The organism is Bacteroidales bacterium (assembly GCA_014860585.1).
Classification (GTDB): domain Bacteria; phylum Bacteroidota; class Bacteroidia; order Bacteroidales; family 4484-276; genus RZYY01.
Map to the genome: position 1 here is coordinate 1 of JACZJL010000176.1, position 57,671 is coordinate 57,671.

Sequence of the window (57,671 nt, forward strand, 5' to 3'; positions counted from 1 at the left end):
GAACCTTTGGAGGATCCCTTTGGGATAAGGTTGTGAAAGTTGGGGATTTCAGATGTGTACTAAGGTTGAGGAAGGAGGAATAAGGTTTTTAGTATTTCTGAAGATCCGTTACCACCTTCTCGTGCGTTTTGCGCTATACGGCTCAGGCGCCAGCCTGAGCCGCATCTATCCCGGCAGGCTCAGCCTGCAAACATTTTTACCCAAACCATTAACAAAGCCAGATTTTTAACCATTTTCCCATTAACAATTCACCTATTTTTCCATCTTCCGCCATCCATTTTGTCCGTCTGGGTTTTAAACGGACAAAATTCCTGAAAAATTGAGCAATTGATTTTCAGTGTGTTGAAAAAAACTTTGTCCGTCTGGGTTTTAAACGGACAAAGTTGTCGGTGATTTGTTTGGATTTTCCGGATACCTGACATTATCTTTGCCGGTAGTTATTCACTAAACAATTTTAATTATGAAAAAAATTCTCGTGTTCATTTCTGTTTTTGCCTTGGCAGTTGCTACAATGGCACAGACTTTACCTGAAAATCAGCAAGGTGGGAAACCAAATCAGGACACCCGGAGTGGTGTCTCAGTTATTTATGAAGTTGCGCCAACTGGTTTCATTTCATCGCTTGCGGTTACACAAGCCGTTCGTGTAAGTCCATCTGATCCTGCATCTCGCGCTCCCTCAATAGTGCTCACCAAAGCACCGGATTTGGGACCTTGGTGGCAATTGATCAACAATATTGGGGGAACATACGTGTACTCTAATAGTTTTATTTCGCCTGGTGATGGCAAACCAATTGATTTAGGCATGTGGCTTATGGTGGGATATCTAGGTACTCCACTTCCAAGTATCCGTTTCGAGATATGGGGCGATAACGGAGGTGCACCCGATCCAACGAATGTTTTAGCCACTACCGGCTCTCTTGCTCCAGCAGCCACAGGCACATTGGCCTTTTTTAGTTCGCCAGTATTACCCGGCGCTTCCATCTTAACCAATGGATCAAAGTATTGGTTTTGCGCTACAGTAGTGGGTGAACCATTTGCAATAGGGGGATATCAAACTGGTGGACACACACAAAACAGTGTGTACAATGACAATGGAACTTTTTGGTTTTCCAATGACCCGGCAGGAATTTTCTTTGATGGACAAAATTATACACCTGAGATGGCCTTTCAGGTAACAATTGATTCCATTCCACCCTCAGTCCCCCTTACCAACTGGGCGCTGTACCTTGGCATTTTCCTGATGGTGATGTTTACGGCTATCCGTTTTAGAAAGATGGTCTAAGAATTTTTCTCATGATTGATGAAAAAAGCTGCTTCCCGCGAAGCGGCTTTTTTATTTGTAGTCGTTCGGCATAGGTCATTTATCCTGCGATAGCTGAAACCCGTACCGGGTTTCTTTTGTCATTCTCTCCCGTCTGTTCCTATTATAGCTGAAACCCATACTGGGTTTCTGTTGTTATTCTTATCCATCCTTTGCTACTATAGCTAAAACCCGTACCGGGTTTTTGGATTGTGGATGCAATCGTTTTCCCTACGATAGCTGAAACCCGCACCGGGTTTTGAATCGAATATTTTCTGGTTGTTTCTCAACACCGTAGGTGTTGCGCTATAGTAGCATAAACCCACGCTCTATTGATCGAACCCAAACTCCGTAGGAGTTTTGCTATAGTAGCATTTCCGTTTTAGAAAGATGGTCTAAGAATTTTTCTCATGATTGATGAAAAAAGCTGCTTCCCGCGAAGCGGCTTTTTTATTTGTAGTCGCTCGGTCCAGGCTCCAGCCTGAGCCACATCTATCCCGGCAGGCTCAGGCTGCAAACATTTTTACCCAAACCATTAACAAAGTTTGATTTTTAACCATTTTCCCATTAACAATTCACCCATTTTTCCCGTTCCTGGCCATCCATTTTGTCCGTCTGGGCTTTAAAAGGACAAAATTCCCGAAAAATGGAGCGATTGATTTTCAGTGGATTAAAAAAAACTTTGTCCGTCATGGATTTGCCAGAATAAAAAATTTGATTGACATGATGATTTCCTTACAAACTGTATTTAAATTTGCCGGTAATTTATTACCAAAAATTATTGTGAAAATGAAAAAAATACTTTTAACTGCAATGTTCATGATCTCAATGCTTACTTTAACTCAGTCACAAGAGCTGAAGAGAAACAAAGGAGATGATCCTCAATCATTCATTGATTATGTTAATTCAGGGCTTCAATTTCAGTCAGAAAACCCTGTTTTACCTGCAAAACCTTTAACTCCCACAAGGAGTATGTATTATTACACTGACCGTGCAGTTTTTGATGCAGAGCACCCTGGACTGCCGGTTGAAGGCTTCGAAAACAGTACGATAGGATACGCTCAAATTGATGTGATACCAGATCCATTGAATGCTTTTTCTAACAATGCTTACTTTAACCCGGGCGATATCCTGCCTGGAATAAGTTTTTGGGTATCTGCAAATGACTTTGGAGACGAATTTTCGATACTTGGAGAGCAATATGCCGGAAACAATAGTAAGACAATCGTTGCTAATTATTTAGCTGACAATTTTCGTATCGTGTTTGATCCCCCGGTAAAGGCTGTCGGTATGGATATTCAGGAGTTTTTCGGCAACGGCTTGTGTCAGGTGGATATTTATGATCCCGATTATAATTTATTGGCCTCGGTTCAGTCACCTGCAAATCCTGAGGGCGTTTTCTGGGGTGTTGCTTCAGATGATCCAATAGGCGAGATTAATATTATTTCGTTGGGTTATTATTCTGAGGGTGCCGACAACATTGCATTTGGAGAAGTATCCTCCCCCTCAGTCCCCCTCTCCAACTGGGCGCTCTACCTCGGTATTTTCCTGATGGTGATGTTTACGGCTATCCGTTTTAGAAAGATGGTCTAAGAATTTTTCTCATGATTGATGAAAAAAGCTGCTTCCTGTGGAGCGGCTTTTTTTGTTTATGGTCGCTCGGATCAGGCTTTTTTGGTTTCGGTTGGCTGATTATCCTGCTTCAGGTTGGCCATAAACTCCCGCGGGGTTTGCCCGGTGTATTTTTTAAAACAGGCGTAGAACGATGATCTCGACTGAAAACCGGACATATCGGCCACTGCGTCAATCGTGTAATTTTTGCCGTTAGCCTTCATCATATCCATGGCCTCGCGCACGCGGTAATCGTTGATCAGGCTGTAGAAGTTTTTTCCCATCACTTCATTGATCACCAGGGTCAGTTTGTTTTTGCCAATACCGGTTTTACGGCTCAGGTCGCTGATCGCAAAACGTTGATCCAGATAGGGTTTATCCTGCAAAAAGTGTGTTTCTATTTTCCGGATGATTTCACCTGCTCCATCATCCGGGACTACCTTTTTTTCTTCCATTTGGGTCAATACCGGATGATTCCTGTCTGGTGTTTTCTTAGGTGGTTTGATCAGTCCCACCCGTGAAACCTGGGTAAACAGGTCATCCTGCTTCATAGCAAAATAACCCGCCACACCACTGCTGAAAAGGATAACCAGGTTAAAAGCAACCGCGGAAACTATCGTCTGATTGCTTACAACCAGAAGTTGAGCCGCAGCTGCAACCATAAACACAAATAAACCCGAGGAAATGAGGTAAACCCAATTGAATTGCATGTAGGGTAAATGTGAAGGACGCATCTGAACAGCCGCATGCTCCATTTTTAAAAGTTTCACCGTTTTAAATGCTGCCAGCACAAGTTGGACAATAAGTAGCAAACCTGCCCCGGTCCAAAACACCAGTAAACCATAGTTTGCTGTCGTGATTGGGTTGTTGAGAAGGCTAACGTCAGTGTTCAGAAAAATTAGCTTTTGATGGTTGGAGTTGAATCCGTAAGTTACCAGGTTCAACAGTAAAACCAACAGAGGCGGGATGAAAAGAATAAATCTTGAAATAGTGCTGAGATGATTTTTCTCCTTAACCAGTGATAGGATGTACAGAAAATATAAAGGGGGTAAAGTGAGCAGGAGCGGGATGAAAATGAAATACATCCACACCATCAGGGTTTCATTTGCCGAATAGTAAAGTGCGTTCAACAACAGGAAGCCGGTCATGCTCAGCAGCAGCAACCCGAGGTACCTGCGCGCAGAATTGGTTTTTTTGAAAGAGATGAGTTGAATGGTGAAATACAACAACTGGTAAATGGGAAGTGAAAAAAGGATTACCTCAAGATTTTCATTGGAAATCATTGCTGAACAGATTTAACTGAGTGCAAAACTATGAACTTTAAAATATGTATTGCAAAAAATTGAGCATAACATACAAATAAATTTTTGCGCTATATTCGCCGCATAAAGTGAGTTCGTAAAGTTTAATCAATAAATGCCGATAAGTATGTCACAAAAGCCCGGACAATATAAAAGCAGCAAGGAGGAGGATAAAGCGAAGCAAAAGGAAAAGCAGGTCAAACAGGAAGCCTACCGGCAGTTTATGCGCCAGTTCAAGCCGCTGCTGATCGCAGTTGCACTCTGGTTCATTGCCAATGCAATTCTTCATCTACCGGCCATCAAAGACCAGGTGCAGGAGCTTTTTGTCAGGTTCACTTTAAATTCAGCCCTGGCTTTTGGCAAACTGCTGTTCATACCCGTGGAAAGCCGTAGCTTTCCCATGATTACCGTCGGCGGTTATACGATGGAAGTCATCATGGAATGTACAGCCTACAATTTTTATGTTTTCGTGATTTGCCTCAGCTTGCTGTCACCCGTAAAATGGACACAACGGCTGCTCACCCTGGTGATTTTTGTTGCATCGGTATTTGTAATCAACAGCTTCCGGTTCTACACCATGGGCTTCATTGCCATATATTTTGGCGACCTCTTCGACAGCATCCACGATTACCTTTGGAATGTTCTCTTCGGGTTTTTGGTATTCCTTATCTGGTTGTGGAGATTCAGACCGCAAACTCCGGCAGCAACAACAATAAATTAATCATCCCATGGCTAAAAAATTATCAACTCCTGTCAAACTGATGATCCTGATTGTTTTGACCATCCTGTTTTATACGCTGTGGATTTACGGACTTGAAAAGGCATATACTAAATTTCTGCTCGGTGGAACCAACACTGCTTTAAGCATCATCAAAACTGACACCCATATCGAGCTTGAAAAAGAGAACGAGACCTACCAGTTCAGAGTTCGCACAAAGATTGACGGACGAAAGGCCTCCTTTCCGCAAAAAATCGGTAGCCTGTTGCAGCCCACAGTGATCATCCTTGCATGGCAGCTTTTCCTTTTTTTCGTCCTTGGCAAAAGGGATGCATTGCGCTCGCTCGGGATAAATCTGGGTATCTTCTATCTTGCACAAATCCTATTGTTGGTTTTTCTATCCGGTTTCTATGTTTCAGAGGTTCAGAAGTTCATTTACCTGATGTTGATGGATAGTTTTTACGTCATAGCCATCGTGCTGGTTATCAAAGACAGTATTCTTTATCCTGTTTTCAGGAAGGCCTGATGCATTGATGAGATGAGTGATTTTTAATGCAATTGCCTTTGTTACCGCTGATTTGGAAACCAAAAGATGCAGTGTCTCTAATCCAAAGGAGATAATTTTGAAAACAAACTGCAACCTTTACAAGCAAATGCCAGCCAAAGTGCAGCCTTGTTTGAACGGCACTGAAGCTCTGGTAGTGGTCACAGGCGCCCTGTGAAATTGGATGTACGTAGTTAGAAGCACTTAAAAGTATTGATTGACTTTTGACCGATTCACCGGGTGACTTTCGAAGTATTGAGGCAGGTAAAACCACTTAATACCAGGTAGTTATCATTGGTTTTAGTAGAAAACAGCAAACTTAAAAGCAATATCACGGATCTGTGCTCTCCCTTCTATTGTCCTCCCTCATCCTCTTTTGTCCAGGGTAGGATAAATTCGTAGGTTTTGTTCACTTCATAGTTGTAATCAAGCACGTCGATGTAGTAAAAAGTTTCGTGTACTTTTTTGCTTTCGGCAGTGTGCATGTTGAACACTTCAAATTCAACTTCAACCTTGTCGAGTGAGTTTTCGAACTTGTAAATGTACTGCATGCCGGTGAACCAATAGCCCTCTTCATTGCAATTACCTTCACGGTTAAAAGCTCCTGAAACATTATTGTTACAATATCTTTTGTATATGGAAAGTGAGACCTTTCCCTGGTAAGGCTCATAATCCTGGTATTGTACTTTGGCCGAAAGCACAAATGACTTTTCGATGAGTTGTTCTTTTGTATCATCGCAAATGTCTTTATTTTTGTCCGCTTCGCAGGATGATAATAAGGAAAAAGCAATTCCGGTAAAAAGCGTGAGGATAATTGATATTTTTTTCATGTGACAAATATAGTGTTTTGTCAAAAAACAGATGAAAAAAATCTGGTTATTTTTTCAAACTATTATATTGATTTGCTGAGGATTGTTTTTTTTCTGAAGCCATACTCCCGGTGCAATGCTGAGATTCTTTGAGTGGCTTTGTGAGATAGCTATTGCGCAGAGAGTCGCCATGAAGACACAATCCGGTGCGTACGGGACACAAAGACAATATTTTAAAATACATGGTTTTTCAAGAAATCAGCCCAAAAATCTTGCATAATAAATTGATGACCTATTTAGAAATTAGTGACTCATGAAAGAATCAGCAGTTTTTTAGAAAGCACTTTATACAAGACGCAGTTTTCTTCGTTAATGGAGCCAGGTGTTTAGTAATTTATTTCGTTTTTTTTCTCAAGCGATAAACCTTTTCATTTCTTTTGCATCTAATGATCGTATTTCAATCATTAAATAAACTTTTAATATTAAAAACAATGAAGAAATTAATGTTTTGTGTGTTCACACTGCTGGTACTTATCAGTTTTACTTCCTGTGAAAAGGATAAGAATGAAAATGATACAACGGAAACCAACCTGGCTGAAAACGATGCCATTGCCGAAAGCGCATTTGATGAGATCAGCGAGATTGCCGACGAAGCCTTCGGACAGGCAACCGGAGAGTTGAAATCAACTGATGACGCAATCAGGAGACTTGGTCCATGCGCGACGGTAACGTTGGATACGACCGTGATGCCGCGTGTAATGACCATTGATTTTGGCGAAGAAAACTGCCTGTGTAACGATGGGAAATGGAGACGCGGGAAAATCATTGTGACTTTCACCGGACGCTATCACAAACCCGGAACGATCATTACCCATACTATGGAAAATTATTATGTGAACGATAACCATGTTCAGGGGACAAAAGTGATGACCAACCTGGGACCCAACACTAACGGACAGCCTGAATACAGCACCGTGGTGGATGGCAGCATCACGTTTTTTGAAACAGGGGTTGTTGTTTCATGGGAATCAGATCATTTGCGCACATGGATCGAAGGATTTGAAACGCCGGAATGGTTTGACAACGTATTCCTGATCAGCGGTTCAGGTAGTCATTCCAACAGTAACGGAGGAGGATTTACCCGCACTATTACCGAACCGTTGCGTCGTGAAGCTTCATGTAGCAACATTGTCAGTGGTATTGTGGAAACCGTGCCGGTCAACCGCCCAACCAGAATACTGAACTATGGCGACGGCGCCTGCGATAACATCGCAACGCTAACTATTGGCGAAAACACTTACATCATCAGACTTCCGTAAATTTTACATGAGATTCCGGAGAAAGTAGTTTCAGATTTCTCCGGAATTTCTCAGTTCTTTGCATAAACCAAAAGAACAAAGCCAGGATTGAAAACCGATAATGCCGATTTCAGGAATCTTGTCCGGGAGCACAGCCAGCGGCTTTACGCCCATATCCGCAGTATCTTGCTCAATCACCATGACACTGACGATGTGCTACAAAATACGTTTGTTAAAGCCTGGAGCGGAATCCATGAGTTCAGAGCAGAATCGGAAATATCAACCTGGCTGTTCAGAATTGCCACCAACGAGGCGCTGCAGCACCTGAGGAAGCAGAAGTTGAGGAAATTGTTTTTTATGGGCTCTGATACTGAAATTTCCGATGACGTTGTGCAAAGTGATGCCCCCGATGGCGAGGCCATTCAGAGAAAACTCGAACAGGCGATGAAAACTCTTTCGGTGCAGCAACGGATGGTTTTTTCGATGAAATATTTCAACGAACTGAAATACACCGAAATTGCCGGGATTCTCCAACTGAAAGAAGGTTCGCTCAAGGCAGTTTACCACAATGCAGTGAAGAAAATTGAAAAATACATTACAGAAAATGAATGATTTGTCACATCATAAACTTGAAAACCTGAAAGGCCGTCACGCTGATGCCTTTGCAGATATTCCTGCAAATTATTTCGAGGATTTGCCCGGAAAAATCATGGCCGGAATTGAGGAGCATAAGGATCAATCCGGGAAAAGCCTGGGGAGATACACACGGTTTGGGATTGCTGCCGGATTTCTGGTGCTGATTGGTCTCTCTGTTTTTCTTTTCTTCCGGGATGGAAATGGTAGTTCCAGCCAGCAAATCACCGAGCGTATTAAGGAGGTTGTAGTTCCTGAGGATACAACAGCCGGAATCGTGGATCTTAAAGATCAACTGGCACTTGTCGTTCCTTACGATACCAATTTCAATCCTGACGAACAAACTGTCGAAACATCGGAAATGATTGATCCATTCGCTGAACTTGGCGAAATACCACTTGAAGCGCTCATGGAATATTTGAATGAATGGGAAGAATTTGAATTTTAAAAACAAGGATATGGAAAAGACATTGTCTTTAACAAAATCGTTAATTGTTTTCATTTTTTTATTTATAACCGGAATATTATCAGCGCAGCCAGGTCCCGGACCCCGGCAACAGGAAAAAATTGAGCTGATCAAAACAAGATATCTGACAAGGCAAATGCAATTAACAAGCGCCGAAGCAAGGGTATTTTGGCCGGTTTATGATAAGTACCAGGCAAAGCTTGACCAATTAAAAAAAGATCGTGAGGACTGGGTGCCTGATTCACCAGATGCTTTTGATACCATGAATGACACCCAGATTGATGCATTGATTGATGGCCGGCTGGCACATGCCGAAGCAGCTCTCGATGCACGAAAAGACCTGATTAAAGACCTCCGTGAAATCCTGCCTCCACGCAAAGTTGCTATTTTTCTTCGGGCTGAACAACAATTTGCCAAAGAACTCCGGGATAGAATTCAGGAAAAACGCGGGCAGCAGTCTCCTCCAGATTCAGATTGATTTTTCAGGGTGTTTGCATCTGTTCTCAAGGCCTTTTTCGAAAATATTTTTTTCCTTTGCATGCCAGTAAATAGCCCTGCAAATGGAAAAAAGACCCAGAATCAAACCGGAATTTACCAACACTGACCAATTCCTCGAAGGTCTCAGCATAATCACCCTGGTTGGCTTGTGGGCTTTGGTGATTTACGCTTTCTCTATCCTTCCCGAAACAATTCCTGTTCATTTCGACTTAAAAGGACAGCCGGATGGCTATGGCAGCAAGGCTTCGGTCTTGTTCCTTCCCATCCTTTCAACAGTACTTTTTATCGGATTGACGATCATCAATCGTTACCCTCACATTTTTAATTACCCGGTAAAAATCACTGCAGAAAATGCCTTGCGCCAATACACCATTGCCACCAGGATGATCAGGGTGTTGAAGCTGATTGTTCTGGGTGTGTTTTTTTTAATAGAGTTTTTCACGATCCGATCCGCTCTGGGTGCATCAACAGGATTGGGCATTTGGTTTTTACCCTTTATCCTTTGTGTAGTATACATCCCCATGGGTTATTTTATTATTCGTGCCTTTCGTCATAAGTGAAGGCATAAATGATTACTTTTGAACCCTTAAAACCTGATCACATCAATGGCTTTGACTGGCCACAAAATAATTGAAATTGAAATATCATGTTAGATAGCATTATTAATTTCAGCATCAGGAACAAGCTGATAGTCATCATTTTTACCCTAACAGTAGCAGCGTTTGGTATTTTTTCGGTCACACGGATTCCAGTGGGAGCCGTTCCCGACATCACCAACAACCAGGTGCAGGTGATCACCGTTTCACCCAATCTTTCGACTCAGGACATCGAGCAGTTTATCACCTATCCCGTCGAGCTGGAGATGGCCAATCTGCCTGGTGTTGAGGAAATCCGCTCTATCTCCAAGTTTGGGCTGTCGGTGGTAACGATTGTTTTTGAGGATGCAATGGGCGCCTACCTGCCCCGGCAACTCATCGCCGAGAAGATAAAAGCAGCATCGGCAAACATTCCGGAAGGATTTGGCACACCGGAAATGGGGCCGATTACCACTGGTCTTGGCGAGATTTATCAATACATCCTCGATGTTAAACCCGGATATGAAAACCGTTACACTACCATGGAGCTTCGCACACTTCAGGATTGGGTAGTAAAACGGCAGCTTTCAGGAATTCCGGGAGTTATCGAAGTAAATACATGGGGTGGATTTCTCAAACAGTACGAAGTTTCCATTGATCCGCAGAAAATCCGGAGCATGGATATTTCTATCCTCGAGATTTATGAGGCACTGGTAAAAAATAACAGCGTTTCGGGCGGCGCCTACATCGAAAAGCAAAACCAGAGCTATTTTATCCGTGGTGACGGCTTATTGAAATCAGTTGAAGATATTGAACAGGTGGTCGTAAAGAAGAACGGGAATGTTCCTGTGCTGATCGGAGATATTGCAGAAGTCAGGCTTGGTTATGCCAATCGTTTTGGGGCAATTACTGCCAACGGGGATGGGGAAAAAATCCTCGGTCAGATCATGATGCTGAAGGATGCCAACTCCAAGGAAGTGATCACAGCAGTGAAAAAGCGGGTGGAAGAGGTGCAAAAGAACCTGCCGGAAGGTGTTTTTATCAATCCGATTGTTGACCGCAGTGAATTGATTGCCAGAACCTCCTTTACAGTATTTGAAAATTTAATTCTTGGGTGCCTAATCGTGATTTTTGCGGTTATTCTTCTTCTCGGGAATATCCGGCCGGCACTCGTCATTTCGTCCATCATCCCGTTGTCGCTGCTGTTTACCATTTCGGTGATGTACCTGCTGGGCGCCGATGCCAACCTGATGAGTCTTGGAGCACTCGACTTCGGGATTATCATTGATGGGGCAGTGATTATTGTCGAATACACCGCAGTAAGGATCACAACCCGGCGAAATCAACTGGAGCAGTTTGAGGGCGACGATAAGCAGGCTCTTTTGGATAAACTGAGTTTTGAAGGAGCATCAAAAATGATGAACTCCGCCATTTTCGGCCAGGTTATCATCCTGGTAGTTTTAATCCCGATTTTTGTGTTAAGTGGTGTTGAAGGGAAGATGTTTCGCCCGATGGCACTCTCTTTCAGCCTCGCTATTGTGGGCGCCATGATTTTCGGATTAACATGGCTACCCGTCATTTCTTCGATGTACCTGAAACCTCAGAAAGAAGATAAAAAGAACCTTTCAACCTGGCTGATAGGAATACTTTACAAGTCCTATTGTCCGGTAATCCGGTGGTCCTACGATCACAAAAAGATCGTATTAAGCCTGGCATTAGTATCGCTGGTTTTTACAGTGTTTCTTTTTTCGAAAATGGGGGCAGAGTTCGTCCCAACCCTTGACGAAGGTGATTTTGTGATTCAGCCTGTTTTAAAAACCGGTACTTCACTTTCCAAAACAGTGGAAATGACCACCCAAATGGAAAAAATTCTGATGGACAATTTCTCTGAAATTGAACAGATTGTCTGCCGTATCGGGGCAGCCGAGGTGCCAACCGATCCGATGTCAATGGAGGAGATTGACATGATCATCAAGCTGAAACCCCGAAAACAGTGGGTAATAACAAAAAATAAAGAGGAATTGGCAGGGCATTTCAAGGAAGCCCTGTCGGTGATTCCCGGCGTGGAGTATGAGTTTACCCAGCCGATCGAGATGCGGTTCAATGAATTGATCACCGGAGTGAGGGCGGACATTGCCATTAAAGTCTTTGGTGAAGATTTGGACTACCTGAGCAAAATTGCCGGTGAAATCAAGCACCTGGTCGAAGAAATCCCAGGCGCTGCAGATGTTATTCTCGAAAAGACCGCAGGACTTCCCCAGATGAGTGTGAACTACGACCGGCAAAAAATTGCGCTATATGGTCTTAGCATCGAAGAACTGAACCGGAATCTCGCAATGGCTTTTGGCGGAGAGATCGCCGGTAGTGTTTTTGAAGGAGAAAAACGGTTTGACCTGGTTGTCAGATACCATAGCGATTACCGGACTGACATTGAAAACATCAGGGGATTGAGCATTCCATTGCCGAACGGAAGTTTTATACCTGTGAGTGAAGTGGCGGATATTGAATACAGTACCGGACCGGCAAAAATTTCCCGCGACAACACCCACCGCCGGGTGGTGGTAAGCGTAAATGTGCGCAACAGAGACCTGCAATCTGTAGTCACAGATATTCAACAGGTTATTGATGAAAATATCAGACTGAAAACCGGGTATTATATTTCCTACGGGGGACAGTTCGAAAACCTGCAAAACGCAACGCGCAGGCTGCAATTGGCCGTTCCTGTGTCGCTGCTGCTGATTTTCATCTTCCTGCATTTTGCCTTCAAATCGCTCAAAGATGCCATGATGATTTTCTCGGCCATCCCACTTGCCACGGTTGGAGGTGTACTTCTACTGTGGCTGAGAGGCATGCCGTTCAGCGTGTCGGCAGGAATTGGATTCATTGCACTTTTCGGGGTTGCAGTGCTCAATGGCATTGTGCTTATCGAGCACCTGAAAGCACTGCATGAAAATGGGATGACCGACATGCGTGAACTCATCCTAAGAGGAACACGCGAGCGACTCCGTCCGGTAGTGATCACCGCTGCCGCAGCTGCCCTCGGTTTTCTGCCAATGGCCATTTCAACTTCTGCCGGCGCCGAAGTGCAACGACCACTCGCAACAGTTGTAATCGGCGGACTTTTCACCTCCACACTGCTCACCATGGTGGCCTTGCCGCTGCTTTATGCCATTCTTAGCAATATTACCGGTTTTGATATGAAAAAACTAAAATTCACACGCACAGCAAAACACTTTCTCGTTCTGGTATTCATTCTGCCTTCAACCATGTTATTTGCACAGCAGCCCAATTCGCTTACGCTCGATCAGGCCATCGAGACTGCATTGAGAAACAACCGGCAGGTTAAAGCATCCGCTCTTAACGTGGAACAAACCAAAGCGCTGGTTCCTTCTGCTTTCCAGATTGACAAGCTGGGTGTTTATTACGAATACGACCAGAACAATATGGCTGAAAATGGTTACCCCCTCGGTGTGCTTGGAGTTGAGCAGGGATTTGCTTTCCCGACTGTTTATACCTCCATGCGGAAAGCCAATGAGATTGAAGTTTCCATTGCCTCTTCCGGGCTGGAAATTCAACAATTGGATCTTTCAAGAAAGGTGTCCCAGCAATATTACCACATCATTTTCCTGATGAATAAACTTGCAGAATTTGAACTGGTTGACAGCCTTTTCATTCGTTATACGCGGGCATCTGAACTTAAGCTGGAGCAAGGCATTATTGGTCAGTTGGAGTTTTTAAACGCCTCAGCTTATCACCAGCGTATTAGAACCCGGATGCGACAATTGCAGCATGATCTGACCATTGCCAATGACTATCTTGGCGCACTGATGCAATCCGACAGCGCTTTTATCATCGCATTTCAGCCACTTGAAGTGTTGACGCCACCTGCAGATCCAACGGTTTATAATCCGGGATTGCGCCTCCTCCAGGAAAATATCAGGCATCAGGATGCCATGGTCAATGTGGAACGCAACCGGTTACTGCCCGATCTAAACCTGGGATATTTCAATGGAACCAACCGCTATGAAGGAGCAGACAACTATTATGGCTATACAATTGGACTTGGTGTTCCACTATTTTTCGGAGAGCAGAAATCGAAAATTAAGTCCGGGAAAATTGCTGTGGAAGTGGCTCAGCTTCAGTTTGAAAATTATCAGAAGCAACTCGATAATCGTAAACTGCAACTTCAGAATGAGTTGGTTAAATACCGTGAAGCCATTGACGTATATATGGGATCGGGTGAAGAGCTTTTCCGGCTACTTTACAATGCGGCAGATCGTAGTTTCTCTCTGGGTCAGATTAACTACTTCCAATACCTGCAAAGCCTCGAAAATGCCATCGAAATTAAAACAGATTATCTCGAAAATGTATCTGCTTACAATCAGATTGTCATCGAATTGAAGTATTTATCGCTATAAAAAATATCCTTATGAGAAAATATCAGATTTTTCAAATTTGTTCCCTCTTTACTTTTCTTTTGTTTTTTGCAGGTTGTAGCAATCAGACTGTTACAACAGATCAGGAAGATACTAAAAATCAGATGGTCGTTGTTACCAAAATCCAGTTTGCGCATGAAAATATGGAAATTGGACAGCCAATGATAAAGCTGTTTGAAAAAAGTATCAGGGTCAGAGGTATCATAGATTCGCCAACCGACGGAAAAGCTCAGGTAAGCACTTTTGTTCCGGGGTTAATAAAGAATGTCAGCGTCAATTTTGGAGAAAAAGTAAGCAGAGGCCAGCTGTTATGCCAGATAGACAGCAAAGAGATCATTACACTTCAACAGGATTATATTGAGAGTGCGGCAAAACTTCAGGTACTTGAGAAACAATACCAGGGGGCAAAGGTGCTTTACGAAGAAAAAGTTGCCTCTGAGCTCGATTTCCTGACTGCAGAGAGTAACTTCAATATCGAGAGAGCTCGCTACAACGCGCTGAAAGCAAAGCTCACACTGATCAATCTTAATCCGGCAGAGGTAGAAAAGGGGAAGATTTCGCAAACGGTCAGTATCTTCTCACCCATCAATGGATATATCACGCAACATCATTGCACAAACGGCATGAATGTAGAAACCAATTCCTTTCTCATGGAGATTGTTGATCAGAACAAGTCATTTGTGAAACTGTTTGTTTTTCAAAAAGATGTCCCTTTTCTGCAACAGGGGCAAACGGTTCGTTTCTTTGCTCCATCACTCAAAGAAGTGGTTTACAACGGCAAACTAAGTATGATCAGTAAGTCAACGGATGTAGAGACCAATTCGGTGTTATGTACTGCCGATATAACCGGAAGCGATCATGCAGGATTGATAATCGGGCAAAACATCGAAGTGGATATTGTTACCAGGGCAATTGAAACTTTATGCGTTCCGGAAGAAGCCATCCATGCTGTGGATGACCGGAATTATTTACTGATTAAGGTGGATGAAGATCAGGAGAACCTCTACTTTCAGAAAGTCGAAGTTCAGGCCGGTTCAGTTTTCGATGGCTGGACGGAACTTATTGATTTTGAAGATCAAAAAAATATTTTACTCAGGGGTGGATACAACCTGATCATTGATTGATTTACTTTGCATTTTATTTCAAACTATGGACTGCAATCAAATTATCAGCGAGATTTATAACGAAGTCAAAGCTACAAGCCCTGATGGCAAGGTGGCTGACTATATTCCTGAACTGGCAAAAGTTGATCCTGGAAAGTTCGGAATCGCCCTGTTAACTGCCAAAGGCGAATCCCACGCCATTGGCGATGTTGATGAAAAATTCTCCATCCAGAGCATTTGCAAGGTATTTTTGCTTTCGATGGCTTTCTCAGCCATCGGCGATGATCTTTGGCAACGAGTAGGCGTCGAGCCGTCGGGTAATCCTTTTAATTCGATTATTCAACTGGAATATGAGAAAGGTAAACCTCGTAACCCCTTGATCAACCCCGGCGCCCATGTGATGTGCGACATTCTGCTGACTGAGCTGGAAGATCCGTATGAAGCGCTGCTCGATTTTGTCAGGAAAATAAGTGGAAACCGCCAGGTGGAATACAATGAGAAAGTTGCGGCATCTGAAAAGAAACTGGGGTTCCGCAATGCCTCGCTGATCAACATGATGAAATCCTACGGTAACATCCAAAATCATGTGGATGCCGTGCTGGATTTTTATTACCACGCCTGTTCCATCGAACTGACTTGCCGCCAGTTGGCCAAAGCATTTCTCCCTTTTGCCAACCTTTCTGTTCCTTTCGATTATGCCGGTGTCACGCTCACAAAAAGTCAGATTAAACGCATGAACGCCATCATGCTTTGTTGCGGTTTTTACGACGAATCAGGTGAGTTTGCCTTTGAAGTTGGTTTGCCCGGCAAAAGCGGCGTCGGTGGCGGTATTGCTGCCATCAACCCCAATCAATACAGCGTGGTTACCTGGAGTCCCAGAATAAATGAAAAAGGAAATTCGGTGTACGGGATGAGGGCACTTGAACTGCTGACTACAAAGACGGAGAATTCGATATTTTAATTTTATTCCTTATTAACTTCCGTTCTCTCTGAGCTTTAGCCTGAATATTTCTATTTAGTACTTGCCAGAAAACTCTTAATGTTGAAAATCATTGTTTGCCCACCCCTTAAGGGAGCAATGATTTTCAACGATTTACTCCCTTTAGGGCGGGGTAATTAAATCGTTGAAAATCATATTAAGGGTGTTTTCTGGCAAGTTCTATTTAGGTGCTTATCTTGCATCCCATAAATGATTACCTTTGCCCAAACTTAAATCCAATTTTTATGGAAGAAAACAATCAAAACGGGCAAACCAAACCCAAAAGAACCAAAGCTGCAGAAAAACCTGAAGTAGCCGCAAAGGAGACGATCGTCGAAAATGCCTGTCGCGCAAAGGTGAAAGAATTGATTTCGGCCCAAAAAAATGAGCTTGATGCAAAGCAAATTGCTCTCGAGCAGATGATGTTTAACCTGGAAGAATTGAACCAACGCCGTGAATTAGCCAAAAGAGCATTGAAAAAGGCCAAAGGCAATAAATTGGGAAAGAAAAAGCTCGGATTGATCATCGATGACCTCAAAGCGATAAAAGAGGAGCGCAAGTTGCTGAAGCAATTAATCAAATCCAACACCAGGAAGGCTGAAGATCTTACATCACTGATCCTTTTACTCGAAACCATTGCCTAACCAACAGTGCATTTAAGGCTATGTCTGCCCAAAACAACATCAGTTTATATAACTTTCTCGACCGGCAGATTGAACTTTTTAAAGGAAACTTTCTGACCACACGTGCTTCCATGGATCAGGAAGCCATCCACCAAATGCGGGTAGCCGTGAAAAAGATCAATGCCATTTACAAACTCAAAAAGCACATTGATTTTCCGGTAACTATTGACAAGAAACTCTTTGATATCATCAGTGCAATATATGGTAGTTCTGGTAAACTGAGGGATGTACAACTACAGCATAACCTGTTGTATCACTACCGGAAAGAACTGAAGTTTGGATTTACTGCCTTGCAGGTTTTACTCAATGAATCTGAAACTGAACTTGAAGAGCAATTAATGAGCGTGGTCGCTGAGATTGATCCTGCCAGCCTTGAAGCAGCCTCCCAAAGTTCAGGGTTGCCAGAAAATCTTCAAAACCTTGCCGGTATTGAAAGAGAAAGTATAATATTTATCTACAGGAAAATTGAGAAGATAGAAAAACTGATGCTGCTCATTCAAAATGAGAAGTTTGTCCATGAACTGCGGAAGCAGGTAAAACAATTGTTTTTCGTTTTGCAGTTCCTGCACAGCCATTTCCCTGAAAGCACTTTTGGCAATTATGATTTGAAGCCCTTTCAACTGGTTGGGGACAGGCTTGGCCAATGGAACGACCGCAGCATGTTCATCCAACGAATTAATGCGTTCGTTGCACTTCAGGAACCAAATTTTATCAGCGAAAATGCCGAGTATTATCTATTACTCAAAAGTGTTGAGGATGATAAGCGCAGCCTGTTAAAGAATGTTGATCTGATGCTCTATATGGAGATGATCAACCTAAAGGCACTTTTTCCCGAAACAGATGGAAGTAACCAGGTTGAAATTCCAAAAAATTAATCCTAACCTGGTTAAAATAGAAATTTCAAAAAACAAAAAACAAATCTCTCCATAGGAGTCCTATGGACAAATAAAACTCTCCACAGGAGTCCTTCAGACAATGTTCAAAGGAAAAAATTCAAACAAAGAATGAAGCTAATGCTACGGAACAGTTTCGAATTTTATTTCCTTGAAATTCGTATTTATTTGTCTTTTGACATTTGTCATTTGGAATTTCTGCCCAAATAAGCTGCTAAAGCATCGCCTTTATTTCCGTTGTTTCGATAGGATAATGGCCTTTGAAAATATTTCCATGATGGCCGTCGATGGCAATTTTATCGCCAGGTTTAAACAGATAGCTATTGATTTGACACTCTTTTAGGATATCGTTCACAATCATGTCGGTGCAGTTGACAACGCAGGTTTTTCCAAGTCGCACAGCTGTCACGGCGGCATGTGAAGTGGCGCCCCCCTTTGCAGTGAGCAACCCGTCACATTCAAAAATCATCCCGATGTCGTCAGGTACAGTATCCGGCCTTACAAGGATGAGCCGTTCTCCCGGGAATTTCCTGGCCAGTGAGATCAGGTCATCTTTGTCAATGGCAACAATTCCGTTCATAGCACTGCCCCCAATACCGATACCACGCCCCACCAGTTTCATTTGCCCGGCTGTACTGCTAAAAACATTGATGCGCGTGGGTTGATGCAAGTCCTGGTCGCGGGTTTGCAGGATAAAAAGATCCTCGCTGTTTTCCGATTCAAAGGTAAATTCAATTTCCTGAGGGCTGAAGCCAAGGTCTTCAGTCATCTTAGTGGCTATTTTGTGAATTCGTCTATAGATTTCCGGCAGTTTGGTTTGAAGCGAATCTCCTTCCAATTCAAGGTACTTTCGCTGGGTTTCACCAACAGGAAGCGGCGTAACCAAACCTGCCACGATATCCTCGCCCTGGCTGCAGAGCGTGAAATCGCCGTAAAGATGCACCCCGGGGCGCTCACGGTGAGGATTTTGAGTAAAGACCACTCCTGTGCCGGAGATGTAATTCAGGTTGCCGAGAATCATTTTTTGCACGATTACCGCCGTTCCCCAGTCATTTGCAATGTTCATGTGCTTGCGGTAAACCTTTGCACGGTCAGAGTCCCAGGAGTCAAAAACGCAATTGATGGTGTATTTCAACTGCCTGACCAAATCCTGTTCAAAATAGACCTGGTGTTCATCGAGTGCTTTGCGGTAGGACAGGGAGATCTCCTTCATTACTTCTGGTTTGAAATACATTTTCAGGTCAACGTTATGCCGTTTTTTATAATCACGCATGATGGTGTCGAACACATCGCGGTGGATGCCGTTGGCCATCCCCCAGCTTTGTAAAAGACGGCGGTAGCAATCCCATGAAGTCCATCCGAAATTGTGTTGTTTACTCAATCCATCTGTTAATTCATCATTCATGCCAACATTGAGAAAAGTATCCATCGCTCCGGGCATGGAAATGGCTGTGCCTGAACGTACTGATAACAGTAACGGGTTTTTCGGATTACCCAATTCTTTTCCTGTGATCCGCTCAAGCCTGTGAAGGTGCTGCATGATCAGTTCGTCCATTTCCTTCCCTATTTCATAGTGATTGGAGATGGCATTGCGTCGGCGAAAAACCTCGGTAGTCAGAACAAATCCGGGTGGAACCGGGAAGCCGGCAAGGTAAAGTTTCTTAAGAAAAAAAGCTTTTGAACCTAAAAATATCTGGTTGTCAGTATTTTTTGTCTCCTGGTAAAGTGGACTAATGATCAGATCTGAATTGTACGACATTACATCATTAATCAGTTCAGAAGGATATTTATCCACCATATTATGTAACGAATTGAGCACGCGAGAAATCATGTTATCCAGAGGCTGGACAAGAAAGGCCTGGCTGATGATGTCGCGGTAAAATTCCTCTGATTTCTGGCTGATGAGCTGAACTTTTTCTTTATCTGAATAATTATGATCAACGAAAAACATCTTTGGAATAATAATTTTCAGCGGATATTCGTAAGATCTCAGGAAATATTTGTCAATAGTAACTTTCACATTTTCGGCAATAAACTGGAAGATGTTGATGTACTGCTGAAGTGAAAAACTGCGCGAAGTCAGCGAGTAGCGGAACATATCGAGGTTGGAGTTGAATCCCTGGTTGTAAATCCCGTCAAGTTCTAATCCATCCTTGAAAAACTCAAGAATCTGGAGCACGCGTTTAAGTGTTTTGGCCGAAACATAATCAAGGTTTATCCTGTCAACAATTTTTTCCATCAACCTGGTGGCGATGTTTTCGAGCCGGAACGTAAGCCCAATGGCTTCAAATTTAGGCTCCCTGTATGTACCGTACATCGAAGGGATTCCAATGGCAATATGCCGCTTATGATAAATGTTTTCCCAGGCCTGGGTAGGCTCCGGGTTGAAAATGATCTTTTTGAGCTGCTCCATGAAATGGTAAATCAACAGAAGAGCAGTTTCAAAATCTTCTTCTTTCATTGCATTGTCAAACCGGCTGATTTCGCTTGGTTCGATAAAGGCGTAACGGCGCAGGATGGAGATAATATCAACGGTTTCGAAAGAGTATTTTTCTTTGAGCAGTGCATAAAGTGCATGGATGCAATCAAGCCGGTGAAGGTCTTTTTCGTGTTCCTGCGGTAGTTGCTCCATCCAAGCTTCGAAAACTTCATTTTTAAGCTCAAGCAGTTGCTCATAGGTCAATCCTGACATCTCACCCAATTGAGTTACCATGGTGTGAATGATGGTAAAGTACTCGCTTTCGAGGTCAATGGATTCGAACACATCAACCGGCAGAAAGGGCTGGAGGGAAGCTTTATTGCCATCCGACCAGAACTTGAAAATCCGTCGTGTAAGATCAATCAGTGTATTGTTGCTCTCGGTGTGCACCTGTTTACGGAGAAAATGTACCAGCCTGTCCTGGCGGTGATTCACTTCGTCCATGTTGGTGGTCACATTTCTGATCTCTCCCTCAGCGCCGATCTCGTGAAAATAGACGGGGAAGATGCGAGTAAGCTGCTTGACTTTTTTATAAAATGGAGCAATATTGGAGTTGAGTACTTTGGTGATTTCGCGCTGAAAAAGGTCAGTATCGCTGATAAAAATACCCCCCATTTTCAGGTTAACGATCAAAGCCGAAAGCAGTTTTTCCATCACCGTTTGCGGGTACTCGATCAATTCGAGCCAAACCCTGATGTTTTTGATGTGGTTTTCGTTTACATTGATCTGCCAGTCCTTGTTCACGTAAACAATACCGGGAGTCTCAAACCCAAAGTCAATGAGTTTTTTCTCAAAATAATTGATGAAGTGTTTGTCTTCACTGCTATCACGGTCAACAATGCGTTTGCCAAGCGTAAGAATGCAATCGAGTACGGCAGATGTGTGTTCCTCCCGCAGTTCCTCGCAAAGTGAAAAAATCCTGTCGGTAAAACCGAAAAGGTCGTTTTCATCCACTTCGTCCACAGCACTGCGCAGCACCTTGTTGATGTTCCATATCAGCCTGTCTTTCTGGTTTTGCATTCCGGGCAGGTGCAAGAGGTAAAACGTGTAAAAGAATTTGTCAATGAAACTTTTAAGGTCGTTGGTGAGTGCGCCGAAATGATCGGCGATCTCATCAAAAACCGGCAGTCCGGTTTTAAGTTTTTCCCAGCTATCGGCAGTACTCAGGGTACTTCTCAGCTCATCAAACCAGGATTTGCCGGCCTTTGCCATGATGGTTTCAAAATGGTCAATCAGCAACTCTTTCTTTTCATCATACCATTGTTCTATCTGTGTACTTTCGTCCCAAAAGTCAATATTGTGTTGAAGGATATTCTTTACTAAAAGAACCGTTTCCTCAGTAAATTCCGGTGTTTTAACAATATCATCAAGGAATTTGATAAAAAATCGTGAGCTGATGATATAGGCTTTTTCGTTGGCTTCGAGGTTGCGGCTGAGCACCTCCATGGTGAGGTGTATGGCAGGGAAGAGGGTTTCTTTATTCTCTTTGTTAAGCCGATCGGCGAATTCAAGTAAGGTTTTTACGATCAGTTTGCCCAGGTCTTCCCGGATGCAGGATTTGAGGAGGTCGTCATAAAGCCCGACAGGCACAGCAAAAGCCTCCGCTCCATTGTCAAGGGTTGAGTAAAACCAGAAATCAGAAATCAGAATCTCGCGGAGTTGCTCAACCACAAACAGCCGGTTGCTGAAGGGGTGGAGGTATTCGATAATGCACTCCAGAGCCCGTTTATGGATGCCGTAGTATTTTTCGGACAGTCCGATAAAATGCTGTAAATTCTCAGGGATGACAATATCCTTGTACCTGGTTTCGGCAAGGTTGGCTTCAAGTGCTTTTGAATAAAATTTTTCGCTCATAGCAAATCAAATCATGAATTTGGCTTCAAAGGTAATAGTTAAATACGATTGGTTGTCGCACCGGCAATGGGAAAAAGCAATTCGGGCAATTTCCTGTTTTTAAAAAGGATGCTTGGTCATAGAAAATCTTTGCAGGAATGTTCTGCTCCTAAAAATCAGGCAAACTTTTTATCAGCAGCTTGATCGAGTCACTCCATGAGTCCTGTCCGGCCAATATTAAGCTTCCAAATTCGGTGGTCGTCAGTAAACCACTTACTGGATGATCCCTGTAAATTTAAAGCGGCTCATACCTGAAGTACCTTACCTTAAAATCATCCTTCAGCGACCAGTTGGAGGCAGTTACTGCATTATTGATGATTACCCTCGAAGGCTGGCTGTTCATCTGCTCAAGCAGTGGTTTTTCACTAAACCTCCTGACTTCGTTATTGTTATAGTAAATAATGATCTTATCCGGGAACCAGGACATCCTGTACCTGATGTAATTTCTTGAAGGATTCCGAATGCCGAACCAGTGGGTTTTTGGGGAGGCGGAACCTTTTGTTCCCTTGTTTACATTGCCCCAATGTGCATTGGTTTGAACATTCCAGAGAGAAAGGGCGTCGAAGAAAGTGCCAAAATAATTACCTCCGGCTTTCGTGTAGCCTTCGAAAATATCCACCTCAGGTGGCCATGTCTCCCTTCCATAAGACCAGAAGGCAGGCCACAGGTGTTTACCCGTTGGTAGCATGCATTCTATCTCAAAATGTCCAAACCGGAAATCGTCAACCGAGCTGATTAGCCCGACACCGGTTTCGATGAATGACCCATCAAACTGGCGGGGATTTTTGTGAACCTTCAGTTTTAACAATCCACCACCATTCACTTCAACAGCGCTACGGTCATACCAGAAAAGTTTGTTGTTCGGGTGGTAAAGCCCCCACGTTTCACGTGTTAGCCACTCTCTTCCAGACCATTTGATTGTTTCCATGTGTAAACGTTTTAACTGTTAAATATTCCCTTTTAGGGATTTGCTTTATTAGACAAAGTGAACAATATTTCAATAAAAAGGTAGCCTTAAAAATTTTCTAATTGGATTTTCAACGGTTCGCTATTAATCCAGACTCCTGAGGCAGCCCCCAGTTTCCTGATCGATCTAAGGGTAAAAGGTTCTCAGGTCAGTTCGAACCTATTTAACTATTATGTCACCTGATAAAGATGAACATCTGTCTGTGGAAAGGGGATGGAAACGTTGTTTTTGTCAAAAGCTTTTTTCACATTTTCATTCATATCAAAAAATACTCCCCAAAAGTTTTCTGCATTAACCCACACCCTTACCGCAAAGTTAACAGCACTGGAGCCCAAACCGGAGATTGCAACAAAAGGCACGGGATCCTTTAATATCCGCTCGTCTGCAGTAATGAGGTCCATGATAATTTTACGTGCTTTGTCGATATCATCACCGTAACCAACTCCAAAAGTGAAATCCACCCTGCGTTGAGGCTCGGTTGAATAATTGGTCATTGGTCCGTTGGAGAGGCTTCCATTTGGGAGGATAATCGTCTTGTTATCAGGGGTTTTCAGAATAGTATTAAAGATGTGAATTTCACTGACTGTTCCAGAAAATCCCTGTGCTTCGATATAATCACCAAGCTTAAAAGGTTTAAAAAGTACAATCATTACACCACCTGCGAAGTTTTGTAATGACCCCGAGAGTGCCATACCGATTGCAAAGCCTGTAGCTGCAAGAACTGCTACAAAGGAAGTCATGGCAATGCCCAACATCGAAATTACACTGATGACCAGCATAACCTTCAGTCCAATTTTTATTATCGCGAGGAGGAACGACTTAAGGGTTTGGTCGAAATTGCTTTTTCTCATCGAACGCTCAGCCCATCGACTTAAAAATTTGATCACCCAGAGTCCGACAATTAGCGTTAGTAATGCAAGCACTATTCTGATACCGTAGCTTACAGCAAGTTCATAGATTTTTTCAAGATCCATAATTTATTTGTTTTTGATGGATTATGATATAATGGCTGATTTTCAGCATTGTTCAAAAATTTTGTCAAATGTTGCAAAGAAAAAGCCGGCCAATTAGTCGCGCCGGCTTTTTCAATGTCCCTAATTTTAGTCATTAATGACTTTAATTCAGTTTTACTTTTTGAGTAAATCCCTGATTTCTGCCAGCAGTTCCTCTTCTTTGGTTGGTCCCGGAGGAGGAGGCGGTGGCGGTGGAACTTCTTTTTTCTTCGCAGCGTTCATCGCTTTGATTACCATAAAGATGGCAAAAGCGATGATGAGGAAGTCAATGACTGTCTGGATGAATGTACCATATCTCATTGTTACTGCAGCTACATCACCCTGTGCCTCTTTGAGGGTGATCACCAGGTCGGTAAAATCAACCCCGCCCAGGAGCATGCCAATCGGTGGCATTAAAACGTCAGCTACAAAAGAGCTGATAATTTTCCCGAATGCACCGCCGATCACCACAGCAACAGCCAGGTCGACCACGTTGCCGCGCATGGCGAAATCCTTGAATTCTTTAATTAAGCTCATATTTATTAAGTATTTAGTGAATAATATGTGAACTAAAAATTATAGGCAAAACCAATCCCGAACGTTTCTTTCACCTGGAGTTTATCGTTAGGGGTGACCTTGATGGTGTTATCACCAATTCCGGTAACAGGGGGAACAGTTTCAATCCGCACATCACTTGGCATGTAGGCTAAGTGTACAAATAAATTGGCCGAAAACCATTCATTAAGTTTGTAATTGAAGAAGTTCTGCCAGTTTACATCCATAGGCATTTTACCGTCAGGAAGCACGTCATCCGGCAGGTAATTGTAGAAAAAGTTAAGTTTTGATTCAAATGATAAATCAGTCTTAAGGTCTTTTTTAAAATAGAATTCTGCAAAAGCCCCAAGTTTGATTTTAGTGTTTTCACCATCCGCAGTTTTATTTCCCAATGCATCATATTCAGCAGGGTCCACGCCGTAGGCTCCAAGATCAGCCAAATCCTGATCCATCACCATAATGGCTTTGAAAGAGGCAGGGCTGAACAGGATAGAGAAGTAATCAACCGGTTTGTACAAAACACCAGGAGCAATCGTTAGATAGGCGGGTGACATGAACTTTGAAACTACAGTCGAGTCGTCAGGATAATTGTATCCATCAGCAAACTGTGTGGTAAAATTGACCAAACCGCTCACACTCCAATGCTCTGAAAGTAAATGATTGAACTGGGAGTTCAACTCGATCAGGTCTTCACTTTTCCTCAACGGATCACTTTCATTTTTAACCATCCCGTACCTCAGATTCAAACTGTTATTCACTGAAAACTTATCCTTGGTGTAATCAGCAAAGAACTTGAACAGGGCGGTCGTGGCAATCGAATTTTCACCTCCGGCTGACCAGTTTGAAAAACTTGCCTGATTAAGCGTCAGGCTTGTCAGTCCACTGGTTTTCCAGGGACTCACTGCTTGTGTTGTATCTTGTGCAAACGCCCCAATACCAGCCACTAAGGCAATCAGTAAAAAGAATTTTCTCATTTTAAATAATATTAAATGATTAAAGTAAAAATAATATTTAGTGATTAAGTTGCAAAAGTAACCTATCAGCTTGAAAAAGATGATTAAATCAGTATTTATTTCAAAACTTTTAACAATTGGGAACCTGCTGAAAATGCTGTTGCTTTGAACTTATCAGGTTTGCTTAAGCAATCCCGTCATGGCATTTCAGTTGCATTGGCAACTATACTCTTGCTTTCGAAAACCAGTATATAGCGTGTTTCATGACAAGCACCATTCGTACTATTTTCACCGGTCAATAGTGGTTATTAATAGATCTAACCTCTTTTCCAAACCCATACTCATTGTTCATGATTTGATTAAAATATTCTTCGATTGTTTCAAGATGTTTGACATACAAAACAAGTCTTTCTATTAGCATCGCTTTATCGGCTTGCGGGATGCTTTCGTCGAGGAAAAGCCTCAGATAAAACATTGACAGATAGGCATTGTGTTCAAACTGAGCTTCGGTTGGTGCATAAATTATATGTGGGGCATTAAGCTGTGTAAAAAAATCGAATGGCTTTTCTTGTCCTGTTGCCGCACAAAGTAAAACGGGGAAGGGATAGTATGCTTTTTGGTTGACAATTTTTTGATAAACTTCAGGCCACAAATCCTTTATTACCACGCTGTCATTTTTGAATTCAATGGTTGTTTCGAGCGAAACAAATCCTTTAATAGTGGTATCCTGGTCAAATGTCCTGAATCCCATCTGGGCGCCCCAACTATGACCAATAAAGAAAATGGAAGTGGAATGGCTTAGTGATCGCGCAAAACTGACCATAGCTTTCAGACTTTCTTCCTCCTCACCTTTGATCAATTGATCAAAAGGTTTCAATCCGAAGATGGTATGCTCGTAAGGCAAATGAAAGTTTGCAGCAATAAAAATAAACCCCCTCGACGCGAAATACTCTGCCATAGCGAAGTTTTCAAAAGAATTGCTTTGTGAGCCATGATGATAAATGATAACCGGAAAATCTGAAGTGGCAGAAAATGGCTGTAAACTGCTTTTCGTTTTCATCTTCCCGATCAAGCCGAAAATATTTTCCCGGGAATAGTCCCCATAACTGCCTGGCTCTCCTGTTTCTAAATTTTCAGCAACAAAATCCCGGATAAAAATCTCCTGATTATTCTTTTCAAGTTGCTCCTTAATGGATTTTAGTTCTTCCGTTTTCTTTATGGTAAAAAAATCCTGAAACCGCATAAGATGTGCATCCTTTGGTTTTGCTGCCAAAGGATGCCAAATCTGCACAAAATACGGTTTCATGCCCTTGTAACCGTATGCTTCAAAGCGGTATGTTTTGTCAAATAGCGTTGTATCGGCAAAGCCTACGCAAAACTCACCGGGTTTGATATAGTCATACAAAGATTCCTGAGCCAGGACAGCAAAGTTTAGCATGAAAATCAGAAAGACTGCTGTCAACTTTTTACTCATCATTGGAAGCACTCAAGATGTCAATGGATCAATAAGGACCAATGACTTTTGTTACCAGATTGAATGTAAAACCGGAATTATTTATCCAGTCTTTGAACCCGATGTTTTCGAAGGTAAAACTAATGCTTTCATAAATTTCACCCCCAACTCCCAAACTCTGCTGCACACTTGAGACCTTCCAATTGGTAAGTTTTACTGAGTAATATGGTGAAGTTTGCCCGGGTGCATACATTTTGAATTCAATTCCCCCATTCATCGAACCCGATATCATTTCCTTGAAAAAGTTAACAGAATTGATGTCCTGAAGCTTGGAAATGCTCACATCCTGAATATTGGCATTGTTTATATTGCCAAAGTTGGAGCCTCCGTAAGACATAGCGATTAGATCATATGTGCCTTGCCCAAAAGAATTTGGACCAAAAAAAGTATAAGTAATGGATTCGGTAGTCGTACCTGACACAACACTTGAACCTGCCAAAGCATTCCAACTGGCGCCGTTATGAAAGGCAGGTGACTGGGCGTTGAGGTCATAAATCATTAATCCGGCGGAGGGGTTGCTTACAGCGCTGGTATCGTTTACACGAGGCAGCATGAGCCCCTTGTCAGGACTGGTAAGGTCGAGCACCGAATTAGGGCTGGGATTGGTGGTGCCAATGCCTACTTGTGCATAGGCTATATGGGCTGCAAAAAAAATAGTGAGTAAAATGATTCTCATAAAATTCTGATTATGGTTGCCTACTCTAATCGGTTTTCGGCTTCCCCGCTTTTTTAGTATAAGTTTCATGTAACTCCACATTCCGGTAATAAAGTATAATTTTAATCTATTTTAACTGATAACAATACTCATGGTCTTTCTCATGCAATCCTAATCCCTGAATAAGCCTGATATTGTTGTGATGTATGATTGTATCCAATCAAATGCATCACTCCTTTCCGCGAGCATAAACTCTTTTATACCGGGATAAATCCAAACGATCAAGACTGGTTTTGAATGAAATCAATATTTGTAATAATCACACTGACTTGCAAGAGGAAAAAGACAGTCAGGGAATTTATTTTCTCACTTCGTTTCGGTCATTCGAAATGACAGCAAAGCTCAGTGAAATGAAATAGAGGTCTCAAAAGTCAGTTTTTAATCCAGAACGTTGAAAATCATATTCAGGGTGTTTCCTGGCAGTCACTCAATAGAATTTTTTCCCTTGCAAAAGAGAAAAATAGTGATGTCACTCTTTGCATTGAATGTTAAGCTTTAGTAAGCAAACAGCGGGAATTTCTCCATCATTTTGTTTACTTCAGCCTTTACTTCAATCAGTACATTTTCGTTTTCAATGTTGGAAATCACCTTGTCAATGAATTCGACGATGGGTTGCATGTGTTCTTCCTTGAGACCCCGGGTGGTGATGGCCGGAGTTCCAATGCGCAGACCGGAGGTTTGGAACGGGCTGCGGCTGTCGAACGGAACCATGTTTTTGTTTACGGTGATGTCGGCTTTAACCAGTGTATCTTCCACTTTACGACCCGTAATATCGGGGAATTTGCTGCGCAGGTCGATCAGCATCAGGTGATTGTCTGTTCCGCCAGAAATGACATGGTATCCTTTTGCAACAAAAGCTTTTGCCATCACACTGGCATTTTTCTTTACCTGGATAATGTAACCCATATACTCGTCTGTAAGCGCTTCGCCGTAAGCAACTGCTTTGGCGGCGATGACATGCTCGAGGGGTCCGCCCTGGATTCCCGGGAAAACGGCTGAGTTGATCAGGTCAGACATCATTTTCACTTCACCCTTTTTGGTAGTAAGTCCCCAGGGGTTTTCAAAGTCTTTTCCCATAAGGATCATCCCGCCGCGGGGTCCGCGCAGGGTCTTGTGGGTGGTTGTGGTCACAACGTGGCAATGGGGTAAGGGATCATTGAGCACTCCTCTGGCAATAAGCCCGGCAGGGTGAGCAATGTCGGCCATAAGCAATGCACCTACCTTATCGGCTATAGTGCGCATACGTTCATAATCCCAGTCGCGGGAGTAAGCTGAAGCACCTGCAATAATTAGCTTAGGATTGGTTTTAAGTGCGGTTTCTTCCATCTGGTCGTAATCCACCAGGCCAGTTTCTTTTAAAACTCCATAGGCAACAGGATTATAGAGAATTCCTGATGAGTTAACCGGTGAGCCGTGTGAGAGGTGTCCGCCATGAGAGAGGTCGAGACCCATAAAGGTATCTCCGGGTTTGAGACAAGCAAGGAAGATGGCCATATTTGCCTGTGCGCCGGAGTGCGGCTGCACGTTGGCGTACTCGGCATTGAACAGCGCTTTGGCGCGGTCGATGGCCAGTTGCTCAGTCTGGTCAACCATTTCGCAACCACCGTAGTACCGTTTACCGGGATAGCCCTCAGCATACTTGTTGGTCATTACCGATCCCATCGCCTCAAGCACCTGTTCACTGACAAAATTTTCAGATGCAATCAGCTCGATTCCATGCATTTGCCTTTCACGCTCCTGCCTGATAATATCAAAAACCTGCCTGTCTCTTTTCATGATTTTTTGATTAAAATGTTGATTAAAATAGTTTTGTGTTTGTGATTTGGCGGCAAAATTAAGCATTTATTTACGATAATAAAGGGGTGATCATTTTAATAAGGGAGAGATTTAGTCAAGGGTTTAGCGAAATTGGATGAGCTAATTTATCATGCATCGAATCAACGAATCCGGTTGAAAGCTGACAATAAGTATGCGCCAGAAAACACCCTGAATATGATTTTCAACATTAAGCGTCTTCTTGCTGAGACCTATTACTTCAACACAAGAGATCAAAGTTTCTCCAGCATTCCCAAAATCAATCTGGTCATCAGGGGTTCAGCTAGGCTGGCTGCATCAATTACGGCTTCGTGGGTGATCTTCTCTATCTTTCCTTCTACCCCGAGATCAGAAATCACGGAGATGGCAAAGCAGGGCAAACCGGTATGGCGGGCCACGATGGCTTCGGGTACGGTAGACATCCCGACAGCATCTGCGCCAATCTTATGGATGTAACGGTATTCAGCCGGTGTTTCGTAATTCGGACCTGTTACAGCGGCATACACCCCTTTCTGATAGCTGATGCCTCGTTCGAACGAAACTTCTTTTGCCAGAGCTATCAGCCGTTTGTTGTAAACTTCACTCATGTCAGGGAAACGAGGCCCCAGCCGATCGTCATTTGGACCGATCAAAGGGTTCTGGCCGGTGAGGTTGATGTGGTCCTCAATAATCATGATATCGCCAACACTGAAATCGGGATTTGTTCCTCCACTGGCGTTGGAAAGGAAGAGATATTTAATTCCAAGCGCTGCCAGTACACGAATCGGGAAAGTAACTTCCTGCATCGAGTAGCCTTCGTAATAGTGAAAACGACCTTTTAAAGCGACAATATTTTTGCCTTTCACTGTGCCAAAAATCAACTGTCCCTGATGCCCCTGAACCGTTGAAACAGGAAAGTGTGGAATCTCTTTGTAGGGTATTGTCTGCAGAATATCGATCTGGTTGGTGAAATTCCCTAACCCTGTACCAAGCACAATCCCGATTTCGGGTTTGATTGAAGTAAGTTGCCCGATAAAACGCTTAGTGTCCTGTATTTTCTCGTACATATTTTCTTATTTGGTCATTAAAATCTTTCCTGTATTCATTGTGAATTTTAGTCTCTATCGGTAAATAAAAGACGGGCAGGTCAGCCAGTTGAGGCGGTAACTTGGGATAAGCCAGCCTTGCAGCATCTTTTTCGGTGGTGATTATGATTTTCACTTTTGCAAAAAGGTTGTTGAAACGCTCCCGTATATAGTCCAGGTCTTTTTCTGAGTAGGTATGATGATCGCTGAAATGAAGGTGCTCAAGGTTGTTCACAAACTTTGAAACATGGTCTAACAAGGGATAGATGTTTTCGATACCCGCAAATAGTAGTGCCGAACTGAACTTCTCAGGTAAGCTGGCGTGATGCAGTCCCGGCAGAGGTGTCAACATACCGGAGGTGATGTAAGAAAACAATAGTTTCTGATGAGGCTTAGGATTAATGAGCCCGGCAATACGACGCACCGTGAGGGGTGAGAGTGGTTTCGGGGTTTTTGTTATAATGATGACGTCGGCCCTTGTATATCCACCTTTGAACTCACGCAGATTCCCCACAGGCAAAATATGATTTTCGGGATAAAGGCGATGATAATCAGTTAGGAGGATGGATAAACCCGGTTTGACTGACCTGTGCTGGAATGCATCGTCAAGGAGTACGACCTCTGTTTCGGGAAAACGTTTCTTTATTTCCTTAATCCCATGTACCCTGTCTTCGTCAACGGCAACTATGACATGCCTGAATTTACGACTGATTTGTAGCGCCTCATCGCCAATATCGGCTACGGTCGAATCCTGATCAGCCAGATAAAAACCCTTTGAGTGTCGCTTGTAGCCCCTGCTCAGTGTCGCAATTTTATAGTCATTCCCAAGCAAACGGATCAGGTATTCCACTTGCGGTGTTTTTCCGGTTCCACCGTAAGAAAGATTACCAACTGAAATCACAGGAAAATCAAATTCGGTTACTTTTAAAACTCCCCAGTCATAGAGCTTGTTACGCACATGCATAACCACACCGTACAGCAGTCCGAAGGGGTATAAAAATAACCTGAAAATGTTCACAATCAACCAGTGTTAAATGAATATTACAACATCTTTTGTATTCAACAATCGCTCTGTTTTTCTGCAGTTTCGGAAAGATGGCTTTTAAGGTTTTCAGTTAACATATTTACAAAATTGGTCAATGGCCTTTTTACCATCATTTCAACGAGTGGATTAACTTCAGTCTGTATCTCAAAATAGCCGCTAAGCTTCCCATCAATGGTTTCTCTAAAACGAAAGACAAGGGTAAAATCCACCCTCGAGTCAGCTGTAGCGATGAATTCGTATTCAGACTCCGGGTTTACAAACCCTTTTTCCATGCTCAATGTGCCAAGATTTTTGATGTAGAAGGAACAATGATATTTGTCTGATTTCCATTGCTCGACCTCTGCAGGCATGATCAGATGCAGATGACCGATCTCACCGAAAAACCTGTGCAACTCATTTTTGTTGGTTTGAAAAACCAGAGCATCAGCAGTAAATTTAACCATAATTTATTCTTTTCCGTTTGACAGCCATTTTTCGGGCGCCTCCCGCCATTTTTTCAGCGTATCGATTTCAGATTCTCTGATGTAATTGTTTTCAAGTGCATTATTAATCAAAAAATCATAATCGGTCAGTGTGATCATTTTACTGTCGGCCTCCTGAAATTTTTCGTCTGCAACATAAAATCCATACGAAAAAATGGCCAGAAGCCCTTTCACAACTGCGCCTTTTTGCTTTACAGCTTTCACTGCATCCAAACTGCTGCCGCCGGTCGAAATCAGATCTTCGATCATCACCACGCTTTGGCCTGACTCAATCACACCTTCAATTTGGTTGGTCAGGCCGTGTTCCTTTTTACTGGTTCTTACATAAGCAAAAGGTAACCCCAGATCCTGTGCAACCAGCACACCATGCGGAATTCCACCGGTAGCCACGCCGGCAATCACATCCACATTGCCAAATTCATCTTTTACAATATTGCTTAATTGTTGCCTGATAAAAGTCCTGATGGCAGGGTAGGAGAGGGTGATCCTGTTGTCGCAGTAAATTGGCGATTTTAATCCTGAAGCCCAGGTAAAAGGCTCTTTGACATTGATTTTTACTGCTTTCACTTTGAGCAGCAGTTCGGCCATTTTATTGGCAATTTCTTCTTTATAAATCATTTTAGAGAGGTTGGGTAAAGGGTTTAAACCTTAAAATCATATTTCACATCGGCCAATTCTTTGTTGGCTTTAATCACTTTTTCTTTCAGATTTTCTTTGTAAACCACCAGGCGCTCATAAAGTTTCAGGTCAGCCGTCGAGAGAATCTGGGCTGCAAGGATAGCTGCATTACCGGCGCCGTTAATGGCAACTGTTGCAACCGGGATGCCCGGAGGCATCTGGACGATGGCCAGCAGTGCATCAAGACCGTCGAGGGAGGCTTTTACCGGTACACCGATCACCGGTATGGGCGTCATGGCAGCAATTACCCCGGGAAGATGAGCAGCCATGCCGGCGCCTGCTATGATTACCCTTACGCCACGGTTGTATGCAGAGCGGGCAAATGCTTCGACTTTTTCAGGAGTACGATGTGCCGAAAGCGCATTCATTTCGAATGGGATTTTCAGTTCATTTAAAATCTTGGCAGCACCTTCCATAATTGGTAAATCAGAAGTGCTCCCCATGATGATACTTACTTTTGGTTCCATATTTTTAAATTGTTAATGTTAGTCATATAGCGGGCAAATTTAATATTAATTGCCACACCGCTTTCCATTTTCCAGTATCTTTGCCCAAAAATTGAGTGCATGTCCGAAAAACTAAAAATCATAAAAGTTCATGACAAACATTTTGAACTTTTCATTTCCTCCGAAACCATCCAAAAAACCATTGATGATCTTGCAAATCGTATCAATCGCGATCTTGAAGGGAAGAACCCGTTGTTCCTTGTTGTACTGAACGGCGCATTCATATTTGCTGCGGATCTTTTTAAGCGGATGAAAACTGATTGCCAGGTCTCATTTGTTAAACTCTCGAGTTACATGGGGACCGAAACCACCAGTGTTGTGCGGGAACTGATCGGGTTGGATGAGGTGCTCAGAGGGCGGACTGTGGTAATTGTAGAAGATATCATCGACACGGGGATAACGATGGCCGAAACCATGAGTAAACTCAGGAAACTCGAAGCCGCGGAGGTGAAGCTGGCTACGTTGCTTTTCAAACCCAACGCATTTAAAAAAGACTTTTTTATTGATTATGTTGGGATTGAAATTCCGAATGACTTTATTGTTGGATACGGTCTCGATTATGATGGTTTTGGCCGCAATTATCCGGACATTTACAAAATTATTCAAGACTGATGAGCTCTTCGAATTTCGTTGATTATGTAAAGATTTTCTGCCGGTCAGGCCATGGTGGCAAAGGCTCTGCACACTTTCACCGTTCGCGTACCAACCCTCGCGGCGGCCCTGATGGCGGTGATGGCGGACGGGGTGGTCATGTGATACTCAAAGGCAACCAGCAGTTATGGACTTTGCTCCATTTGAAATACACCAAACATGTGATGGCTGACCGTGGTGGTGATGGAGGAGACCAGTTGAAAAGCGGCGCTTTTGGTAAAGATGTGATCCTCGAAGTTCCATTGGGAACTGTGGCCCGCGATGTTGAAACAGGGGAGATTGATTTTGAAATCACTCAGCATGATGAAGAAAGAATTCTTGTGCCCGGAGGCAGGGGCGGGCTTGGCAACGATCATTTCAAGTCGGCAACCCACCAGGCCCCCAAGTATGCACAACCGGGTGAAGATGGACAGGAAACATGGAAAATTCTCGAATTGAAGTTGCTTGCCGATGTCGGTTTGGTGGGATTCCCCAATGCCGGGAAATCAACCCTGCTGTCAGTAGTTTCGGCGGCAAAACCTGAAATTGCCGATTATCCTTTTACAACCCTGAAACCCAACCTGGGAATGGTTAGCTACCGCGATCACAAATCCTTTGTTATGGCTGACATCCCCGGAATCATTGAGGGCGCTCACGAAGGCAAAGGGCTCGGACTACGATTTCTCAGGCACATCGAACGGAATTCGATTCTGCTTTTTGTGATCCCTGCCGATTCGAAAGATATTAAAAAAGAATACCGCATTCTGCTCAACGAACTTAAACAGTTTAACCCCGAATTACTTGACAAATCCCGAATTCTTGCCATTTCCAAATCCGACCTGCTCGACGAAGAACTTACCCGTGCAGTAAAAAAAGAGTTGCCGCGTGTCCCTCATGTGTTCATTTCATCGGTCACACAGCAGGGTTTACTTCATCTCAAGGATATGATCTGGAAGGAGTTGAATCCCGAAATGCTTTAGCTGCTGCCCAAATGGTTATTGATCTGCTAAATAAAATTGACACCTGGCTGTTTCTCCTGTTAAATGGGTTGCACAATCCTTTTTTCGACGAATTGATGTTTTGGATCAGCTACAAGTACACCTGGATTCCGCTCTATGCATTTCTTTTGTTTCTTCTTGCCAGGAAATATAAAATCAATGCACTCTGGCTTTTGCTTTTTGTTGCACTACTCATTACTTTCAGTGATCAGGTCAGCGTTTTTGTTAAAAACTATTTCGAGCGACTGCGACCATGTCACAACAGTGAGTTGGAATTACTGATCCATTCGGTCAGGGGCAAATGCGGCGGTAAGTATGGATTTGTGTCATCTCATGCCGCCAATTCGTTTGGGCTGGTGGTTTTTCTCCTGCCATTTCTTAAAAGCTACTGGAAGTACTTTTCCATATCGTTAATTTTATGGGCAGCCATTGTATCTTATTCCCGCATTTACCTTGGCGTGCACTATCCCGGCGATGTTGCCGGCGGAGCTGTTTTGGGAGCTTCTGCTGCGATCATTTTTTTAAAAATCTATTTCCTTCTTTTCAAAAATCAAAAAACCTAACTATTTCTTCCTGCTTCGTTGTACCAACTGCTGATGGCCAATTTCTCTTTCTGGTTTTACCTCGCCGGTTTGTACTTCGACTTTTTGAAAATCAATTGCATATCATTATTCCCGATCAGCTCCTGCAGCGTTACCTGACGATTGTTATTCATATAACTCCTTACGATTTGCCAGCCTAACCATTCGCCTATCCGTGCCGGTGATTGCTGTCCGAATTGTGTTGTAAATGGTCCGTCAGTAAAAAATTTTCTCATTGAGCCGGCATCTGAAGTATAGAGTAATTCATTTTGCACCATAAATGACCAGATGTTGCTCTCGTTGGCGAAGCACCACCTGAGTTTTTCCTCAGGGAAACCTATCTTGATATGATCAGGTAAATCTGGCATCATGGCATCCAGGTAATACAAATGTTTGCCATTGCTGATCATTCGTTCAAGGATATTTTCACCCGGTACTTTGATGAAATGGTAATAGTAGAAATCATACATCCCGTCCCTGACAATGTAATCACGGTTCATCCTGTCGATTTTGTAAAGCGGAAACCTGAACTTACGGTATTGCTCAATATCTGATCCCAGGTACATATCCAACGCAATGATCATGTGCTTGTCGAAAAACTGAACCGGAAGTTCATACATCAGCCCGGATACATAAGTGGAGATGTTTGTGAGTTCTTTTTCAGGAAAATAGAATTGGAAGTGTTTAAATGCTTCAGTAAATCCTTCTTCGATCACCTTCATGTCAGGATAGGATTTTGATACAAGCCCGAATAACTCAATATTGGCAGGTTCAGTAATAAACTGATGCAGTTGAATGATATTTAGCGTGTCGTCGAGATCAACATTAAGAAAGACCTGAAACTGAGGTGCAATGGCTTTAAGTCCGGCTTTAAGCGAGTCGGGTTTTATGGCAAAAAGTGCCTGTTCGTAGCGTTTAATCTGTACCGGTTCTATTTCGATGCTTCGTGTATCAATTTCCAGATTCCTTTTTTGCCCTCCTGTGCAGGCAGCAAGCGTGAGCAACGATATTAGAACGAAGGCGAAATTCAATTCTTTAAATCTCATTATCATGATGGTAAAATAAAAAATGTCAATGTTTAGGCAACATTGACATTTTACGAAATAATCCTTGCTTTATTTTTCAGGGCTTACAAAATTTTCCAGCCCAATGATACAGCAAACATGTTGTTCTTGGAATTAAAATCGAATTCCTCCACGGTTGTGATGATGTCATTCAATCCAAATTGATAGCGCACATCAAGTGTGAACATTAAAATATCCACTCCGCCGCCAACATTAAAACCCCACACCAAATCTTCGATGTCAGCACTTGTGATGGGGTTGATAAAACTATCCCCATCAGTAGTCGAAACGGTGGTTTCTGTGACTATGGAAGCTGAAGGGCCAGCCAGTATCCTGATATTACCCAATCCCAGGTTGATGATTCTCCAACCTAAAATAAGGGGAATTTCAATGGATTTCATGTCAACTTCCTGTTTGATGCCTTTACCAACTCCAATCTGAGGTTTGGAAAAAGTTCCCCCTAAGGTCAGCCAGTTCACTTCGGGTTGAATGTAGATTTTCGTACCAAACCGTGCAAAAGCGCCAAACTGGAAATTGTTTGACAAATCGCTTGACACATCATCAAGGTCTGTCGTAAGTTTTGATGTGTTGTAACCAATCTTTGGCCCAAATGAAAATTGACCAAAAACGAAACTTGCAGATAGTGTCAGCAAAAAGATCAATGATAATTTTTTCATGGGATTAAAATTATGAGATTTATAATTAAAACTTAGGCAAAAGTAAAAAGATTTAGAATGCTGCAATGATCAAATTCATATTGTTTGATTATTTTTGCCCGAACTTAATTAAAACGTCCGATGTTGAAGAAATCATTATTTACGATGGCCCTTTTGTTAATCCTCATTCAGCCAACGGTTTATTCACAGGCTAAACCCTTCAGATTTGGCTTGAGAGTAGCCCCTACAGTTGATTGGCTCTCACCAAGCAGTGAAGGATATGAAAATGATGGCGCTGCATTTGGCTTCAACTGGGGTTTTATGAGCGACATTACCCTTACGGATAATTATTATTTTTCAACAGGATTTGGTATTCAACATTTTAACGGGAAATTGCAATTTGAATATCAGGAGGTGTTGGATGGAAATACTGAACCGACCTCCGGTATGCTCAGCCGCAAATATATTTTGAGGTACGTTGAAGTGCCTCTTTTGATAAAGATGAAAACCAACAAATTCGACAATATTCAGTATTTTGGACAAATAGGATTTGGATTGGGATTAAATGTCAAGGCAACTGCCAAAGATACATTTACTTATTCCGGTGGAAGCTCAACAGGTGAAAGTGACATCTCAGATGAGATTGTATTTTTGCGTGGCTCATGGGCACTTGGAGGGGGATTGGAATATTATCTTGATGAATCAACTTCTCTATTGGTCGGATTGACCTTTTCCAATGGCATTTCCAACATTCTGAAAGATAACAATCCGGTGACCGGCATTGAGCAAAAAGCTGTTCCAAATTATTTTGAGCTGACTTTGGGCATATTTTTTTAAAAACATACCATGAAAATCGCAATCGCTCAACTTAGTTATCATGTTGGGAATTTTGAAGGTAATGTATTAAAAATCAAAACCACCATACAGAAGGCCAAAGAGGCCGGCGCCGATTTGGTGATTTTTGCCGAGTTGTCTGTTTCAGGTTATCCGCCCCGCGATTTTCTCGAGTTCGATGATTTTATTGATAAATGTCAAAAAGCGGTTACCGAAATTGCTGCAAAATGCAAAGGGATAGCAGCTATTGTTGGAACTCCTACCCTAAACCCTGAATTTGAAGGAAAAGACCTTTATAACTCGGCTTGCTTCCTTTACGATGGAATGGTGCGGCACGTCAGGCACAAAACGCTCCTTCCAAACTACGATGTTTTTGATGAGTATCGTTACTTCGAACCAAACAAGAAGTGGGAAGTTATTGAATATAAAAGCCAGAAAATCGCTCTGACAATCTGTGAAGACCTTTGGAACGTAGGTAATGACCCGATGTACACTGTGAATCCGATGGATAAACTGGCTGAACACGAGCTTGATCTGATGATTAATATCGCCGCCTCACCATTCAATTATAACCAGCATCAGATCAGAACCGGTGTTCTTCGCGAAAATGCAAAAATGTATCACCTGCCGCTTTTTTATGTCAACCATGTTGGCGCCCAGACTGAGCTGCTCTTCGATGGCGGGTCAATGGTCATTGATCCCAATGGAAAAATCGTCCATGAACTAAACTATTTTGAAGAGGATTTTCTCATTGTGGACACTTTCAGTTTAAAGGCTGGTAATTGTGAGCGTCAAACAGACAAATATCCCAGCGACCAGATCAAAACAGGACTTATTCACGATGCGTTGATCATGGGGATTAAAACCTATTTCCACAAACTTGGATTTACCAAGGCAATCCTTGGCCTTTCCGGTGGCATTGATTCTGCAGTGACCCTTGCCCTGGCTATACGGGCTCTGGGGAAAGAAAATGTGATTTCGGTATTATTGCCCTCGCAATATTCATCCGATCATTCGGTTGACGATTCACGGGAATTGCTCAAAAACACCGGATCACCGCATTTTACCCTTCCAATTCATGAGGCCCATCAAACATTCAAACAAACACTAAAACCCATCTTCGGCAATCCGCCCTCAGGCCTGACCGACGAAAACCTGCAGGCACGCATCCGTGGAGTTTACCTGATGGCAATGGCAAACAAATACGGTTATATCCTTCTCAATACTTCCAACAAAAGCGAAGCCGCCGTGGGTTACGGAACTCTTTACGGTGATATGAACGGCGGTATCTCTGTGCTTGGCGATGTTTATAAAACAGAAGTGTTCGACCTGGCCAGATACATCAACCTCGAAGGCGAAATAATCCCCGAAAACATCATCACCAAACCTCCCTCAGCCGAACTGCGACCTAACCAAAAAGACTCCGATTCCCTGCCCGATTACGACATTCTCGACAAAATTCTTTACCAATACATCGAGCAGCGGAAAGGTCCTAAAGAACTAATCACCATGGGTTTCGATGAAGACCTTGTCAAGCGAACCCTCAAGCTGGTCAATACCAACGAATACAAACGCTACCAAACGCCACCCATCCTCCGCGTCTCCCCCAAAGCCTTCGGCATGGGCCGCAGAATGCCAATCGTGGCGAAGTATTTGGGGTAAAATTTAGATGATTATCAATCATCTTATATAATTTTCTACACTGTTTCTATTCTCCTTCGTATTTTTGCCCCCTCTATGAAAAAGAAAAATGTCATTTCCCTGACGGATGGGCAAAATAGTTTCACTATCTTCAGCCTGAGCGCCAATGTTGAGGATTTCAGACTGGCGTTTCTATTGAACAGGAAACTTGGATTGCAATTGCATCGCGAGGATAATCTGATGGTTTTCCCGGACAGCAAAAGTGATCCCACGCCCTTTTCATTTTTTCATTTCAACAGGGATAAACAAACCTGCTTCTACCTGATCCACAATCTGAACGAGCAACAACCACTGATTAATAATTATTTTTTGCTGATCAACGGGTTCTTTACCCCTGGCGATGAAAATGACCTCTTGTCTGCAATAGGTGAAATACATGAGGTGCTGTCGGTGAATCCTTTTAAACTGTCGGAAAGTCATTCATCAAAAAAAGGGCAGAAAAAAACACTGGAATTGATCAACGCAATTCTGACCGACCTTGAGTACCATACGTTGGAAGTGAACCGCAAAAAAAATGAAGGACAGGTTCAATTGAAAATTAAAGAGCCCACTTCGATTAAAAAATTATACTGATGAAAACCAAGATTGTAGCTACAATAGGACCTGCAAGTTCCTCCAGACAAACGCTTGAACAACTGATCAGTGCCGGTGTCGACGTTTTACGTCTCAACTTTTCACACGGCAACTATAGTGAATTTGAGCGGATCATAACTGACATCAGGGAGTTGAACCGTAAAATGGACACGCATGTTGCCATCCTGGCCGATTTACAGGGGCCAAAAATCCGGATTGGTGAGATCGAAGGTGGTGGAATGATAATCCGCAAAGGGGACCAACTGATCTTAACAACAAATCGGGATCATACTGGTAAAAATCAAATTTTCATCAACTATGGTGATTTCCCTAAAGATGTGAAGCCTGGAGAAAAAATCCTTCTGGATGATGGCAAATTTACCCTTCAGATCGTTGAAACGGATGGCATAACAGAAGTGAAGGCCGAAGTGGTGATCGGCGGAAAACTTATGCCCCGCAAGGGGGTGAATCTGCCCGACACTAAAATTTCGCTGCCATCGCTTTCGGAAAAAGACAAGATGGATATTCGCTTCATCCTGGAACATGACATTGAGTGGGTAGGACTTTCATTTGTACGGTCTGCTGCAGATATCATCGAACTCTCATCTTTTATTTCTCAGCTATTGCCCAGGCATAAACCCTTTATTATGGCCAAAATAGAGAAACCTGAGGCTGTGGAAGCCATTGACGAAATTCTGACTGTTGCCGATGGAATAATGATTGCCAGAGGCGATTTGGGTGTAGAAGTTCCACTTCAGGCGGTTCCGCTGATTCAGAAACAAATCGTGAAAAAATGCATGGAGTATGGGAAACCCGTGATCATTGCCACCCAAATGATGGAAGGGATGATCACCAATTCAAGACCAACCCGTGCCGAGGTGAACGACGTGGCCAACTCGGTGATGGACGGTGCTGATGCATTGATGCTTAGCGGGGAAACCTCTGTGGGGACTTTCCCGGTGGAAACTGTTGAAACCATGCAGAAGATCATCAGTGAAGTGGAGGATTTTGAAGATATTTATCACCGTCAACACCAACCTGTTGTGGACAATAACCCAAGGTTCATCTCTGATTCCATCATATACAGTGGCGTGAATATGGCGCACGAAGCCAAAGCCAGAGCAATCGTATCGGTGGCTTCAAGCGGGTATTCGGTGATCAAAATTTCGTCTCACCGCCCAAAGGCAGATATATTTGCCTTTGCACCAAATGACTTCCTGTTGAGACAATTAAACCTGATATGGGGAGTTACTCCGATTTTTTTTGACAAAATACTCGACACCGACCAAACCATTTCTGACATGATGACTGAACTTAAAGAGCGGGGTTTTGCAAAGCAAAACGACCTGGTTGTTCATATCTCCAACATGCCGATCAATCAGCCCGGGAAGTCGAATATGTTGAAATTGAGCTACATGGAATAGTAGGCAGGGTGTAAATAAGCAGGAGCAAATTGATTTGTGAAATGCCTTTTTACCAAATGACACTAATTGAGCCGGATAAAATTGTAGGTAATCGTCCCGACCTGCTGATCAGGAGCGTTGGGGTCAGGAGTGAAAGCCGCTTTAAGTGCTGCATCTTCAGCCAATTTGATGAGACTTTGATCAGAAATGTTTGTGCCTTGCACCCCAGGTTGCGTGCGGACAACTTTTCCCTGCTTGTTTACCCAAATACGAATCACAATTTTTCCCTGCTCCCGCGAATCGTAAGGCGGTTTTGGCAAATGAATGGAGCCGCGTCCTTCGAGACTAAACGACACACCATCACCCAACCCACCTTTTCCGTCCGGTTTCTTACTGTCTTTCGACCCGGTTTCTTTTCCCTGGTCGGCAAGATCAGACTGGTCGCCCTGGTTCCCCGATTCATCGGTTGCTTTTTGGTTGGGTGTGTAAAGTGCACGGGGGTTCACCACAGGTTCCTCTTTCGGGGGAATTACTTTTTCAACCGGCTTTTCTTCCTTTTTTTCAATCTCTTTTGGCTTAATTTCCTCTATCGACGGAGTTTCTTCATTGTTTTGAGTGATGATTTCCTTTGGTTCATTTTTTGGAACAACAGGTTCGACGCGCTGAACAGGTTTTATTTCTTCGGGCTGAGTAAGTCCTGAGCCAGTTTCGGAATAACCAAGACTTACTTCCACCCCTTCCTCACCCGGCAGGGGCAACGGTGTGCGCAGGGCAAGCAGAAAAAGCGCCAGCAGCATGGCTACATGAAAGATGATTGTGCCAACGATACCCCGTATTCTGTTTTTCTGTTCTTCCATCATTTGAATTAATTTGGCCTGGTGGCTAAAATCACCTTGTGCTTTGTACTGTAACGATCGTTTACTTTATTCACGGCATCAATCACATTTACAACGTATTGCACCGGAACCGACTGATCGGCGCGCAAAACTACAGAGCCATCTACCTGCCCGGCCAGGCTCTCTCCAATCATGGGTTCCATTTGGTCAAGGGTGATTTCCGTTTCGTTTAAAAAATACTCGAACCGGTCGTTGATGTAAACGGTTACGGTTTGCTTTGCCATGGTTTTACTACTGCTTTGGGGCAGTAAAAGTTTGATCGCATTTGGTGCAACCAGCGTTGAAGTCAACATGAAGAAGATCAGCAACAGAAATACCAGATCCGACATGGAAGCCATGCTAAAAGCTGCACTTCGCTTATTTCTTGTTTGAATAGCCATAGTTGTTCTTTTATTCTGCGGGCTCGTGTAAAACATCCATAAATTCCGATGCCCTTGCTTCCAGTTTAAAGACGAGTTTTTCGACCCTGGCCACAAGAATATTGTAACAGATGAAAGCAATGATACCCACCACCAGTCCTGCCACCGTAGTAATCATGGCCTGGTAAATCCCGGTTGATAAAAGTGCAATATCAATATTGTTACCGGCCATCGACATGTCATAAAATGCCCTGATCATTCCGATAACGGTGCCAAGGAAACCCAGCATGGGGCCTGCGCCGGCGATAGTGGCCAGTCCGGCAATGTTTTTTTCAAGTCTCGAAACCTCCAGTTTGCCCACATTCTCGATGGCAGCATTGATGTCGTTGAGTGGCTTGCCGATCCTGAGCAATCCTTTTTCGATCATTCGGGAAATAGGGTTTGATGTTCGGCGGCAAAGTGCCAATGCTGCGTCAATCTTTCCGTCGTGGATAAAATCACGGATGTGGTTCATGAAGTTGTTGTCTTCTTTTGAAGCCTGGTTGATGATCAAAAACCGTTCGATGAAAATGTAGATGGCAATCACTGAAAAAATACCAAGGATGATCATGATCCAGCCGCCTTTGGCTACAAGTTCCCACAATGACATCGAAATTTCCCCGGCTTCCACATTCATGGCTTGTCCGGCCTGGTTGATCTGCAATAAAATACCTGCTAACATATTGTTCAGATTAATTGATTCAATTTTTGAAGTTATTCTCTTAAACGTTAACGTTGTGTGATTATTAGAAAAGCAACAGTAATTTTCAGGCTAATGGGTGTTAACCCCGTTAAAGTCACATTAATCATTAGGGAGCATAAATTGTCGAACTATGTGATTTAGTTGGCCTTAACCCTGATTTATGCAAAAGTCATCCCATTGGGAGAAAATATTTGAAGCATTTGCAAATGAATTAGAATTTCATAGTCGATTAAGCATTTCAAATGCATATTCTGGGTTTAATTCATCATCCTTACCGCATGCCTGATCTCATCCCAGGATTGTTGACTCATTTTTGCTCCCATCACTTCAATGACCTTTCCAGCCAACAGAGCGCCAACTCTTCCACAGGTCTCCAGCGAAAGTTGGTTGGCCATTCCATACAGAAACCCGGCAGCATACAAATCGCCGGCGCCTGTGGTGTCGATGCTGTTAGCTTTTATCACACCAATCTGATGGGTTTTTTCACCGGAATGAATCAATGATCCTTTTTCTCCAATTTTAACCACACAACAAGAGGTGATTTTTGATATTTCGTGTAATGCCTGTTCTGGTTCAAGCCCGGTGAATGCCCTTGCTTCGTCTTCGTTGGCAAAAACAATATCCACATGGTCATTGATGATTTTGGTTAAAAAGCCGAGGTTTGCAAGAACCACATCAAAACTTGCCAGGTCAAGTGAAACCAATGCTCCGGAATTCTTTGCGAGAAGGATGGCTTTACTGAGTAATTCAGTATTCTGGATTAAATAACCTTCGATATGAAAGATATCGTACCCCTCAAACATCGTTTCTGTGATATCTTCTGGTGTGAGCTCAATGGCGCAACCAAGATTCACTGCAAAGGTCCGCTCGGAGTCAGGCGTGACGAGGGCTACTGCAATACCGGTAGGAGCAATTCCTCTGTACAATAGTGGTTTGATTCCGCTTCTCAGCATGTCTTCTTCCATAAATCTCCCAAGATCATCCTCTGCCACTTTCCCTATAAAACCGGTTTCGATGCCAAGGTTTGCGAGTCCGTTCATTGTATTTGCAGCCGATCCTCCAGGCGCTTTTTCCATTGGCAGGTTTTTCAGTCTGCCGAGCAGCCGTTCAATAAAACCGGCATCCACAAGCTTCATTCCCCCTTTCAGCAATCCAAACTCATTAAAAATCCCTTCATCTTCAATCCTTATCATAATGTCCACCAGGGCATTACCCATTCCTAATATCTTACCCATTCCAGCTGTGTTAAACTTAAATTGAAAAATTTCAGCAAAAGTATTTTTAATTTACAAAAAGTATCTATTTTTGCAGCCGCTTTTTCAGGAACAGTTCTTTAAAAAAAGCACTGAAATTTTAAAAATTCCTCCTTAGCTCAGTTGGTTAGAGTGCCGTACCTACGGCATTAATCAGAGGGTCGCAGAGGAAAAATTGAAATAATGAACATTCCTCCTTAGCTCAGTTGGTTAGAGCATCTGACTGTTAATCAGAGGGTCGCTGGTTCAAGTCCAGCAGGGGGAGCAACTTCAAAAGCCGGCAGATTGTCGGCTTTTTGTATTTTTACGGGTATGTTTTACATCTACATACTTTACTCACGTTCCGCCGACAGATACTATGTCGGTCATACCGATGACTATCTTCGTCGTCTTGATGAGCACAGCAATTCTGAACGAAATACTTACACTTCAAAGCATCGTCCGTGGGAATTGAAAGCCGTTTTTGAATGTGGAGATGACCGGGGTGAAGCTCAAAAGATCGAACTCTTCATCAAGAAACAGAAAAGCCGGAAGTTGATAGAAGGAATAATTCATGGGCAACTATTAACAGGAATATTAGCTCAGTTGGTTCGAGTGCCGCACGTGCGGCATTAATCAGAGGCTTACCCCGAGAAGGCTTTGATTCGGGGGTGCACCCCGAGAGTTTACGATACAGGGTCGTTCCGGGAGCACAGTGATTCGGGATCCAGCAGGGGGAGTTTGATAATAAAGGGCTTAAAGATAATTTTTCTGTGAGCCTTTTTTTATTCCGGAACATTTCCGACACAAAATGTTGCTTAATGCATACTTATCTCAGTATTTCAAACCCTCAAATTCATCAAAAATTTGAAGATTTTTCTTTGAGAATTTTGACTTAACCCCCTAAAGGTTAAGCCTCCATTTGTGACAATAAAAACTAAATTTGTTCAAAAATTCCTCTATGACTCATCACAATGCCGACGAACATTTCAACAACAAATGGGACAACGCTTCCTGGTGGGACGAATTTTACGACAAGAACAAGGATGATACGCTCAATATTGATCGTGATCCCCGGTATTTAATCAAAACCATTGAGAAAATCAACCGTCGTCCGCCGTTGAAAATCCTTGATGCCGGAACCGGAATTTCCACACTTCCTGAATTTGCTGCATACCTGGGACATCATGTGGTAGCCGTTGATATTTCGCCAAAAGCCATCGAAACAGGCAAAACACGCAAGGTGACAGAGAAAGACCTGATGCGTTGTCTTGGTGAAAGTTACAGCTGCCGGTATTTTCAAGGGAAGAGGGAATATCTCGATCGTGAAACCAAAAAGCCGGTGGACATCAGGATGGAACTGAATAAGCTGTTTCACCCATGGGGAGAATTGGTGGCCCGTGAGGTGATGGATTGGAACGATTCGGCGCTCATTGAAAAACAGGGAACTTTCGACATTGTGCTGAATCAAAATGGCCTACGGGCAGCATCGCCGGAACTGATCACGAAGTCTTTTCAGTCTTTCTACCGGTTGCTCAACCCCGGCGGCATCCTTATCGAAACCAATATCATCGCCCTCGACCGGTTAGAACGCCTGGAACAGCAAGCCATCGCAGCAGGCTTCAGGGTGCTCACAGAATCCTGGGTAGTATTTGGAATCGAAAGCCTGAAGGTGGAATTAAACGATACTGAAAAGTATGCTTTATTTGGCTGGCCGACGGGGTAATCAATATAAAAAGGTGCTGACAGTTTCCAATGCATTTGTGTTAGTAAAAATTTTCTTGTCAAATTGGCCGATCAAATCTGCTCTGAATCCTGAAATAGCAATACCTTCAACATTCGCTATCAGCGCACAGGCAGCCTGTTCGAAGCGCCGTTTAGCCGCCTGCCGGTTACTGATGAAAGGTATTTCAGGCATTTGGTGTACTATATCCATAATAACCCCGTGCATCATGGCATCTGCGAAAGCATGATGGATTAACCGTGGTCGTCGTATCTCACCATGGGTTCTCTCAAGCCCACCAATCTGAAAAGAGACAAAGTGATCGGATGGTTCAATTCGAAATCTGAGTTTGTTGAGTTTCATCAGAAAGAGCAGGATTTGGGGGAGATTGGGGATGTAATTACGGAGGGGGAATAAACCCGCCGGTATGCGAAGCTCCCGGCGGGGTTTGGAACCCAATTATCTTTCTGCAAACAGAAAATAAATTTATGATTTTGTTTCTGTAAACAGAAATTCTTTTATCTTTGAGGGCTGAAAAAGCAAACCACATGGATAAGAATAAATTATTCGGTATTCTTAACGACTGGAATTACTGGGATAAGCCGGTTCCGGAGTTTTTTCCGAGGGAACATTACCAGGAGACAATAAATACATACCTGACGACCGGGGAGGTAATCGTGCTGAAAGGGATACGCAGGGCGGGGAAATCAACATTGATGATCAATCATATCCGGCATCTTACAGGAACTGGAGTGGATAAAAAGGAGATACTCTTCGTTAATTTTGAAGATCCCCGTTTCGATGGCGAACTGAACAGCGAACTGCTGGAACAAATTTTTGAGGTTTACAAAGAGTTTGTCAACAACCAAACAAAACCCCATATTTTCCTGGATGAAGTGCAGCATGTTGCACAATGGGAAAAATGGGTACTTACAGGTTATGAACTTAACAGAGCGCAATTTTATGTAACCGGCTCATCTTCAAAACTCCTTAGCCGGGAGTTTGGCGCCGCGCTTAGTGGTCGGTTTCTTGCCATCAATGTTTTTCCGCTTTGTTTCGGCGAGTACCTCCTTTTTAAGGGTCAGCCAGCACCTGACAAGATTTCACTGATCACACAGAAACTGGTTTATAAAATAGCCTTCAACGATTACCTCAAAGCGGGAGGGTTCCCAAAGACGTGTTCACTTGAAGAGGATTTAAGGCGGCAGGAAATCATCATGTATTACGATACCATTATCCTTAAAGATATTGTAGCCCGCTACAACCTCAAAAACTACGACAGTGTTAAAAAAGTAGCCCGTTATTTATTATCCAACATCGGCAAACCATTTAACCTGAACAAGGTGAGGCTTTCGCTCAATCTTTCGTACGATCTGGCCGATAAGTATTTCGAATACCTGAAAGATACTTTTTTGTTGTTTGAGGTATTTCAATACGACCACTCATTAAACAAGCAATTTACCAATCTCCGCAAAGTGTATTGCATTGATAACGGAATACTTACCAATACTTCCTTCAGGATTTCGGAAGACTATGGCAGGTACCTGGAAAATCTTGTTTTTATTGAATTACTGCGAAAGGGGCATGAGATTTATTTCCACAAAGGCAAAAAGGAATGTGACTTCGTCATAAAAGATGCAGTAAACATCACCCAGGCCATACAGGTATGCCGCACCATGCAGGATGACGAGACCAAAAAGAGGGAATTGGAAGGATTGATTGAAGCCATTGACACTTATGGATTAAAAGAAGGAACAATACTTACAGAGGATGAAGAATTCGAAATGGATGCAGAAGGCCGCAGAATCTTCGTTCAGCCCGTTTGGAAATGGATGCTGGAACACAACCAAATCAATTCATGCATCAACAACAGATAGCGATGAAATTTTTTAAGCACCTCTTTGGTAAAAAGAACAAAAGGAATACGTCATTTTAATCTGGACCAAAACCTGACCCAGAACTTTTACCCAAAAAGGAAGCCCCTTTCAATGAAACCATTGCGGAGCAGGAGTCCCAACCAACAAAGGAGCAGGAGCCGCCAGTAAGTAAAAAGCCCGCAGTGCCTGCAGTGCCAGAGCAAAAAAGCCAAAGACCGCTGCCGAACCCCGCCGGTGTGCGAAGCTCCCGGCGGGGTTTAACCCAACGCCATTTAAAAAGTTGAAAAAATATCATTTCCTCCTTGTTTTTGTAAAAATTATTCTAATTTTGTTAAGGTAAGAAAAATGAAGGGTTAAATGGGATTTTTCCATTTTCAATTTTCTTGAAAATTAACAGATTAACTAAATAAAATGAAAAGATGAGCAAAATTACCTCCAACTGGAACGAACACGAGTTCAGGGTTTATCTCCTCCTTTATGCTGCCAATGCAGATTTTACGCTAAATGAGGAAGAAAAAGAAAAAATTCAGGCCAACGCAACCCAGCAAGAGTACCTGGAGATTTCAAGGGCTTTCGAAAAGGCCAATGACCAGGAAAGGCTGGAGACCATTCTTTCGTTCAGGGAGCAATATTTCCCCACCGATCAGCACATCGAACTGCTTCTGCAGGATGTATGCGGAATCTTGAAGTGCGATGAACGCTACAACATTTACGAACGAAGTTTCTTCATCCTGCTGAAGAAACTGCTCAGGGGAAATTAGTGCACCTCTTATTCCCCATGAGATGCACAATCAATCAGCAACACCGGCACACACCCAATTTGGTAAAGGTGAACTGAAAAACATTCATTTCTCGCCTTACCTGGGTTATGCATTGAAACTGGCTGCCAAGCCCCGTCGCGGCGGGGGTAACATGTTCCGCCACCAGATGGAGACCTTTGCTGTCCTGTTGGATTATGGCTACTTTCAGCCTGTCATACTGAAAGCCTCCCTGATACACGATTTGATTGAAGACAGCGACTGGACTGACTTTTATGCTTTTGAAGAAATCGCATGTATTGATGAGGATGGCGCAGCCGTCCTTGCATTGGTGAAGGAAATTAGCCAGCGCGTGGTAAATGGCCAAAAAGAACCCAAGGGAGATTTTTTGCTCAGGGTGATGCTTCAGGGGTCGGAGCAAGTGAAAATACTTAAGCTGGCCGACAGAATTTCCAATCTCTCCGGGTTGCCCCACTATGGAGACATTGCTTTCATCCGGGGTTACATCATCGAAACCGAACAATACATCGTGCCTTTCGCTTCGAAAGTTGATACCGCAATGGCAGAGGAGATCAACCGGCGACTGAAATCATTAAAAAATTCCTTTCAACCATGAAAATGACCGTTGACCAATACAAAGAGCGTATCAGGCAGTTTGAAAAGATAAGGCCTGAATATCTTGCATTTGCAGAATTCCTGGATAAGGTTTTAAACAAGGCAGCCGGCAACTTTGGATTCCTTGCCATTGTTCAGTCAAGACCCAAATCAGTGGCAAGTTTCTCGTCAAAAATCATCATCAGGAATACCTATTCCAGACCGCTTGAAGAGATTACCGACCTGTGCGGCGCCAGGATCATCCTTCATTTCCAAAGTCAGGTTGACAAAATGTGCACGTTCATCAAAGAAAACTTCGAGGTGGATGAGGCCAAAAGCCTCGACCAGAAGTCAAAGCTGAAAGTGAATGAGTTTGGCTACCGATCCATCCATTACATTGTCACCCCTAAAAAAGATTCGATCCTTGGCATCCCCGTGGAGGATTGTCTGAAAGGGAAGAAAGCAGAGATTCAGGTACGAACCCTTGCCGAGCATGTTTGGGCCGATATTTCACACGACAGGATCTATAAACCCGATCTCAGGATCCCTGAAGACTGGAAACGTCAGGCGGCCAGGCTTTCGGCTATCCTCGAAGATGCAGACATTGACTTTGGCAATATGTCGAGAGAAATTGATCAAATGGCCAGGGTTTTCGAACTGCAATATGAAACGGCAAAAACACCCATTGAAATCGAAAAACTGAATACCCTGATATCAGTTTTCCGGGATAAGCCCGATGAGGCTGCGGTAAACGTACTGAAACTTTCAACAGTTTACCGGGCAATGGGAAAATACTCCGATGCAGCCGGACTTTTAAAAACGTGGCTGAATGAACCTGTTAAACCGATGCTGAAACTCCGGTTGTGGTTTGAATACGGGATTACCCTGAGCCTTACAAACTGCAGGGATGTTAATTCAACGGATTACACCAACGGATTGAAAGCGATCCGCCACAGCCTTGATCTGATTGAACAACTTCCACCAGATGCAATGGAAGACTACAAAGAGGAGTTAAGCTACATCTTTTACCGCTATGGCAAGCTGCTGCAGCGAAATGAGGAGGAATCGGACACCATGCATTCCTACTTCAGCCGTGCTCATCAAATGATGCCTGAAAACCCGCTGTACCTGGTTGGATTGATGGAGTCGGTGGTCATGCGGAACATTGACCTGGGTAAATATAGCGTTGAGTTGTTCAAAGCCGGCATGGAAAAAGCCATTACCAGCCTTTCAAGGCTGCTTGAGATGGGGATTAAGCGGGTTGCTGCATGGTTTGCCATCGGCAGGTGTTACTTTTTCGCCGGCGATGAATCAAGATGTATTGAAGCCTATGCCAATGCCGTCAGCACAATATTGGATGATCGCTACCATACAAGCATTTCAAGTGTAATAGCCGAAATTGAATTGGCCGGTCGCCTGAAACGATTCAACTATCCTTTGGCTAAACAGATTCAGATTTACCTGAACATTGCCCTTATCGGGTCGAAGCATTGTCCTGATCAGGAAAGATATCATAACTTCCTGAAAAATCAAGCCCTGAGAACTGCGGCTATTAAAACCCCTGTTGTTATTGTTGCGGGTGGCGCAGATAAAATGGACAAAGAAAAAGTTTCCATTTACTCCAATCATATCAGGGAACTGATGCATGGATTCAAGGGTACCATCATCAGCGGGGGAACAACATCGGGCATTCCGGGGTTGGTTGGAAAGATAAAAAAGGAGTACCGGGAAAAAGGTCAGGCAGAGTTTGAACTTATTGCTTACCTGCCAAAACAACTGCCGGAGGACGCACACAAGTCTGATGCCTACGATGCTCATCATTATACTGATTCCGACAGATTTTCCTCGTTTGATATTCTTTCCTGCTGGAGCGATCTGGTAGCTCAGGGCATCTCTCCGTCAGAAGTCATCCTGATCGGGATTGATGGTGGAAACATCGCCACACTTGAGTACATGATTGCCCTCTCTCTGGGAGCTACGGTGGGACTTGTTGCGTATAGCGGAAGGGCTGTTTCCGATTTCCTGCAAAACAAAACATGGAAAAATCATCCCGGACTTTTATCACTGCCTGACGATCCCCATACCGTCTGGGCCTTGGTGAACCAGAAGGCGGAAACAAGCCTGAGCAGTGATGAGATAGAAAAGCTTGCTCCACTGGTTCATGAATTCTACCGCGCAAGAAAATTACAGAGCTTTAAGGCAGAAAGTGAAGACATAAACAATTACAAGGTGATCATGCCATGGGACAAACTGCACCCATCACTCAAAATTTCCAACCGACAACAGGTTGCCTTTTACGAGCATATTCTGAAAAGAGTGAACCTGGGAATTCGCAAAGCCGATAAGCCGGAGTACTTTGAGATCCAAAGCAATGTTTCCGCCCAGGAATATGATCTCCTGGCTAAGCTCGAACATGCACGCTGGAATGCCGAACGGTTGCTTGACGGCTGGAGATTTGGGAAAGAAAAGGACCTGGCCAGGAAGCTAAATCCTTGCATTGTCCCCTGGGAGGAACTGGATGATGAAACCCGGCCATACGATTATGAACCGGTGAACAACATACCCATGCTATTGGGAAAGATTGGATATGAGGTGTTTAAAATTAATTCTTGATTTTTGACTATGTACCTTTAATCTTAACTTAAATACAAAAAATTATGAAAAACTTTAAAAAATTGAGTGCCGGCCTAATGACACTGATCATATTAAGCATTTTAACAATAGTCTTAGGCCATATTGCTTTTGAGATCGCTTTTCCGGATTATCCGTTCTTAAGGAAACTCTATCTTTCATTCCAGTTGTTCACAACAGAATCAGGTGACAAGTTTTACGAGAGCGAAAAATCTATTCCATTATTTGGACATCTAATTTTTAATCTTGCCAGATTTCTTGCGATTTTCACGCTAATTTATACCATAGTGCTGGCATTTTTATCAATATTGAAAGATGAGTACTTTTTGACCAGAGTAAAGCGGATGCATGAACACATTGTTATTTGTGGTCTGGGTAATCTTGGAACAGCAATCGCAAATAACTATGCACATAAAAACAAATTGGTTATTATTGAGAAAGACCCTGAAAATGAAAGCCTTGAATATTTCAGGAAACAAGGGGCAAAGGTCATCATAGGTAATTCACTCGACCCTGAAGTATTAAAAAAAGTCGGACTAAATCATGCAAGTTACCTTTATGTACTAACAGGAGATGATTTCAGTAACCTAACGGTGATCTCACATGTAAAAAACATTCTTTCAAATACTGATGGTGGAAATCCAAAACTCTTTATAACGACAAACATTGACAGCAGGAATCTTAAAGTTGCAGCCAATCAGGAAATGGTTAAGATCCCTGAACGCAATAAATGTGCAGTGTGGTCGAGATTAAAAGAGCACAGAGCATTAGCTGATCAGATTAAAAGTATAGGGTCAATTGATGCAGCATCAACAGAGCAAAAGAATAAATTTACCGAGCTTAAAAACGAGCTGCTCAACTATGACCCCGATTGTCATAAAGATTCAACGCAATCAGGAATACGTACAAAACTATTTAATATCAATGAGCTTGCTGCATGGCATATTTTTCGGCAATATCCACCCGACCGGTTTAGACCTGTCACCTCAAAAAATGATGACCCCATTCATATTCTATTAATCGGATTCAGTCAAATGGGAGAAGAACTCCTCAAACTTTGCCTGCAAAATTGTCACTTCATCAGCAGGAAGAAAACCAAAATTACCATACTGGGAGAGAATACCCAATTGATTGAGAATAAAATGTTGAATAAGCGAAAGGACATCAAAAAGTTGTTTTTCATGAGGTATGTCGAACTCAATCCTCATCACATCACGCCTGAAAGCAAGACAGGGAATAGACTTCAGGATGTTGACGTAATTTACATCTGTAGCGACTCCGATCGTTTGCAGGCATCTTATTCTATTAAAGCATTTGAGGTTTTTGGACAGAAAATCCCAATAGTACGCTGGTTTACAAAAGATGTGATGTCGGGGATAACAATTGAAAAGCCTGATAATATTCACACAGTGGAGATTTTTAAAGCTGTGGCTACTCACGAAAACATAACCGATCTGAATATTGATAAAATTGCCATTGCTACACATCACCGATGGCTCAGGAGGGCAATAAAAAGCTACATCGAAAAAGTTGATAAAAATTTAACTCCATCAGGAGAACTACCGGATCTTAAGGATACAATGTTGCCCTGGCATCTGCTTGATGAAGAAATACGGGATGACAACCGTTCGGTCGTGGAGCATAATTTTATCAAATTAAGGGCGATGAAACAGTTTACCGACACAAAATATTTCCTGAGTCCATGGGAAGCAGAGATTGATCTCGGATTTCTTGATGACCAACAAAATGTATTACAGTTGGCCGAAATGGAACACCGGCGTTGGATGGCGACAAAATATTATTATGCCTGGCGGTACAATGCTAAAAGAGACGATCCTAAAAAAGAACACAATAATTTGATTGATTTCAATAGATTGGATGCCGGTACCAAAGCCTATGATATTGAGCAAATTAATGAGCTGAAACAAATATGGGAGCTCATCAAAAACATCAGCAAGAATGGCAAACCAAAGACAGGCGTGTAAAAACAAATAACCATGCCCCAGCAAAGCAAAATATTTCGGGTAATAATCTGTACAAATTTTAGGTTCATAAGTTAGAATTTTGCAAAATAAGTCAATTGAGTATAAAACTATAATATGATATTAATGAATTTAGAAGAATTACATCACATCTGCATTCAAACTGAGGTTTATTCTGAATCTTTGGATTTTTATGTCAACCTACTCGGTTTTGAAATTATCAAAGAAAATTATGATTTTCATGAGAGAGAATTTAATACGTGGATTAAAGCAGCAAACTGTAGAATCGAGTTACAGACTCCTAAAAAAGGCACAAATTTAAATAAATGGAGTAGTCTTAACAGTGGTCCTGTTCATTTAGCATTTGTCGTAAATGACGTGGTTGCTGCTTACACACAAATTAACCAATTTGGATATAAAAACTTCAAAATGAAAAATGGAAAGGAACTCTATTCTGTGAATCAAAATACTACCATTTTCAAAATTATTGCTCCGGAAGGAACTGAAATTGAAATTCGTGAGAATGCAAATCTTGATTAATAGAAAATCAAAAAATCAGCTTAAAGATGGCAGAAGAAAAAAAATACTTGGGATTCGTTTCGTATTCGCATTCCGAAACAGATAATATATATTTTGATACATTAATTAGTGGGTTACAAAGACATTCTCAGAAAAGCAAATTTTGGACCGATAAAGAAATTCCAAGTGCCTCAAAATGGCGTGATGAGATTTTTGAAAAACTCAAACAAGCCGATTTTGCAATTTTGTTGATTAGCCCCAATTTTTTATCCTCTGAATTTATAATGAATACTGAATTCCCCGAAATATTAAAACTTCATAAAAAAAAGTTTCTAAAAGTATTCCCTATACTTCTTTCACCTGTTGATATTGATAAATCGCCTACTATCTCTGAAATTCAATTTTATATTATTGACCGCGCCAAATATGATATAAATGGACCTCAGAATAAGATGTATTCTTACGCACATTTAGTAAATTTATTGAAGGGTAAAAATGAAATACAACCAAACAGAAATAGAGAACAATTTCATATCGACTTTATCAATTACATTGAATCGAAAATTAAAAATAGCGACTCAGCTGATTCAAATCATGAAAAGAATCAAGCCAAACGGAAAAGTTTTAACCTTTCAACCGTAAAAGAAATTGCTATTAGTTACGCCTCAGAATATAACAAGGCTAATTGTTATGAAGATAAAGTCGAACTACTTACAGTGTTAATAGACTTGTTAATTGAGCATGATAAAACAAAAAGAGAAGTTATAGAAAAATTCATTAATCACTTTAACCAAGGTGTCAAACCAAATATCAGAAGTCTAATTATCGCTTCCGAAATTGATCTATATGAAATATTGATTAAATTGTTCAAAAACGGAATACCTTCTGAACCCCATTTTCTAAATGAAATTAATTCAAAGTACTTTTTTATTAATCCATTATACGCATATATCCTATCAATTATTAAAGATATTGAGCAATCAGGATACTCCACTGCATTAGTTAACATAGAGTCAATACCATTAAGATTAGCAGATTATGAGTGTTTTTATGCAGATTACTTAGTTGGTCAAATAAATAGAAAAAATAATGAATTGGCCAATTCATTAACACATTTTTCAAATGGAATTAAAAAGATAAGTTCCCGATCCTTTTCTGTCCCGAACAAATACTGTCGTTCATCATGTCAAGCCTGTAGTGTAGAATTGATTGGTGCTGAACTTTTTAGGGGCCGAGCTACAATTTATAGAAAGTTATTAGCAAGTGCGAGCGAACCTGATGAGGTAAAATATTATTCATTAGCAAATTCTGATTATAAGCAAGCGCTTTCTCTTTTTAATAAAATAAATCCTGTAAAACATACAAAACCTAAAGGTTCAGAAGCAGTTGGATCTGACATCTACTTCAGTTACGGGTATTTTAAATTTGAAAATTATTTTAAAAAGCTTATTAAAAGTCAGGAAACGGATGAGAAAGATTTAAAATTAGCACTTAAACTATTTGATTTATCAAATAATTTAAATTCGAAATTTACACCCCCTTTATCAAGAGCAGGAATAATTTATTTATATAATAAAGACTATTTTAAAGCAGGGCAGTATTTTAATGAAGTAAAAACGAAAGATCATGTAACTGAGAATACGACGAATGGAGAACTAATACTAACTAGCATTTGGATAGATTTTGCCCTCTTTTATATAAACAAGATAACATATGAAAAATATAATGTAAAAAATCCAAAAACATTATTGGAATTCACAATTTCTAGTTTTCGAACCAAAAATATTTCAAAAGGCGCAATTGATTGTCATACTTTTGACCTAAAGGTAATATTCTACATATTAGGCGTTCAGAATCAACCCATTATTGAAAATGAATTTAATGAAATTCTTGCAATTTTTAACCTACAGAATAATTCACAACATAACATTTGAAAAATGACTGATTTTATTTCCATAGTTTGGGTAATTACTGAAAAGTGTGATAAAGAATGTCTTATTTGCCATCGTTTTTTTAATAATGAGAACAATCTCTCATTAGAGGAACAATTCGAATTGCTAAAATACTTAAAAGAACAAGGAATAAAAAGAATCTGTTTTTCTGGAGGAGAACCAACAATTTTCAAGTCATCACTTTTTGAAGCCATCAGTTATGCTCATAATTTGAAATTGCACACTGCTCTAACTACACATGGACTTAACCTTAATAAAACTGATATTATTAAACTGGATAAAATTCTGGATCAAATTTTAATACCAATAAGGTATTTGAACTCTGATAATTACGAATCAACAAATAGGATTGCTGGAGTTTTTAATAGGCATATTAAATATTTACTTTCATGGTTAATGAATTCAGAGATAATAACTGAAATAGTAACTGTTGTAACAAAGCATAATTTAAATTCCATAATT

At 42.3% G+C, this 57,671-nt stretch carries 54 protein-coding genes and 1 tRNA gene (1 of these 55 running past the window's edge); 33 read left to right on the plus strand and 22 right to left on the minus strand.

Annotated elements, in window-relative coordinates; genetic code table 11:
• Positions 1 to 52: 52 nt before the first annotated feature.
• The 3 genes from IH598_16800 (at position 53) to IH598_16810 (ending at position 2,893) form a co-directional block, all read left to right on the plus strand.
• Positions 53 to 229, plus strand: a complete 177-nt coding sequence (locus IH598_16800; GenBank protein MBE0640175.1) for a hypothetical protein — start codon at positions 53 to 55, stop codon at positions 227 to 229.
• A gap of 231 nt (positions 230 to 460) precedes the next feature.
• Complete coding sequence (locus IH598_16805; GenBank protein ID MBE0640176.1) at positions 461 to 1,282, plus strand: hypothetical protein; 822 nt, start codon at positions 461 to 463, stop codon at positions 1,280 to 1,282.
• Between the two features lie 807 nt (positions 1,283 to 2,089).
• Positions 2,090 to 2,893 (plus strand): hypothetical protein, encoded by an 804-nt coding sequence (locus IH598_16810; GenBank protein ID MBE0640177.1) that lies wholly within the window; start codon positions 2,090 to 2,092, stop codon positions 2,891 to 2,893.
• A 71-nt stretch (positions 2,894 to 2,964) separates the two neighbouring features.
• Here IH598_16810 and IH598_16815 read toward each other — a convergent pair whose 3' ends face one another.
• Positions 2,965 to 4,194 carry a helix-turn-helix transcriptional regulator gene (locus IH598_16815; GenBank protein ID MBE0640178.1) on the minus strand — a complete coding sequence of 410 codons (1,230 nt, stop codon included), beginning with the start codon at positions 4,192 to 4,194 and terminating at the stop codon, positions 2,965 to 2,967.
• A 145-nt stretch (positions 4,195 to 4,339) separates the two neighbouring features.
• Here IH598_16815 and IH598_16820 point away from each other — a divergent pair, with 145 nt between their 5' ends.
• Together IH598_16820 and IH598_16825 are read left to right on the plus strand one after the other, a co-directional pair.
• Complete coding sequence (locus IH598_16820; GenBank protein MBE0640179.1) at positions 4,340 to 4,933, plus strand: exosortase/archaeosortase family protein; 594 nt, start codon at positions 4,340 to 4,342, stop codon at positions 4,931 to 4,933.
• Positions 4,934 to 4,940: 7 nt separating this feature from the next.
• Positions 4,941 to 5,456, plus strand: coding sequence for a hypothetical protein (locus IH598_16825; GenBank protein ID MBE0640180.1), 516 nt, complete (start codon positions 4,941 to 4,943; stop codon positions 5,454 to 5,456).
• A 371-nt stretch (positions 5,457 to 5,827) separates the two neighbouring features.
• On the opposite strand, the gene IH598_16830 is transcribed toward IH598_16825, so the two are convergent.
• On the minus strand, positions 5,828 to 6,304 hold the full coding sequence (locus IH598_16830) for a hypothetical protein (GenBank protein MBE0640181.1): 477 nt from the start codon (positions 6,302 to 6,304) through the stop codon (positions 5,828 to 5,830).
• 470 nt (positions 6,305 to 6,774) lie between these two features.
• Here IH598_16830 and IH598_16835 point away from each other — a divergent pair, with 470 nt between their 5' ends.
• The 10 genes from IH598_16835 (at position 6,775) to IH598_16880 (ending at position 17,829) form a co-directional block, all read left to right on the plus strand.
• Positions 6,775 to 7,602, plus strand: coding sequence for a hypothetical protein (locus IH598_16835; GenBank protein ID MBE0640182.1), 828 nt, complete (start codon positions 6,775 to 6,777; stop codon positions 7,600 to 7,602).
• A gap of 87 nt (positions 7,603 to 7,689) precedes the next feature.
• Positions 7,690 to 8,193, plus strand: coding sequence for an RNA polymerase sigma factor (locus tag IH598_16840; protein MBE0640183.1), 504 nt, complete (start codon positions 7,690 to 7,692; stop codon positions 8,191 to 8,193).
• A gap of 1 nt (position 8,194) precedes the next feature.
• Positions 8,195 to 8,662, plus strand: coding sequence for a hypothetical protein (locus IH598_16845; protein ID MBE0640184.1), 468 nt, complete (start codon positions 8,195 to 8,197; stop codon positions 8,660 to 8,662).
• Between the two features lie 10 nt (positions 8,663 to 8,672).
• Positions 8,673 to 9,158 carry a hypothetical protein gene (locus IH598_16850; protein MBE0640185.1) on the plus strand — a complete coding sequence of 162 codons (486 nt, stop codon included), beginning with the start codon at positions 8,673 to 8,675 and terminating at the stop codon, positions 9,156 to 9,158.
• An 82-nt stretch (positions 9,159 to 9,240) separates the two neighbouring features.
• A complete protein-coding gene (locus IH598_16855; GenBank protein MBE0640186.1) occupies positions 9,241 to 9,738 on the plus strand; it encodes a DUF1648 domain-containing protein in 498 nt (165 codons plus the stop codon).
• Between the two features lie 86 nt (positions 9,739 to 9,824).
• Positions 9,825 to 14,171, plus strand: a complete 4,347-nt coding sequence (locus IH598_16860; protein MBE0640187.1) for a CusA/CzcA family heavy metal efflux RND transporter — start codon at positions 9,825 to 9,827, stop codon at positions 14,169 to 14,171.
• An 11-nt stretch (positions 14,172 to 14,182) separates the two neighbouring features.
• On the plus strand, positions 14,183 to 15,313 hold the full coding sequence (locus IH598_16865) for an efflux RND transporter periplasmic adaptor subunit (GenBank protein MBE0640188.1): 1,131 nt from the start codon (positions 14,183 to 14,185) through the stop codon (positions 15,311 to 15,313).
• A 25-nt stretch (positions 15,314 to 15,338) separates the two neighbouring features.
• Positions 15,339 to 16,253, plus strand: a complete 915-nt coding sequence (locus tag IH598_16870; GenBank protein MBE0640189.1) for a glutaminase — start codon at positions 15,339 to 15,341, stop codon at positions 16,251 to 16,253.
• Between the two features lie 263 nt (positions 16,254 to 16,516).
• Positions 16,517 to 16,915 carry a hypothetical protein gene (locus IH598_16875; GenBank protein MBE0640190.1) on the plus strand — a complete coding sequence of 133 codons (399 nt, stop codon included), beginning with the start codon at positions 16,517 to 16,519 and terminating at the stop codon, positions 16,913 to 16,915.
• 20 nt (positions 16,916 to 16,935) lie between these two features.
• Entirely contained in the window at positions 16,936 to 17,829 is an 894-nt protein-coding gene (locus IH598_16880; GenBank protein ID MBE0640191.1) for a CHAD domain-containing protein, read from the plus strand.
• Positions 17,830 to 18,061: 232 nt separating this feature from the next.
• Here IH598_16880 and IH598_16885 read toward each other — a convergent pair whose 3' ends face one another.
• The 13 genes from IH598_16885 to purE all read right to left on the minus strand — a co-directional run bounded on the left by IH598_16885 (position 18,062) and on the right by purE (position 33,465).
• Positions 18,062 to 22,180 carry a pyruvate phosphate dikinase gene (locus IH598_16885; GenBank protein ID MBE0640192.1) on the minus strand — a complete coding sequence of 1,373 codons (4,119 nt, stop codon included), beginning with the start codon at positions 22,178 to 22,180 and terminating at the stop codon, positions 18,062 to 18,064.
• Between the two features lie 274 nt (positions 22,181 to 22,454).
• Positions 22,455 to 23,147: a glycoside hydrolase family 16 protein gene (locus IH598_16890; GenBank protein ID MBE0640193.1), complete on the minus strand. Its 693-nt coding sequence runs from the start codon at positions 23,145 to 23,147 to the stop codon at positions 22,455 to 22,457.
• A gap of 209 nt (positions 23,148 to 23,356) precedes the next feature.
• Positions 23,357 to 24,160, minus strand: a complete 804-nt coding sequence (locus IH598_16895) for a mechanosensitive ion channel (protein ID MBE0640194.1) — start codon at positions 24,158 to 24,160, stop codon at positions 23,357 to 23,359.
• Between the two features lie 153 nt (positions 24,161 to 24,313).
• Entirely contained in the window at positions 24,314 to 24,715 is a 402-nt protein-coding gene (gene mscL, locus IH598_16900; protein MBE0640195.1) for a large-conductance mechanosensitive channel protein MscL, read from the minus strand.
• A 32-nt stretch (positions 24,716 to 24,747) separates the two neighbouring features.
• On the minus strand, positions 24,748 to 25,707 hold the full coding sequence (locus tag IH598_16905) for a DUF3078 domain-containing protein (GenBank protein MBE0640196.1): 960 nt from the start codon (positions 25,705 to 25,707) through the stop codon (positions 24,748 to 24,750).
• 274 nt (positions 25,708 to 25,981) lie between these two features.
• Positions 25,982 to 27,160, minus strand: a complete 1,179-nt coding sequence (locus IH598_16910; GenBank protein MBE0640197.1) for a hypothetical protein — start codon at positions 27,158 to 27,160, stop codon at positions 25,982 to 25,984.
• Positions 27,161 to 27,188: 28 nt separating this feature from the next.
• Positions 27,189 to 27,875 carry a type VI secretion system tube protein Hcp gene (locus IH598_16915; protein MBE0640198.1) on the minus strand — a complete coding sequence of 229 codons (687 nt, stop codon included), beginning with the start codon at positions 27,873 to 27,875 and terminating at the stop codon, positions 27,189 to 27,191.
• A gap of 534 nt (positions 27,876 to 28,409) precedes the next feature.
• A complete protein-coding gene (locus tag IH598_16920) occupies positions 28,410 to 29,690 on the minus strand; it encodes a serine hydroxymethyltransferase (protein MBE0640199.1) in 1,281 nt (426 codons plus the stop codon).
• Between the two features lie 272 nt (positions 29,691 to 29,962).
• Positions 29,963 to 30,775 (minus strand): purine-nucleoside phosphorylase, encoded by an 813-nt coding sequence (locus tag IH598_16925; GenBank protein MBE0640200.1) that lies wholly within the window; start codon positions 30,773 to 30,775, stop codon positions 29,963 to 29,965.
• Positions 30,750 to 31,811: a tetraacyldisaccharide 4'-kinase gene (gene lpxK, locus IH598_16930; protein MBE0640201.1), complete on the minus strand. Its 1,062-nt coding sequence runs from the start codon at positions 31,809 to 31,811 to the stop codon at positions 30,750 to 30,752. Before lpxK ends, IH598_16925 begins: the two co-directional genes overlap by 26 nt.
• Before the next feature lie 41 nt (positions 31,812 to 31,852).
• The gene (locus IH598_16935; GenBank protein ID MBE0640202.1) at positions 31,853 to 32,281 is read right to left on the minus strand and encodes a hypothetical protein; all 429 of its coding nucleotides are present in this window, start codon (positions 32,279 to 32,281) and stop codon (positions 31,853 to 31,855) included.
• 3 nt (positions 32,282 to 32,284) lie between these two features.
• Complete coding sequence (locus IH598_16940; protein MBE0640203.1) at positions 32,285 to 32,938, minus strand: orotate phosphoribosyltransferase; 654 nt, start codon at positions 32,936 to 32,938, stop codon at positions 32,285 to 32,287.
• Positions 32,939 to 32,961: 23 nt separating this feature from the next.
• Complete coding sequence (gene purE / locus IH598_16945; GenBank protein MBE0640204.1) at positions 32,962 to 33,465, minus strand: 5-(carboxyamino)imidazole ribonucleotide mutase; 504 nt, start codon at positions 33,463 to 33,465, stop codon at positions 32,962 to 32,964.
• A gap of 99 nt (positions 33,466 to 33,564) precedes the next feature.
• On the opposite strand from purE, the gene hpt reads away from it, so the two are divergent.
• From hpt to IH598_16960, 3 genes are read left to right on the plus strand one after another with little or no spacing between them, the layout of a single operon-like run.
• Entirely contained in the window at positions 33,565 to 34,116 is a 552-nt protein-coding gene (hpt, locus tag IH598_16950; GenBank protein ID MBE0640205.1) for a hypoxanthine phosphoribosyltransferase, read from the plus strand.
• Complete coding sequence (gene obgE / locus IH598_16955) at positions 34,116 to 35,114, plus strand: GTPase ObgE (GenBank protein ID MBE0640206.1); 999 nt, start codon at positions 34,116 to 34,118, stop codon at positions 35,112 to 35,114. Before hpt ends, obgE begins: the two co-directional genes overlap by 1 nt.
• Positions 35,115 to 35,125: 11 nt before the next feature.
• Complete coding sequence (locus IH598_16960) at positions 35,126 to 35,695, plus strand: phosphatase PAP2 family protein (protein ID MBE0640207.1); 570 nt, start codon at positions 35,126 to 35,128, stop codon at positions 35,693 to 35,695.
• A 56-nt stretch (positions 35,696 to 35,751) separates the two neighbouring features.
• Here the strand turns inward: IH598_16960 and IH598_16965 are convergent, their stop codons facing one another.
• Positions 35,752 to 36,759, minus strand: coding sequence for a hypothetical protein (locus IH598_16965; protein MBE0640208.1), 1,008 nt, complete (start codon positions 36,757 to 36,759; stop codon positions 35,752 to 35,754).
• A gap of 83 nt (positions 36,760 to 36,842) precedes the next feature.
• Positions 36,843 to 37,454, minus strand: a complete 612-nt coding sequence (locus tag IH598_16970; GenBank protein MBE0640209.1) for a PorT family protein — start codon at positions 37,452 to 37,454, stop codon at positions 36,843 to 36,845.
• A 123-nt stretch (positions 37,455 to 37,577) separates the two neighbouring features.
• Here IH598_16970 and IH598_16975 point away from each other — a divergent pair, with 123 nt between their 5' ends.
• From IH598_16975 to pyk, 4 genes are all read left to right on the plus strand, one after another.
• The gene (locus tag IH598_16975) at positions 37,578 to 38,270 is read left to right on the plus strand and encodes a PorT family protein (protein MBE0640210.1); all 693 of its coding nucleotides are present in this window, start codon (positions 37,578 to 37,580) and stop codon (positions 38,268 to 38,270) included.
• 9 nt (positions 38,271 to 38,279) lie between these two features.
• Positions 38,280 to 39,929 (plus strand): NAD+ synthase, encoded by a 1,650-nt coding sequence (locus tag IH598_16980; protein ID MBE0640211.1) that lies wholly within the window; start codon positions 38,280 to 38,282, stop codon positions 39,927 to 39,929.
• A gap of 75 nt (positions 39,930 to 40,004) precedes the next feature.
• The gene (locus tag IH598_16985; protein ID MBE0640212.1) at positions 40,005 to 40,541 is read left to right on the plus strand and encodes an IPExxxVDY family protein; all 537 of its coding nucleotides are present in this window, start codon (positions 40,005 to 40,007) and stop codon (positions 40,539 to 40,541) included.
• Positions 40,541 to 41,965, plus strand: a complete 1,425-nt coding sequence (gene pyk, locus IH598_16990) for a pyruvate kinase (protein ID MBE0640213.1) — start codon at positions 40,541 to 40,543, stop codon at positions 41,963 to 41,965. The genes IH598_16985 and pyk overlap by 1 nt, the downstream gene beginning before the upstream one ends.
• Before the next feature lie 62 nt (positions 41,966 to 42,027).
• On the opposite strand, the gene IH598_16995 is transcribed toward pyk, so the two are convergent.
• The 4 genes from IH598_16995 to IH598_17010 form a co-directional block, all read right to left on the minus strand.
• Positions 42,028 to 42,801 carry a hypothetical protein gene (locus IH598_16995; GenBank protein MBE0640214.1) on the minus strand — a complete coding sequence of 258 codons (774 nt, stop codon included), beginning with the start codon at positions 42,799 to 42,801 and terminating at the stop codon, positions 42,028 to 42,030.
• An 8-nt stretch (positions 42,802 to 42,809) separates the two neighbouring features.
• Positions 42,810 to 43,220 (minus strand): biopolymer transporter ExbD, encoded by a 411-nt coding sequence (locus tag IH598_17000; GenBank protein MBE0640215.1) that lies wholly within the window; start codon positions 43,218 to 43,220, stop codon positions 42,810 to 42,812.
• Between the two features lie 10 nt (positions 43,221 to 43,230).
• A complete protein-coding gene (locus IH598_17005; protein ID MBE0640216.1) occupies positions 43,231 to 43,920 on the minus strand; it encodes a MotA/TolQ/ExbB proton channel family protein in 690 nt (229 codons plus the stop codon).
• A gap of 278 nt (positions 43,921 to 44,198) precedes the next feature.
• On the minus strand, positions 44,199 to 45,176 hold the full coding sequence (locus tag IH598_17010; protein ID MBE0640217.1) for an adenosine kinase: 978 nt from the start codon (positions 45,174 to 45,176) through the stop codon (positions 44,199 to 44,201).
• 209 nt (positions 45,177 to 45,385) lie between these two features.
• Between IH598_17010 and IH598_17015 the strand changes: the two genes are divergently transcribed.
• From IH598_17015 to IH598_17025, 3 genes are all read left to right on the plus strand, one after another.
• Positions 45,386 to 45,459: transfer RNA gene (locus IH598_17015), tRNA-Asn, on the plus strand.
• Between the two features lie 20 nt (positions 45,460 to 45,479).
• A complete protein-coding gene (locus IH598_17020) occupies positions 45,480 to 45,809 on the plus strand; it encodes a GIY-YIG nuclease family protein (GenBank protein MBE0640218.1) in 330 nt (109 codons plus the stop codon).
• A 325-nt stretch (positions 45,810 to 46,134) separates the two neighbouring features.
• Entirely contained in the window at positions 46,135 to 46,899 is a 765-nt protein-coding gene (locus IH598_17025) for a methyltransferase domain-containing protein (protein MBE0640219.1), read from the plus strand.
• On the opposite strand, the gene IH598_17030 is transcribed toward IH598_17025, so the two are convergent.
• Positions 46,900 to 47,259: a hypothetical protein gene (locus IH598_17030; GenBank protein MBE0640220.1), complete on the minus strand. Its 360-nt coding sequence runs from the start codon at positions 47,257 to 47,259 to the stop codon at positions 46,900 to 46,902.
• A gap of 185 nt (positions 47,260 to 47,444) precedes the next feature.
• Here IH598_17030 and IH598_17035 point away from each other — a divergent pair, with 185 nt between their 5' ends.
• The 8 genes from IH598_17035 to IH598_17070 all read left to right on the plus strand — a co-directional run.
• Positions 47,445 to 48,773: an ATP-binding protein gene (locus IH598_17035; protein MBE0640221.1), complete on the plus strand. Its 1,329-nt coding sequence runs from the start codon at positions 47,445 to 47,447 to the stop codon at positions 48,771 to 48,773.
• A gap of 419 nt (positions 48,774 to 49,192) precedes the next feature.
• On the plus strand, positions 49,193 to 49,534 hold the full coding sequence (locus IH598_17040) for a hypothetical protein (GenBank protein ID MBE0640222.1): 342 nt from the start codon (positions 49,193 to 49,195) through the stop codon (positions 49,532 to 49,534).
• Positions 49,535 to 49,556: 22 nt separating this feature from the next.
• Complete coding sequence (locus IH598_17045; GenBank protein MBE0640223.1) at positions 49,557 to 50,147, plus strand: hypothetical protein; 591 nt, start codon at positions 49,557 to 49,559, stop codon at positions 50,145 to 50,147.
• On the plus strand, positions 50,144 to 52,738 hold the full coding sequence (locus IH598_17050; GenBank protein ID MBE0640224.1) for a hypothetical protein: 2,595 nt from the start codon (positions 50,144 to 50,146) through the stop codon (positions 52,736 to 52,738). Before IH598_17045 ends, IH598_17050 begins: the two co-directional genes overlap by 4 nt.
• Positions 52,739 to 52,782: 44 nt before the next feature.
• The gene (locus tag IH598_17055; protein ID MBE0640225.1) at positions 52,783 to 54,741 is read left to right on the plus strand and encodes an NAD-binding protein; all 1,959 of its coding nucleotides are present in this window, start codon (positions 52,783 to 52,785) and stop codon (positions 54,739 to 54,741) included.
• 123 nt (positions 54,742 to 54,864) lie between these two features.
• A complete protein-coding gene (locus IH598_17060; GenBank protein MBE0640226.1) occupies positions 54,865 to 55,278 on the plus strand; it encodes a VOC family protein in 414 nt (137 codons plus the stop codon).
• A 26-nt stretch (positions 55,279 to 55,304) separates the two neighbouring features.
• Positions 55,305 to 57,191 (plus strand): toll/interleukin-1 receptor domain-containing protein, encoded by a 1,887-nt coding sequence (locus IH598_17065; protein ID MBE0640227.1) that lies wholly within the window; start codon positions 55,305 to 55,307, stop codon positions 57,189 to 57,191.
• Between the two features lie 3 nt (positions 57,192 to 57,194).
• Positions 57,195 to 57,671 carry the 5' portion of a radical SAM protein gene (locus IH598_17070; protein ID MBE0640228.1) on the plus strand. The gene runs 366 nt beyond the window's last position, so 477 of the gene's 843 nt are visible here — the first part of the coding sequence; its start codon is at positions 57,195 to 57,197; its stop codon lies beyond the right edge, outside the window.

Coding starts and splice junctions, on each gene's coding strand:
- IH598_17060 (MBE0640226.1), top strand. CDS start 54,865: ATGAATTTAGAAGAATTACATCACATCTGCATTCAAACTGAGGTTTAT.
- IH598_16810 (MBE0640177.1), top strand. CDS start 2,090: ATGAAAAAAATACTTTTAACTGCAATGTTCATGATCTCAATGCTTACT.
- IH598_16940 (MBE0640203.1), bottom strand. CDS start 32,938: ATGATTTATAAAGAAGAAATTGCCAATAAAATGGCCGAACTGCTGCTC.
- IH598_16855 (MBE0640186.1), top strand. CDS start 9,241: ATGGAAAAAAGACCCAGAATCAAACCGGAATTTACCAACACTGACCAA.
- IH598_16925 (MBE0640200.1), bottom strand. CDS start 30,775: ATGTACGAGAAAATACAGGACACTAAGCGTTTTATCGGGCAACTTACT.
- IH598_16920 (MBE0640199.1), bottom strand. CDS start 29,690: ATGAAAAGAGACAGGCAGGTTTTTGATATTATCAGGCAGGAGCGTGAA.
- IH598_16875 (MBE0640190.1), top strand. CDS start 16,517: ATGGAAGAAAACAATCAAAACGGGCAAACCAAACCCAAAAGAACCAAA.
- IH598_16890 (MBE0640193.1), bottom strand. CDS start 23,147: ATGGAAACAATCAAATGGTCTGGAAGAGAGTGGCTAACACGTGAAACG.
- IH598_16965 (MBE0640208.1), bottom strand. CDS start 36,759: ATGAGATTTAAAGAATTGAATTTCGCCTTCGTTCTAATATCGTTGCTC.
- IH598_17010 (MBE0640217.1), bottom strand. CDS start 45,176: ATGGGTAAGATATTAGGAATGGGTAATGCCCTGGTGGACATTATGATA.
- IH598_17000 (MBE0640215.1), bottom strand. CDS start 43,220: ATGGCTATTCAAACAAGAAATAAGCGAAGTGCAGCTTTTAGCATGGCT.
- IH598_16860 (MBE0640187.1), top strand. CDS start 9,825: ATGTTAGATAGCATTATTAATTTCAGCATCAGGAACAAGCTGATAGTC.
- IH598_17005 (MBE0640216.1), bottom strand. CDS start 43,920: ATGTTAGCAGGTATTTTATTGCAGATCAACCAGGCCGGACAAGCCATG.
- IH598_16830 (MBE0640181.1), bottom strand. CDS start 6,304: ATGAAAAAAATATCAATTATCCTCACGCTTTTTACCGGAATTGCTTTT.
- IH598_16870 (MBE0640189.1), top strand. CDS start 15,339: ATGGACTGCAATCAAATTATCAGCGAGATTTATAACGAAGTCAAAGCT.
- pyk (MBE0640213.1), top strand. CDS start 40,541: ATGAAAACCAAGATTGTAGCTACAATAGGACCTGCAAGTTCCTCCAGA.
- IH598_16995 (MBE0640214.1), bottom strand. CDS start 42,801: ATGGAAGAACAGAAAAACAGAATACGGGGTATCGTTGGCACAATCATC.
- IH598_16970 (MBE0640209.1), bottom strand. CDS start 37,454: ATGAAAAAATTATCATTGATCTTTTTGCTGACACTATCTGCAAGTTTC.
- IH598_16905 (MBE0640196.1), bottom strand. CDS start 25,707: ATGAGAAAATTCTTTTTACTGATTGCCTTAGTGGCTGGTATTGGGGCG.
- IH598_17045 (MBE0640223.1), top strand. CDS start 49,557: ATGCACAATCAATCAGCAACACCGGCACACACCCAATTTGGTAAAGGT.
- mscL (MBE0640195.1), bottom strand. CDS start 24,715: ATGAGCTTAATTAAAGAATTCAAGGATTTCGCCATGCGCGGCAACGTG.
- IH598_16960 (MBE0640207.1), top strand. CDS start 35,126: ATGGTTATTGATCTGCTAAATAAAATTGACACCTGGCTGTTTCTCCTG.
- IH598_16980 (MBE0640211.1), top strand. CDS start 38,280: ATGAAAATCGCAATCGCTCAACTTAGTTATCATGTTGGGAATTTTGAA.
- IH598_17025 (MBE0640219.1), top strand. CDS start 46,135: ATGACTCATCACAATGCCGACGAACATTTCAACAACAAATGGGACAAC.
- IH598_16885 (MBE0640192.1), bottom strand. CDS start 22,180: ATGAGCGAAAAATTTTATTCAAAAGCACTTGAAGCCAACCTTGCCGAA.
- IH598_16825 (MBE0640180.1), top strand. CDS start 4,941: ATGGCTAAAAAATTATCAACTCCTGTCAAACTGATGATCCTGATTGTT.
- IH598_16835 (MBE0640182.1), top strand. CDS start 6,775: ATGAAGAAATTAATGTTTTGTGTGTTCACACTGCTGGTACTTATCAGT.
- IH598_16985 (MBE0640212.1), top strand. CDS start 40,005: ATGAAAAAGAAAAATGTCATTTCCCTGACGGATGGGCAAAATAGTTTC.
- IH598_17065 (MBE0640227.1), top strand. CDS start 55,305: ATGGCAGAAGAAAAAAAATACTTGGGATTCGTTTCGTATTCGCATTCC.
- IH598_16865 (MBE0640188.1), top strand. CDS start 14,183: ATGAGAAAATATCAGATTTTTCAAATTTGTTCCCTCTTTACTTTTCTT.
- hpt (MBE0640205.1), top strand. CDS start 33,565: ATGTCCGAAAAACTAAAAATCATAAAAGTTCATGACAAACATTTTGAA.
- IH598_17050 (MBE0640224.1), top strand. CDS start 50,144: ATGAAAATGACCGTTGACCAATACAAAGAGCGTATCAGGCAGTTTGAA.
- IH598_16895 (MBE0640194.1), bottom strand. CDS start 24,160: ATGGATCTTGAAAAAATCTATGAACTTGCTGTAAGCTACGGTATCAGA.
- IH598_17040 (MBE0640222.1), top strand. CDS start 49,193: ATGAGCAAAATTACCTCCAACTGGAACGAACACGAGTTCAGGGTTTAT.
- IH598_16820 (MBE0640179.1), top strand. CDS start 4,340: ATGTCACAAAAGCCCGGACAATATAAAAGCAGCAAGGAGGAGGATAAA.
- IH598_16915 (MBE0640198.1), bottom strand. CDS start 27,875: ATGAGAATCATTTTACTCACTATTTTTTTTGCAGCCCATATAGCCTAT.
- IH598_17055 (MBE0640225.1), top strand. CDS start 52,783: ATGAAAAACTTTAAAAAATTGAGTGCCGGCCTAATGACACTGATCATA.
- IH598_16880 (MBE0640191.1), top strand. CDS start 16,936: ATGTCTGCCCAAAACAACATCAGTTTATATAACTTTCTCGACCGGCAG.
- IH598_16850 (MBE0640185.1), top strand. CDS start 8,673: ATGGAAAAGACATTGTCTTTAACAAAATCGTTAATTGTTTTCATTTTT.
- IH598_16815 (MBE0640178.1), bottom strand. CDS start 4,194: ATGATTTCCAATGAAAATCTTGAGGTAATCCTTTTTTCACTTCCCATT.
- purE (MBE0640204.1), bottom strand. CDS start 33,465: ATGGAACCAAAAGTAAGTATCATCATGGGGAGCACTTCTGATTTACCA.
- IH598_16805 (MBE0640176.1), top strand. CDS start 461: ATGAAAAAAATTCTCGTGTTCATTTCTGTTTTTGCCTTGGCAGTTGCT.
- obgE (MBE0640206.1), top strand. CDS start 34,116: ATGAGCTCTTCGAATTTCGTTGATTATGTAAAGATTTTCTGCCGGTCA.
- IH598_16935 (MBE0640202.1), bottom strand. CDS start 32,281: ATGGTTAAATTTACTGCTGATGCTCTGGTTTTTCAAACCAACAAAAAT.
- IH598_17035 (MBE0640221.1), top strand. CDS start 47,445: ATGGATAAGAATAAATTATTCGGTATTCTTAACGACTGGAATTACTGG.
- IH598_16910 (MBE0640197.1), bottom strand. CDS start 27,160: ATGAGTAAAAAGTTGACAGCAGTCTTTCTGATTTTCATGCTAAACTTT.
- IH598_16800 (MBE0640175.1), top strand. CDS start 53: ATGTGTACTAAGGTTGAGGAAGGAGGAATAAGGTTTTTAGTATTTCTG.
- IH598_17030 (MBE0640220.1), bottom strand. CDS start 47,259: ATGAAACTCAACAAACTCAGATTTCGAATTGAACCATCCGATCACTTT.